Raw genomic sequence first — 46,002 nt, 5'->3', positions numbered from 1 at the left:
GACGACCATAGAGCATTGGAACCACCTGATCCCATCCCGAACTCAGTAGTGAAACGATGCATCGCCGATGGTAGTGTGGGGTTTCCCCATGTGAGAGTAGGTCATCGTCAAGATTAAATTCCGAAACTCCTGTTTGCTAACGCAAACAGGGGTTTTGTTTTGGGCGGTTGGAAAGAACACAGGGTGCGCGCTTGGGGGCTCTCATGACAATGCGCTGGCTTGCAAACAGCCCCGTCTCTGTCGCCCGGGCCACCCTGAGCCCCCAGACAAATATGCACAGTTATTTCTGAACCAGACCACTAGAATAGGCACCTAACCTTTTTTAGAGTCCGAGCCCTACTTATGCCCGAGCCGGTTGATGCCCTTGAGGTATCGGATTTACCACTGGACGACTTGGTGGCATGCCATGAGTGCGACTTGCTGATGCGCAAGCCAGTGCTTGCCGTCGGTGAAAAAGCCCAATGCCCACGGTGCGGTTATGAGCTTTATGCTCATCGCCACAACGTCGTTGAACGAAGTCTCGCCCTGGTACTGGCCGCGCTGCTGCTGTATATCCCTGCGAACTTTTTGCCCATCATGCAGCTCAATCTACTCGGGCAGTCCTCGGAAGACACCGTATGGAGTGGCGTTGTCGGTCTGTTCGATACCGGTATGCAGGGCGTCGCCGCCGTTGTGTTTCTTTGCAGCATGGCCATTCCGTTGCTCAAATTGCTCTGCCAACTGGCTGTGTTGCTCAGTGTCCGCTGGAATATCGGCCGCAGTTATGGGCTGCTGTTGTACCGCATCTACCATCACATGAAAGATTGGGGGATGTTGGAGGTCTACTTGATGGGCGTGCTGGTGGCGATTGTAAAACTCGCCGACATGGCCTCCATCACGCTCGGCCTTGGTCTGGTCTGCTTTGTCAGCCTATTAATGGTTCAGGTGCTGCTTGAGGTGGTGATGTCGCCCCACCAGATCTGGCAAGCGTTGTCAGGAGAGGACGATCATGCGGGCGATTGATGCGGGCATTCTGATTTGTACCGAATGCCATGAACTGAATAAACAAAACGCTGACTCCGACGAGCAGCTCTGTACCCGCTGCGGTGCGCTAATTCATGCTCGACGCCCGAACAGCCTCACACGCACCTGGGCGTTGCTGATCACGGCTGCAATTCTGTATATCCCCGCCAACCTGCTGCCCATCATGACCGTCAACTCGTTAGGGCAAGGCGAGCCCAGCACTATCATGGCGGGCGTGATCCAGTTGATGCAACACGGCATGTACCCCATCGCGGCGGTCGTGTTCATCGCCAGTATCCTGGTGCCCACATTCAAGTTGGTCGGCATTGGGCTGCTACTGTTCTCAGTGCAGCGCCACCAGCCGCTGTCTGCCCAACAACGCATTGTGATGTACCGCTTTATCGAGTTCATTGGCCGCTGGTCCATGCTGGATATCTTCGTGATCGCCATTCTGGTGGCGGTCGTAAACTTTGGGCGACTTGCCAGTGTCGAGGCCAATCTCGGCGCTGCGGCGTTCGCCAGTGTGGTGATCTTGACGATGTTCGCCGCAGTAACCTTTGATCCCCGACTGATTTGGGATAACACGGAGTCGGACGACGACAATGAGTGATTTGCCTAAAGCTAAAACCCGCCCGGCCTCCAATTGGTCGGCTATCTGGGTGTTGCCTTTGATTGCCCTGATCATCGGTGGCTGGTTGGGATGGCGTGCCTATTCCCAGCAAGGCCTCGAAATTCAGGTGCGCTTTGAGAGCGGTGAAGGGATCCAGGCCAATAAGACAGAAGTGGTCTACAAAGGCATGCCCGTGGGCAAGGTCAAAACCCTGGCCCTTGACGACGAAGGCAGCAATCGCGGGGTGATTGCCACCATCGAGATGAACAAGGACGTCGAGCAATACCTCAGGACCAACACCCGTTTCTGGCTGGTCAAGCCAAGCGTTACTTTGGCGGGGATCACCGGCCTCGAAACCCTGGTCTCGGGTAACTACATTGCTGCCAGCCCTGGCGACGGTGAGCCCACACGCAAATTCAAGGCACTCTCCGAAGAGCCGCCCTTGTCTGACGCCAAGCCCGGCCTGCACCTGACCATCAAGGCCGATCGCCTCGGTTCACTGGACCGTGGCAGCCCTGTGTTCTACAAGCAGATCCAGGTCGGCCAGGTTAAAAGCTACCTGCTCTCCGAGGACCAGAGCACCGTTGAGATCAAGGTCTACATCGAGCCGACCTACGCCAACCTGGTGCGCAAACACACGCGTTTCTGGAACGCCAGCGGCATCAGCATTGACGCCAATCTCTCCGGCGTGAAGGTGCGCAGCGAATCCCTTTCGAGCATTGTCGCTGGCGGTATCGCCTTCGCTACGCCAGAGAACCGCAAGGACAGTCCGCCAACCGACCCGAGCCTGCCGTTCCGCTTGTATGAAGATTTCGACGCCGCCGCAGCCGGTATCAAGGTCAAGGTCAAGTTCTCTGACTTTGAAGGCCTGCAGGCCGGCCGCACGCCTGTGATGTACAAAGGCATCCAGGTTGGCGGTCTGAAGACCTTGAAGATAAACCCTGATCTGTCCAGCGCCAATGCTGAGCTGACACTCGACCCCCTGGCGGAAGACTACCTGGTCCAGGACACCCAGTTCTGGGTGGTCAAACCTTCCATTTCTCTCGCCGGTATCACCGGGCTTGAGGCGTTGGTCAAAGGTAACTACATCGCCATCCGGCCCGGTGACAAAGGCACCCCGCCGCAGCGTGAATATGAGGCCCGTGCCAAGGCACCGCCGCTGGACCTGCGTTCCCCCGGCCTGCACATGGTGCTGCTCACCGATACCCTGGGCTCGCTGGATGTCGGCAGTCCGATCCTTTACAAGCAGGTCAAGGTCGGTTCGGTTCAGAGCTATCAATTTTCGCGCAAGAAAAAACAACTCGTGATCGGCGTTCATATCGAGAAGGAATACGAAAACCTGGTTAACGGTTCGACGCGATTCTGGAATGCCAGCGGTGTCACCCTCACGGGCGGCCTTACGGGAGGCATTCAGGTGAAAAGTGAATCCTTGGCCAGCTTGATGGCCGGCGGTATCGCTTTCGAAACGCCGGAGCCGAACGTGCCGTTGAAAAAGCGCATCCCGCGTTTCCGCCTGTTCGCCGACCGCGAGGCCGCCAACCAGCACGGCACATTGGTGACCATCAAAGTTGACCGCGCCGACGGCATGCGGCCTGGCACGCCGGTGCGTTTCAAGGGCCTGGATGTGGGCAAGATTGAAAGCATTGACCTCAGCGCCGACATGCAGTCGGTGTTGCTCAGCGCGCGTATCACTCAGGTAGCGGACCGCATCGCACGGGTTGGCAGTCAGTTCTGGGTGGTCAAGCCTGAGTTGGGCCTGATGAAAACCTCTAACCTGGAAACCCTGGTCACTGGGCAATACATCGAAGTGCAACCGGCAGCCAGAAATGGCGGGCCACAAAAGAGCTTCGTCGCCCTAGAACAGCCGCCTGAGGCTGCTCATAAGGAAGAAGGCCTGAGGCTGACACTCAGCGCCGCCCGCCGTGGTTCGCTGAAGGAAGGCGTGCCGGTCACCTATCGCGAAGTCACCGTGGGCAAAGTCACCGGCTATGAGCTGGGCCAGACCGCCGACCGTGTCCTCATCCATATCCTGATTGAGCCCAAGTACGCCGCCCTCGTGCGCAGCGGCAGTCGTTTCTGGAACACCAGCGGCTTCGGCTTCGACTTCGGTCTGTTCAAAGGTGCCTCCGTACGTACTGAATCGCTGGAGACCTTGATCGCTGGCGGTATCGCCTTTGCCACGCCAGACGGCGAACGCATGGGCAACGCGGCGCGGCCACAGCAAACCTTCCCGCTGTTCGACAAGTTTGAAGATGAGTGGCTGACCTGGGCGCCCAAAATTCCACTCGGCAAGTAACCGAGGCCCTTTCATTCGACGCACAACCTCAGCCCACAAAAAAGGCCGCGATCCATAAGATCGCGGCCTTTTGCGTTTCAGCTATTCAAGTCAGACCTCGTCCAACTCCGGCTCATCCGCCTGCACGTTCAACGTCGCCTTCACCACATCGTGACGACGGATGTACTTCCAATCCGCCTCATCGATATAGATCCCGTTCGGCCCGCTACCGCCTTCCAGGTCGATCGCCACCTGGGCGGATACCTGCGGCTTCACACTGGCCAAAATAGGCACGAAGCCCAACTGCAAGCTCGTCTCCAGCAATGCGGCCTGGTTCTTCTCATCGATGTCCGCTGCCTCGTCGAGGTAGTACGGCAAACGCACACGCCCGGCCTGGTCGCGGTCCATCAAGTGCAGCAACAAGTACATGTTGGTCAGTGCCTTGATGGTCATGGTGGTGCCGTTGGACGCCGCACCATCGATATCGGTATGAATCACCGGCTGACCGTTTACCTTGGTGATCTCGAACGCCAGCTCGAACAAATCCTTGAGGCCCAACTGGTTATGGTTGGCAGCCACTAGGCGCGCGAGGTACTCCTTGGCTTCTTCGTTCTTGTTGTCCTGCTCGGCGCTCTGGCTCAAGTCGAACACCGACAGCGTCTCGCCTTCTTCATACTGACCGGCACTGTGGATGATCTGGTCGATATGCTTGAGCGCTTCCTTGTTCGGCGCCAGCACGATGCGGAAGCTTTGCAGGTTGGACACCTGGCGCTTGTTGATCTCGCGGTTGAACAACGCCAACTGGTGCTCAAGGCTGTCGTAGTCGCTGCGGATATTGCGCAGGGTCCGGGCGATATCGGTGACGGCTGCACGGCGCGCCTTGCCCAGCGTCAGGGCTTCATCGGTACGGTGTGCATAAGCGTTGATCAGCAGTTGCAGGCGACGCTCAACGTCGTCCTCGCTGTCGAACTTGGCCACGCCCTTGAGGCGCACCTGCGCATACAGCGCTTCGATCTGGCCATCGGCGCGCAACAAACCTTGCCAGCTGTCCTGATAGTCATTAAGCAGCGGCAGCAGGTTGTCCATTGAATCGTCGACTGGGTCCATGAAGGGCGTACCGAACGGCAAGTCCGCCGGCAGCAACTGACGACGGCGCAAGGCGTCATCCAGCGTGCGCTGCTTGGCTTCCATGTCGCCGATCTGACGGCCGACCAATTGCAGCTTGGCCGACAACTGCTGGACGCGCTCGGTAAACGCATCACTGGAACGCTTCAACTCATCCTGCGCCGCTTCCATCTGCGCGAGGTTTTCCAGTTTCTCGCCTTCTTCTGCGCTCAGGGTCTGCGCGCGACGGAAGTCTTCCAGCGCTTTCTGCGCATCAAGTACCTGCTGGTACAGCGCTTCAGTCTGGGTTTTGCTCGCCGCGCGGTCAGACGCCACAGCCTGCTGGGTTTTCAGCTGCTTGAGTTCTTTTTCCAGACGCTCTTTCTGGTCGCGCAACGCCGCGCGATCCGCCAAGGCCTGCAATGCCGGCGGTTCAATGTGAGAGATGTCGATGGACAGCCCTGGCACTTCAAAACGCTCGCCTTTGAAACCATCGAGGATCTGCTCCAGGGATTTAACCCACAGGCCTTCCTCGTCCAGCGTAATGCCATGTGCGCCCAACGGCAGGCTGAACAACGAACTGTTGAACAGTCGCATCAGACGCTCGACATCTGGCTGTGAGAATTCTTCGCGCAGCTTGGCGTAGCTGTTGTTGTCTGCGTGATCCAACTGCTGCTTGACCGACTTCAAGCGTTTCTCCAAGTCGCGCAGACGCTCGTCCAGGTCCTCGGCGCTGAACTGTCGGGATTGCGCCAAGGCACCCGCCAACTCATCGTGAGCATCCTTGGCCGCCAGCAGTTGCTGCTCCAGCACCTTGACGTCATCGACCAACGCAAAGCGATGCTTGAGCACCGACAGCTCTCCCAGCCAACGCTGAATACTGCTGATCTCACGCTCCAGTCGCATCAACTCCTGGGTGCCACCGCGCTGGTCGTTCTGCAGGGCATCCTGCTCGTTACGGTAATGCTCGGCCTGGATCGTCAGCTCTTCCTTGCGTGCACTGGCGTAATCGGACCAAGTGCCCAGCAACGAATCCAGCAATGGCGACAGGCGATGCAACTTGCCGCGCAATACGTCACGCAACCGTACGCCATTGGCCAGTGCTTCAACCAATGGCCCGGCAGCAACCAGCGCGTTGTAGTCCTGTTCCATGCGTCGCACGTCACGGAAGGCTTCTTCGCACGCCGCGATGTAATCAACACTGCCGGAACGCAGGCTGTGTTCGAAGGCATCCAGGAACAATTGCTTGAGCTTGGCTGCGGTGATTTCGCGCATGTGCAGCAGGTTGATAAACAGCGCGCGGAACGTCTTGAGGCTCTGTTCGCTGGTAGAGCGCAGCGGAATCAGCGTCAGGTCCAGTGGGATCGACGTATGGCCACCCACCAACAAACGACGCAGCTCATCTGGCTTCAGTTCGTAGGCTTTGAGGCCTTCGCGTTCAAGGTTGGTGAACAGCTCTTTCTGACGCAGGCAGGTGTCATTCTTCTGGTAGTGGGCCAGGTCCAGCTTGCCGGCATAGGCAAAGAACTGGTGCCCGAAACCACCGCCTGGGCCGCGCCCGACCACGCCGATTACATGCGGGCCGTGGGGCAGGGAGACTTCCACGAGGATGTAGCTGGTGTCGGTAGCGAAGTAGAAGCGCCGCGATTGTTCCAGGGTGTACTTGCCGAAACTCATGTCCGACATGCGTGCCAGGATCGGGAACTGCAAGGCGTTGATCGACGCGGATTTACCCAGGTTGTTTGCGCCGTAAACCGACAGCGGTTCTTCCAGCGGGAACACACCCAGGCTGTAACCGGCGGTGTTCAATAGGGCGAAGCGGCGGATGCCGTAGCGTTCCTTACTCATGCGTCGGTCTCCTGTTCTTCGGCAATGGCGCGGGCCAGGGCGTCTTCTTCGCTTTCGTCGCCAAAGTCACTCAGGTCCAGCGGGTCATCGGTCGTCAGCAGTTTTTCATCGCTGTCTTCGTCGATGATCACCGGTGCCGGCAGTGGCAACACGCTGTGCACGCTGGCAGCGAGGTCGCGGTCCTGCTGCACCGACAGGCACACATCCAGGAAACGGTGCATCGGCGGCAGGAAGCGGTAAATGCCGTTGTCTTCGCTGGCAAAACCCAGCTGGGTCATGCGGCGCATGATTTTTTCTTCGAGCTCTTCCTGGGTCTGCACTTCGGCCTGGATAAACAGGTCGCGGTACTTCTCCAGCAACGACGGCAGCTCATCGCGGCCCAGGCTGCCGCCATCCAGTACGGCAATCGGGTCGCGGCCCTGATCGGCCAGGTGCTCGACGATGATAAAGGTGAACAACGCCAGGCGCTGCGCGGTCTTGTTTACCTGCGCGGCAGCCACGGCGGTGTCCGGCACGAAGTAGTAGAAGCCTCGCGTATCGCACACCAGTTCAAAGCCCAGGGCCTTGAACAGCGTGCGGTACTGGTCCTGGAAGTTCGACAGTTGCGCGTACAGCTCCGGGTCGCGACGGCTGACGTGGTAACCCTTGAACAGCTCGCGAAAGATCGGCGCCAGCTGGGACAGTTCGGATAGATCAAGTTGCATGCGAAGTCCTTACATAAGCGGTACTCGCAGGATGCTCGGCGGCGTCGGTGCCGGTCGGGAGCAGGGCGAATGAGCGCAGGCTGACCTGGTGCTCGTGTGTGTGGTAATCGCGGCGTTCCAGGCGCTCGCGCTTGAAACGTTTCTCACGCGAGAGGCGCGAGAACCAGTACAGCAACTCGTCGGTCGCGCCGTCGGGTTCCTGCTCCAGCAGCCAGTTCATCAAGTCTGGCATCGGCAGCGCGTCTTCGCAGCGCTCGAGCATTTCCTTGACCGTACGCGGTGCGCGCTGGGCGTCGCCCTTGTGGGATTTGTGCGCCTTGGGAAACCGCGCCGGTTTCGGCTCGAAATTCGCCAGGGCATACACATAAGCTTCCACTTGGCTGGCACTGCCGAGGAAGGTGCTTTGCGGCCGGGTGAACATCGGCATCGCTGCTTGCGGTACCGCGTCCAGGCCTTTGCGGCGGATCGCTGACAGGGCCAGCGCCGCGCCACGGGTCACGGCATTGTGCCGGCGTGCTTCTTCTCGCAGTGGCAGCAGCAGTTCGCGGGCATGGCGCAAGGTCAGTTGGGCGCTGGTCTGCATTTCGAGGATGCGCGCGTGGGTGCGCAACAGCATGTCGTCGTCTACCAGGTGGCCGAGGCGCTGTTGCTCGGTGAGCATGCGCAGCAGCACATTCTCGACCTTGCGCACGCCTTGTTCAAAGGCGCCGTCGGCATTCACCAGTTGGATCATCGGTTCGACGTATTCGTCCCAGGTCGCCAATACTTCGGCGTAACGCTGGCGCAACGGGATCTGCCGGTCGCTGGTCTTGGCGCGGTCGGCCACGGCGGCAAGGGCCTGTTCGTCGTTGGCGAGTTTTTTCAGCACGTCGCGCACGCGCATATCCAGCAGGCGCAGTTGGCGGGCGAGGTCGTGGCCATCACGGATGTCGAAGGCGTCCTGGATATACCCGGCCAGGCGCTCGAGGTGGCGCAGGTAGGCTTCGATTTCCAGGCACAGGCCAAGCCGGTGCTCCTTGCGAAGATACGCCAGGAAGTCGTGGATCTGCGCGTTGAGCTCGAAGCGGTTCGGGCTCTTGGCGACAGGCACCAGGATATCCAGGCGAATCCACACGTCCAGCAGGCTGGTGATGTCCTGGGGCGTGCTGTCCAGTTGTTGGGCGGCCAGTTGCGCGCGCAGTTCGCTCAGGCTCAAGGTGCCTTGGTCGAAGTGTTCGCACAGTGGCTCAAGTAAGGCCCAGTGTTCGGCGAGGGCGCGCAGGACGCGCTTGGGTTCGATCATGGGAATGGCCGGCTGGTTGGCGATTAAAAGTCGCGATTGTACTGCATCGGACGCGGGATTTATCCACAGCCGGTCAGTGTGCAGTGGGCGATTGTTACCGAACAGCGGTAGAATCCCTGCTCTTTAGTTATCCACAAGTGGCCGAGCTGTGCTTATCGAGTCCCGACGTCGCGCTTACTTGACCGCCATGCAGGTGGTCAATTGGCTGCCCCGCACCGAACTGCCGTTTGCCGCCCCTTCGAGGCCCGAGCTGTTGCGGGCGCTTGAGCCCTATGAGGCGTTCGAGTCTTCGGGCGAGGAGGCAGCCGCGCCGGTTGCGGTGGTCAAGCCTGTGCCCGAGATGCGCCCCGTGGTCGAGCGGGCGAAGATCGAAGTGCCGCGCCCATCGCCGGCAGTCAAAGCCGTGGTCGCCGAAGAGGCCTCGCCGGTGGCCAAGGCAGCGGTGGTGCCGCCACCGCGCTTCGCCCTGCAATTGCTGCGCGCCGGGCGTTGCCTGCTGCTGGTCGAGTTGCCGACCGGCGAGCGCTTCCAGACCCGCGATCCGGCTTACATGCTGCTCAAGGACATGCTGCGCGCCGCCGGCCTGCCCGACAGCCCGCAGATCGTCGGTGACCCGGTGCGCTGGCCGTTGCTGGTGCGCGGCACCATGGACCAGGGGCCGGAAGCGGCGCGGGATTTTGTGCAAGGCTTTGTGTCGGCACGCCTGGAAGACGAACCCTGTGTGTGCCTGTGGCTGATCGGCCTGCCCGCCGTGCGGTTTGCCGGTGAAGCCAACGCCGAAGCCTGGTACCGCGAACTGCAGGTCGAAGGCCTGGGTTCGGTGTGGGCCCTGCCGGGCCTGGAACTATTAATGGAAGAGCCACAGCGTAAGGCTGATGTCTGGCAAGCCATGCGCCGGCTGATGGCGCGCTGGAAAACAACCGATGAGTGAGGCTTTATCCTTCCGCCCGATGACCGAGGCCGACCTCGACGCCGTGCTGAAAATCGAATACGCAGCGTTCAGCCACCCCTGGACCCGCGGGATTTTTCTTGATGGGCTGGGCAAGTATCAGATCTGGCTGATGTTTGAAGGTGAGCAGCAGGTGGGGCACGGTGTGGTGCAGATCATCCTTGATGAGGCGCATTTGCTGAATATCACCGTCAAGCCGGAAAACCAGGGCCGTGGCCTGGGCTTGGCGCTGTTGGAGCACTTGATGTCCCGCGCCTATGCCGCTAATGCGCGGGAGTGCTTCCTGGAAGTGCGGGATAGTAATACCGGCGCATTTCGCTTGTATGAGCGCTATGGTTTCAACGAGATCGGCCGGCGTCGGGATTACTACCCTGCCATCGGCGGCCGCGAAGACGCGGTTGTCATGGCCTGCACCTTGGTGGATTAACCACAAATCCAAATGTGGAGCGGGCTTGCTCGCGAAAGCGGTGTATAAGTCAAGATATCGTTCGACTGACACTGCGCATTCGCGAGCAAGCCCGCTCCCACCTGTTGAACCGCGTTTTTTTCAGCGATTGCCGTCAACCGGATCAAGGTCGGCCAGTTCGGCCTCATCCAACCCATTCCCGCCGCCAATCTCATCCTCGGCCACGATACTCAAGTCGTAATCCGCCGGATTATCCTCACCTTCCTCTCGAGCATCCCGCGCACCATCCTCGCGGATCAGTGTTTGCGGGCTCATGTCATCATCGGTTGACTCATGATCGTCGGTGGAGGCTCCGGTCATCCCGGCTTCACGTACCCGATCGTCAGGCATCAGGTGCTCGCGCTCGCGAGATGGGATTTTATCGCCAATCTCAGCCGTTTGATCGGGCTCGTCAAAATCCAGCTCGCGCATCGAACCCATGCGATCTTCGTTATCATCAATCGGTTCGGGCTGCGTAGCGCCGTAGGGACGTCGTGATTCAGTCATGGCCAATCCTCATACTGTGGGGCTTATAGTGTGTGGACAGGCTGTGCGCCCCAAAGATTCAAGCTAATTTGCGCTAGGCGTGACCCGCACGCGAGGTTGTCAGTCACAAAACTGCGCATCATTCCTGAGGCTTTCCCTGATGAACGAACTACAAGACCTGCTTGATAACAATGAACGCTGGGCGGACGCGATCAAACAGGAAGATCCCGAATTCTTCGCCAAGCTCGCCCGCCAGCAAACTCCGGAATACCTGTGGATCGGCTGCTCCGATGCACGCGTACCGGCCAACGAGATCGTCGGCATGCTGCCCGGTGATCTGTTTGTGCACCGCAACGTGGCCAATGTGGTGCTGCACACCGACCTCAATTGCCTCTCGGTGATCCAGTACGCCGTTGACGTGCTCAAGGTCAAACACATCCTCGTCACTGGCCACTACGGCTGTGGCGGCGTGCGCGCTTCGATGCAGGACCGGCAGTTCGGCCTGATCGACGGCTGGCTGCGCACCATTCGCGACCTCTACTACGAAAACCGTGAGGTGCTGGCCGAGTTGCCGACCGAAGAAGAACGTGTGGACCGTATGTGCGAGCTGAATGTGATCCAGCAAGTGGCCAACGTCGGTCACACCAGCATTGTGCAAAACGCTTGGCACCGTGGGCAGAGCCTGTCGATCCATGGTTGCATCTACGGCATCAAGGATGGTCGCTGGAAGAGTTTGAACACGACCATCAGTGGCTTTGAGCAACTGCCGCCGCAATATCGTCTGCGTCCGTTGGGTGAAGTCTAGTCTCGGCGTGATCGATGGTCAGCAGCTCACCCGCACGGATCTCACGCAAGGACCAGACCTCCAGGTAGTGCTTGTCGATACATACGTTCGGGTCGCTGAACAGGGCGCCGATTTCTACTGGCATTGTTGACAGTAGAAATCGGTTGTTTTTTGTGCAGCTTATAGCGCCGGGGCTGCAGTAGCGGGGGGTGGGGCGGCGTTCTTCAGCTGCTTCAACTGTGCCTTGATGGCGGGCGTGGCGCATTTTGCGTTTGCCTGCTCCGATGGCAGGTTGCGCACCGACCTGTAAAACAACTCACACGTCTGCTCCTTACGCGTGACCTGCCAGGTGTTCATGCACGCCTTAAGCATCACATTCGGGTCACTCGCAGGTTTCTGCCCCATTCCGGCCTGCCAGCAGGCGGCGCTCAAGTCCTGGCCCATCACCTTCAAGCCGGCCTCGTCGGCTTTCTGTTCGTTGCCCTCGTAGGTGTCAGGGCTTGCGGCATACCAGATGTAACTCGGATGGTTGGCGCCCAGCACCGACACGGTCTGGCCCGCCCTCGGGCTGATCTGCGCCAGGCCCAGAACACCCACGGTCTGCCCGTATTGCTGCTTGATCCAGCTGCGCACGGGCGCGCCAAACGCCACCATCGGCAATGCCCCTTTGGCGGGCAGGCTCAGTTCCTGGACCATGCGCACCTGGTAATCGGTGAAGTAGCTGTAGACGGCTTCCAGGTCCTTGCCGGCGTTGGAAGGCGCGGCGATGGGCGCGATGTCGATGATGGTCTGGTAAGCCGGTGTTTCGGTGGCCGGGATGCCATTGTCGACGAGCAGGGCGGCCCAACGGTCAGTGGTGGCCGATTCCAGATAGTCCTGGGCTTGAGTCAGCGAGTAATCCGGCGGGAAGTGCAGCAGCTCGATGCTTTTGCGATTTTCCAGGGCCATGCCCAGCGGCAGGAACAGGTACCAGTTGTAGGCCCACTTGCCGTCACTGTTGAGTTTGCTGGCGCCTTGATAGGCCAGGTCGGCGGTATTGAGCAGGGTGGTCAGGGGGAGGCCATAACTGTCAGGGACGCCACTGAACGTCGCTGCTACCTGCCCGTCATGGGTCTTGACGCTGACTTTCGCGCGGCTGTACCCATCCCGTTGCAGGCTCTGGCTCAGATAATGCTCGGCGGTCTGCTCCAGCGTCCATGGCCGAAAACAGATCACATTGCAGTTATTCGGGTAGGCGAACAGTTGGGTTACACGCTGCGTGCTCCCCAGCGGCACCTCGATGTCGGCCTGTACGACCGCACTCGCCATCAGTGCGGCCAGGGTGAAGGACAGCCTGGTCTGTTTAAACATGGTTGTTTCCTTGTCAGCGAAAGCCCGTCTGCGCGGGATGAAAGCCCACCTCCACACAGTAGCGGCTGACCAGGAAAACCGCGTGCTAAATCACCAGGTGTGTCGTTATTGGATACGAAAACCTACAGGTTGAGTTGCAACGCGTTACTCAAGTCGCCCATCGGCTGTTGGCCGCGGGCGATCATCGCGTCATCACGTTGCTTCAGGCCGTCCAGGGTCTCCAGCTGGAACACTCGGGTGATCAACCGCAGGATCGATGCCGTGTCGTACACCGTATGGTCCACCGTGCCTTTGCGCGCGAACGGTGACACCACGAGCGCCGGAACCCGCGTCCCAGGGCCCCAGCGGTCGCCCTTGGGCGGAGCCACGTGGTCCCACCAGCCGCCGTTTTCGTCGACGGTCACCACCACCACCATATTTTTCCACTGCGGGCTGTCTTGCAGGACTTTCAAGGCGCGGACGATGTGGCGGTCGCCCGAGGCCACGTCGGCATAGCCCGCGTGCATGTTCAGGTTGCCCTGAGGCTTGTAGAAGGTCACGGCGGGCAGCTTGCCGGCTTGGGCGTCGGCGAAGAACTTGTTGGTGCTCGACTCATCACCCAAGCCACCGTCGCGCAGGCGTTTATCACGTTCGGCGCGGTTCTCGGGGCCTTGTTTTTTGAAGTAGTTGAACGGCTGGTGGTGATACTGGAAGTTCGGAATCTTCGGAATCCCGCCCGAATCCCTGAACTGGTCCAACGTCGCTTGCCACGCGCCGGCGTACCACGCCCAGTCGACGTTCTTTTTCGACAGCTTGTCGCCGATGTGTTCGTGGGTTTGCGGCACCAGCACGTTGGGCAGGTCGGGCTTGGAGTAATCCGGATTTTCCGGATCGCGAATCCAGGTCGGCCAGTAGGGCGGTGCCAGGGTGTTCACGCCGTAGCCATCCGGGGTCAGGGCGCTGGGGCCGAACTGCGGGGGGCCAGTCATGGCGCTGGCCGGGGACTTGTCCAGCGGCTTGAGGCGCGGGTCGGTGGGATCTTCACTTTGCAGCGTGGCGATCTGCGCCTTGGCTACCGATTGAGCAGCATTCGGGTAAAACGGCGCCGTGGCGCTGATCAGGTACTGGTGGTTGAGGAACGAGCCACCGAAAGCCCCCTGGAAGAAGTTATCGCAGAGCACAAACTCCTTGGCCACGTCCCACAGGCGCAGCGAATAACGGCTCTGGGCGTAATGGCCCATCACCAGCCCGCCGGAGTCCGCCCAGGCGACGAAGTTATCGTTCTTGCCGCCGTTGATCTGCATCTGGTTTTGATAGAACACATGCCACAAGTCGCGGGTGACCAGGCTCAAGGGCAAGTCTTCAGCGTTGGGGCCCTTGAGGGCAAATGGCGCGTTAGGCAGGTTTTCCTGGAATTGCACTTCGCTGGGGTACGTCACCCCGTCCACAGTCTGCGGGCCGACTTGCAATACGCCGCCCCATACCGGGGGCAGAGTGCTCAGTACGCTGGCGTCGCGGTCGCGTTGTTGTGTGTCGGCGGCAGAAAGTGCCGACAGCGGTTTCTCCACCCCGGGGAAATCGGCAAATAAATTGTTGAAGCTGCGATTCTCTGCGTAGATGACCACCACGGTTTTCACCTGATCACGCAGCGCTTTGTCGAGCGCCTGCGGCGTGAGCGGCCGCGTCACCGGTTTGCCTGGCGCTTCGCTGGTGTTGCCGCAGGCACTCAAGGTGGCGCCAACCCCCAACACCGCCGCCCCCCCCAGGAAGCGCCGGCGGCTGGTGTCTACTGGCGGTTGGGCTACGGAATCGGGGGAAGAGCGGTCTTCGTGATCGTCACTCATAGCGGGGAATCCCTGGCGAGTTGTTGCAAGATATTTCGCCAGGACGGTAGCAATGCAATATGACGGAAAGAAGACAGTTATTGAGTCAGAGGCTCACAACAGGCGCAGTGCCAACTGGCTGCCGGCACGCAAGTACTCCATCTGTGCCGTCAGCGCATCTTTGACGATGGCCTCGCCCGTGTCGGTCAGCTTGGCCTTTTTCGAATCGATAACCGTGGTCTGCAACAGCTGCATCGCCACGTCGATCGACTTCTGGAAGGCTGTGACGTTGTTGTGCAGGCCAAACTCCTTGATAACGGTCGCCATACGCCGGTCGGCATCGTCTCGCAAAGCGCGGTACTCCGTGACCGAAACGTTGTCGTCCTTATAAATATCAGTGATCAACGCTTCCAGCGATTTTGATAGGGGCGTCATCGGATTTTCCTTGGTGTTTTGTGAGTGGGGATCCGAGTCAGGTTAATCAAAGAGGTTGGCGGGAGGAGTCAGGTATTGCCATCGCGTGGGGTGAGACAACCCCACGCGATTCATCAGAAACAGGCTTCAATCGACAAGCTGACTGCTGTCGTTAAGGCATCACCGGCGGCAAATACTTCAACGTCGTGCCCAACGCCCACAACAGGAACAACACCAGCGGCGTATGCACCAGTAACTGCACGAACGAAAAGCCGATCAAATCCCGCGCCTTCAACCCCAATACCCCCAGCAGCGGCAGCATGTAGAACGGGTTGATCAGGTTCGGCAACGCTTCAGCGGCGTTATAAATCTGCACCGCCCAGCCCAAGTGGTACTGCAGGTCATTGGCCACTTGCATCACATAGGGCGCTTCGATGATCCACTTGCCACCGCCTGACGGGATAAAGAAGCCCAGCACCGCCGAGTACACGCCCATCAGCAGCGCGTAGGTGTCATGGGAGGCGATGGAGGTGAAGAAGGTCGAGATATGGTGTGCCAGCGTCTGGCCGTCGCCGCCCTTGACCACGGTCATCAATGCCGCGATCGAGCCGTACAGCGGGAACTGGATCAGTACACCGGTGGTGGTCGGCACCGCACGGGCCACTGCATCGAGGAAGCTGCGCGGGCGCCAGTGCAACAGGGCGCCGACCATGATGAACAGGAAGTTATAGGTGTTCAGCCCCGAGATGGCGCTGATCGCCGGCTTGGTCGAGAACTCATGGAACAGCCAACCGGCCGCCAGCAACGCCAGCAGGATAGTCAGCAATGGGCTGTGTTCCAGCCATTCGCCCGGTCGGGTCGGTGCTTGTAGCTTGGGCAGGTTGAACGCCGGGTCGACGCCGCAGGCCTTGGCATCGCGCGCGCTGTTCGGACCGGGCGCAGTGGCGTAGGCGATGATCAGCGACACCACGATCAGCGCCAGCAACAGCACGCCCGATTGCCACAGGAAGATGGTGTCCGTAAACGGGATCATCCCGGTAATCGACAGAATCGACGGCGGTAGGCTCGCCGGGTTGGCCTGCAACTGCGCGGCCGACGACGACAGCCCCAACGCCCACACGGCACCGAGCCCCAAGTAGGCCGCGGCACCGGCCGCGCGATAATCCATGCGCAAATCGGTACGACGCGCCAACGCCCGCACCAGCAACCCAGCAAACACCAGAGACAAGCCCCAGTTCAACAACGAGGCGACCATCGAGATCAACGCCACCCAGGCCACGGCCGAGCGACCGTTCTTGGGGAAACGCGCCAGGCGGTCGATCAGCTTTACCGCAGGCGGCGAGCTGGCCACTACATAACCTCCGATCACTACAAAGGCCATCTGCATCGTAAAGGGGATCAGGCTCCAGAACCCATCACCAAAGGCTTTGGCCGCGTCGGTCGGCGCGGCGCCCATGCCCAGGGTCGCCACGGCGACAATGATCACGGCGAGGGCGGCAAACACCCAGGAGTCTGGAAACCAGCGTTCGGCGAAGTTGGAACAGCGCAGGGCAAATCGGGCATAGCGGCTTTCTTCGATAGCATCGGCCACGGGGCATTCCTCTTGTAGTTATTAGGTGGGAGGCAGTTTTCCGGCATGTTCCGCTACGGTCTTTGATATGGGAATGCAGTTATCTTCATCGATCCATGAGGAAAACAAATATATCTGTCGTGATTGCCATCATTGGACTCAGCTCATAACCTGCACGCCATTTTGTTTGTCTGCCGAGCCTTCATATGACTGCTACCTTTTCTTCACAGGCGCAGCGTTTTTCCCGCTCCGACTACAAAACCCTGGGCCTGGCCGCCCTGGGCGGTGCCCTGGAAATCTACGACTTCATCATCTTCGTGTTTTTTGCGCTGACCTTGAGCCAACTGTTCTTCCCCCCGGAAATGCCCGAGTGGCTGCGCCTGCTGCAAAGCTTCGGCATCTTCGTCACGGGTTACCTTGCGCGACCGTTGGGCGGCATCCTGATGGCCCATTTCGCCGATCACCTGGGACGCAAGCGCGTGTTCAGCCTGAGCATCCTGATGATGGCCTTGCCTTGCCTGTTGATCGGGATCATGCCGACCTACGCGCAAATCGGCTATTTCGCACCCTTGATCCTGCTGGCGCTGCGCGTGTTGCAAGGCGCCGCGGTGGGCGGGGAAGTCCCTAGCGCCTGGACCTTAGTTGCCGAACACGCGCCGCCCCATCATCGTGGCTACGCCCTGGGTTTCCTGCAGGCCGGCCTGACCTTCGGCTACCTGCTTGGCGCACTCACTGCCACATTGCTGGCGCAAGTTTTCACCCCGGCTGAAATCCTCGATTACGCCTGGCGCTTCCCGTTCCTGCTCGGCGGGGTATTCGGTGTGATCGGCGTATGGCTGCGCCGCTGGCTCAGCGAAACCCCAGTGTTCCTCGAAATGCAGGCTCGCCGCCAGGCCGCCGCCGAGATGCCGCTGCGCACTGTATTGCGCGACCACCGAGCCGTGTTGCTGCCGGCGATGATCCTCACCTGCGTCCTGACCTCAGCCGTGGTCGTCCTCGTGGTTATCACCCCAACCATGATGCAAAAAACCTTCGGCATGAGCCCCAGCCACACCTTCGCCTTGAGTGCCTTGGGCATCGTTTTCTTGAACATCGGCTGTGTATTGGCTGGCTTGCTCGTAGACCGCATCGGCGCCTGGCGTGCAGTGCTGGTCTACAGCCTGTTGCTGCCAGTGGGGGTTGCGGTTCTGTACGCAAGCCTGATCAGCGGCGGCACCTGGCTGGGCGCGGCCTATGCCGTGGCGGGCCTGAGTTGTGGCGTGGTGGGCGCGGTGCCATCGGTGATGGTCGGGTTGTTCCCGGCGCCGGTGCGAGTGTCGGGGATTTCCTTTACCTACAACATTGCTTATGCGCTGTGGGCGAGTACCACGCCGTTATTGCTGATTGCGTTGATGCCGACCAGCCCGTGGATTTGCGTGGTTTACTGCGTGGTGATGGGCGCGGTGGGGGTGGTGAGTGTGGCGCTGTTTGGTAGGCGCCACACCTTGGCCGCCTAGATATCAGGTCAATAAGTGCCAGAACAGCAGCGTACCCGCCAAGCCGACGACAGACACAATCGCCAGCGCCACCAACGAGCTTTGCGTCGCCGCCAACCCCGCCCTTATCGGCACGCGGCATGCCAGCGGCCCTTCCCATGCAGATCACGGCGGCGATCAGCGGTTCATCGAGGCATTTCAGGGTCAGGCCGACGGTGCTTTCGGCCGGCAGGGCGACCTTGGTCATGGTGCTGCCCAGCGTCAGGATCACCGGCAATAGAATGATCAGCAACGACACACCAAAGCTCGGATGGCGCGGCGCCTTGGGCGATGCCGTTGAATTTTGAACCGCCGACAGTCGCCGTGGTGTTGGACAAGGCAACATGGACCCGCCAACTGCTGGAAGGCGCCGGCACCTTTGTGCTTCAGGTGCCTTGCGCGGCTCAGGCGGATCTCGTGCAGACGGTCGGCAACACCACCGGCTCCGAGACTGACAAGTTTGCAGCTTACGGTTTGCAAGCGTTCAAGGGTGAACACACCGAAGCGCCGCTGCTGGAAGGCTGCGTGGCGTGGCTGGAATGCCGCCTGCTGCCTGAGCCTCGCAACCAGCAGACTTACGATCTTTTCCTGGGTGAAGTCGTCGCGGCCTATGCTGACGATCGCGTGTTCAGCGGCGGCCGGTGGCACTTCGAAGGGCATGATGAACTGCGCACGTTGCACCATGTGGCGGGCGGGCATTTCCTCACTATCGGTCAGCCGATTGATGGGCGCCAGCTCTAAGCCTTGCCAGCGCGCGTTTGCCAGCGCTTCGGCAAACGCCATCAGCTCCCACATTGATCGCATTTCAGGTTGGGGGTTTCAGCGCCCGAGCATCTTCACCCAACGCGACGGTGGCATGCCGTAGGTGCTGCGAAATTGCCGGGTCATGTGGCTCTGGTCGGTGAACCCCGCGGTCAACGCCGTGTCCACCAGCGACCGGCCCTGGGCCAACAGGCTGCGCACCAGGTCCAGCCGACGCATGGTCAGGTAGCGGTAGGGGCTGGTGCCGAACAGCAAGCGAAAATCCCGCGATAGCGCCCAGCGATCCCGGCCGGCGTGGTCGGCCATTTCATCCAGGGTGATGGTGCGGCCCAAGGCGCTGTGGATAAACGCCCGGGCGCGCTCGGCGGCGACGTAATCGAAGGTCTTGCGGCTGACGATACCGCCCGAGACGTTGCTCAGCGCATGGGCCAAATCGAATAGGGCGTCCTGCTCCAGCAACGGGTCGAGGGGGTTATCCAAGTTTTGCAGCAGCACTTCGCTGGCGCGGAACAGCCTTGGGTCTGTGGATAGACCACTGGGGATAAACGGCAACGGCTTACCGCCGAGGATCTGCTGGATCAGCGATGGCTCGACGTAAATCATCCGGTACTTGAAGCCTTCGTCACTGCCGGCGTGACCGTCATGGGTCTCATCCGGGTGAAGCACCATGGTTGTGCCAGGCAGGCTGTGGATCATGGCACCGCGATAGTGAAAGCTTTGCACGCCAGTCAACGTGCGCCCGATCGCGTAGGTGTCGTGGCGATGCGGGTCAAAGGCGAAGCCGGCAAAGTACGCCTCGATACGGTCCAGGCCATTGGCGTGCGGGGCGCGGTGCAGCCAATCGAGGGTGACGGAGGGTTTGCCCATGGTGAGTGGTCACAAAAAAGAGGTGGAAACACGTTAACCCAGTCTGCGGAAGGTTGTCTGCCGGGTCTTGAACGATTGTGCGAGTGTGTCGCCGTGGAAGCAGCCGCCATCGGGATTACCGAACAAAACCTGTTGTTGCTTAAACAAGGCAAGGTCAAAGGCATCAGGTTGGGGACGCTGGATGCTATCTGCGCCTATCTGGATTGCCAGCCCGGTGATTTGCTTGTACATATGCCAGAGCCGGCTGCCGACCCGTAGGGTCTTGTTCACACCGCGAAGAAGGATCATTCGATGCTGCTCACCCACCTGCCGTACGCTGCTCCGTTGCGTGGGTGAGGTGCAGTAAGTACATACCTTACTCACCTCGATCTGCTCTCGTCGAACGCCTGCTGCATGCAGATGAACACCTCTGGCTGCTGCACGGGCGCTTTCTCCGTTGATTGAAGTGTTCAGTCGCCGACCGCCTGGCCTTCACGCCGTGGGTCGGCGCCGCCGCTCAGTGACACCTTCCCCTGGGCATCCCGCGTGCGAACGATGGCCTGGATGCCGCTGGTCATATCGATCTCGCTCACTGCATGGCCCTTGTCCTTGAGCGCCTGCTTCAATGCGGGACTGAACATACCAGCTTCCAGCTCGGTCGCACCGTTGCGGCTGCCAAAGTTGGGCAGGCTGATGGCGGCTTGCGGGTCGAGTTTCCAGTCGAGCATCGCCACCAGGGACTTGCTCACGTATTCGATGATCTGCGATCCGCCGGGCGAGCCGACCGCGGCCAGTAACTCGCCGCTTTTGCGGTCGAACACCAGCGTCGGCGCCATGGTCGAGCGCGGGCGTTTGCCGGGCTCGACACGGTTCGCAACAGGCTGGCCATTCTCTTCGGGAATAAACGAAAAGTCGGTCATCTGGTTGTTAAGCAAGAAGCCCTGGACCATGACATGCGAGCCAAACGCCGCTTCCACCGTGGTGGTCATCGACACGGCGCCTCCCTGGTCATCCACTGCCACCACTTGCGAGGTAGAGATGCGCAGCGGCGAGCGATCGGGTGCGTAAGCCACCTGGATACCTGCTGGCAAGCCTGGCTTGGCGATGCCCATGCTGCGCTCGCCGATCAAGGTGGCGCGCTTGGCCAGGTAGTCCGGTGCAACAAGGCCCGCCACCGGCACAGTGACGAAATCGGTGTCGGCGACATAGAGCGCGCGATCAGCAAAGGCCAGGCGACCGGCTTCGGCCAGCAGGTGCACCGCTTCGGGTGTCGGCTCAAAACCTGCGTGCGATAGGCTTTTTACCGGTTGCATCGCTGCGATGGCCAGCCCAGGATCGCGGCCTTCCAGCGCCTGCAAGGTGCCGAGGATTTGCGCGATAGCGATCCCACCCGATGACGGCGGCGGCATGCCACACACCTTCCATTGTCTGTAGTCAGTACACAGTGGCGTGCGTTCCTTGGCGGCGTAGCCCTTCAGATCTGCCAGCGACAGGCTGCCCGCATTACGATTGCCCTGCACTTTGCGGGCGATCTCATCGGCAATCGGCCCGTGGTACAGCGCATCCGGTCCTTCCTTGGCGATGCGCTTGAACACGTCTGCCAGTGCCGGGTTTTTCAACACGCTGCCGATGGCTTTTGGCGTGCCATCGGCGTTCAGGAAGTACGCCGCCATGTCTGGCGATTGCGCGATGTAGCGATCGGCCGCGATCAAACTGTGCAGGCGCGGAGAAATCGCGAAGCCTTGTTCCGACAGCCGGATCGCCGGTTCGAACAGCTTGGCCCACGGCAGGTGGCCGGTCTTTTCGTGTGCCATTTCGAGCGCACGCAAGACACCTGGCGTACCGACCGAGCGCCCACCGATCTGCGCCTCGGGAAACGTCATTGGTTTGCCGTCGGCCTTCAGGAACAACCGCTCGGTTGCCCCGGCTGGTGCGGTTTCACGGCCGTCATACGCCTGCACATTTTTGCCGTCCCACAGCATGATGAATGCACCCCCGCCGATGCCCGATGATTGCGGCTCCACCAGGGTCAATACCGCTTGCATCGCAATCGCCGCATCAATCGCCGAACCGCCCATGCGCAGCATTTCGCGTCCGGCCTCGGCCGCCAGAGGGTTGGCGGCGGCGGCCATATGACGCTCGGCGTGTTGGGTCGTGAGGTCGGTGCGATAGCCTGAGCCCAGCTCCGGTGCCGGTGGCTGTTCGTTGACAGGCGTATGGCAGGCAGCCAGGGCGAGGGCTGCGGCAACCACTGACAGTTGACGGCGGGAAATCGAAAACACGCGCTGAACTCCGTTCATTTTGAGAATGATCTGTTGTCCTTGGTTACTGCGTTTTTACAGATAAATCGTGCCTTGCAGGTAGAGCACTGCACGACCGGAAATGATCACGCGGTCACCCTTGAGTTCACAGCGCAACTGGCCACGGCGCTTGCCGCCTTGTTCTGCGGTCAGTTGCGACTTGCCCAAGCGTTCGGCCCAGAAAGGCGCCAATGAGGTGTGGGCCGATCCAGTAACGGGGTCTTCATTCACGCCCACATTCGGGCCGAACCAACGGGAGATAAAATCAAACGGCGTGCTTTTGGCCGTTACCGCAATCCCGCGCTTGGGCAGGCCCTTGAGGGCTGCGAAATTCGGCGTCAATGCGGCAACTTGGGCTTCGTCTTCGAGCAGCACGATGTAGTCATCGGTGCAGAACACTTCGGCCTGTTCAATGCCCAGCGCGCTCAACATGCCCGCGGGCGGTTCGCAGCGCTGAGGTTGCTTGGCGGGGAAGTCCATCGCCAGTTCATCGCCCTGACGCGTTACCCGTAGCTCGCCGCTACGGGTAGCAAAGCGCAAAACGTCTGGCGCATCCGCGATCTGGTGGATCAGCACCCACGCCGCCGCGAGCGTGGCATGGCCACACAGGTCTACTTCGACTTGCGGGGTAAACCAACGCAACTCATAGAACCCCTCACGAGGGACGAAGTAGGCGGTTTCGGAGAGATTGTTTTCCGCTGCAATGTTCTGCAGTTGCTCATCGCTCAGCCACTCGGTCAGCGGGCAGACCGCCGCCGGGTTGCCGCCGAAGACGGTTTGGCTGAAAGCGTCGACTTGAAAGATATCCAGTTTCATCGAGAGCACTCCGTTGAGGGGGGAGCCGGACACTAACAGTGGGTCAAGCGAGCGTCAAAATACAGATGGAAGGTTTTTTCGAGCGCATGAAGGTGGCGTGGTGATCAGGCATAGGTGGAACCAAAAATAGCGAGTACCCACTAGACAGCTGTGATTCATTTTGTTTGGGAGCATTACCATGCACACAGGATTAGATCCGCTTCTCAAATTACAGCAAGCCCTTGGAAATTGCTCGACGAAATGGCACCAGCAAACACCTCCGCGTAAAAGCCCGCCGCCAGTGTCGTTGCTCCACTATCAAACACTGCAACCCACCTCAATGCAGTTCGATGCCCGACTCATCAACGGGAAGGTGCAGGCTGATACGACGCTTGCGGGGCGTGATATCGCCCAGCACCTCAACCAGCCGAATAAACACTATGTAGCCGATGGTTCTTCTGCAGCGGGTACCTATACGTTGCGGATGAAGGATGAACGCCAGTACCTGTTTCATATTCAGTCCACGCCTGCTGTTGCAGCGGTGTTCAAAAGCAGCCTTCCCGATGCTGCCGATGGCGCCGGTAACGGCCCGGGTCGCGCGCATTTGGGGCGCGTCAGCGCCATTCAAACAACTGCGCAGGGCCAGCAGTTTCGCCTGGATGGCGCACGGCTGTTTCGATTCGAGCCGCTCACGCTTTCCTGGAAACCAGACGCAGATACCCGTGCATTCTCCCGTATTGGCCTGAGCAAAGAAGGACAGCTGCTGAAGACGCCCGAAGGGTTTGCAGACAGCAGCGCCCAAGGGGGCACCACGGTGCTGCTGAGTCAGGACCGGGATATTTCTGTTGTGCATCTTCAAGGGGCTGGCGCTCACACTGTGTGTCCGGTCGATGAGGTAGGTTTGCCGGTGCAGCTCATGCGTATCGGGGTGTCGGGAAACACCTTGTTTGGGGCGACCACGGACGGTGAGTTGGTCCGTGCCGACCTGCGCATGGCACGAGATGACAAGCTGCCCATGGTCAGGCAAACGGTCGACGCGCTGGAGCGGGCGCTGAAGGGCGCCGTCAATGTGGAAGGCTTCTTTCATGATGACGCCGGGCAACTCAATGCTCAGGTGCGCGACGCACGCCTTCAAGTGCACAGCGTGCCCTTGAGTGACGCACAGGCACTCCGCCCGCAATGGAACCTCAGCGATGTGCTGGTCAAACACATCGAGAAAGGTTTGCCCCTGCCCAGCCTGCAGGCGCTGTCGACGGCAGTGGACCTCGGGCAACGAGGCAAGATTGCACTCGATGCAAGCCACCTGTTGACCTGGGATGCGACGGCCCAACGTTGGGAGAACGCTGGGCAGCCTGGTGTCGAACATCTGGCGTGTGGGTTGGATGGTCGCGCCTATGTGCTGCAAGAGGGGCAATTGAAGGCGGTTGCCATCAGTAAAGTGTGCGACCCGTTGATTGAGGGCGCCAGTCACGACTTGGCCGCACTTCCCGCGCCGCGCCCATACGTATCCCTTGGCGAGGTGCTCGCCGGGGATAGTCAAAAGCCCGTGACCGGATTCGCTGTAGCGGACGGCCGAAATTTTGTGACGGTCAATCGGGGAAACCAACTGCAGGTCCATCAGGAGGGAGTCGCCAGGGCGTTGGAACTGACCCCCTCGATTGACATAAAGACACTCGCCTTGGATCACGCGGGAAATCTGTATGCACATACCCAGGAAGGCGACTTGTTCAGGTTGGATCGCCAGGCCTGGCAGGGCAAAACCGAGCACGCGCAACGCTGGAGCAAGGTTGATCTACCGAATCGCCAGCCCTTGGAGTCCCTGCGGATGGGTGCCGATAAGCACTTGTTTGGCGGGTGGGACAAGCAGTTTCACCGGCTGGAGAACGCCACCGCCAGCACGATGAAGTGGGGCCCGGTGCAATCGATGAACCAGGCACCGTCATTGGCCGATACATTCGCTGATACGTCGATGCGTGCGCAGTTCAATGGTGCCGCGCTGACCGTCAGCAGCAAGGTGATGGGCCAATCCCATGAAGGGGGGCGGCTCAAGCGCAATTTTATCGAAGGGATCAAAGCGCACTTCCACCCACTGGAAGGCCTTAGCCAGGTGGGTAAGGATATTCAGCACCATTTCAAAGGCCGTAAGGGGCTGGAAGGGATCTACGCTGACGATAAACGCCTGCATGAACAGCTCAAGGTGCTGGCGCAGAGTAGGCCAGTTCCTGCTGACCTGGGTGTGCGGCTCGCAGCCCTGAGCAAGCCGGGGCCGCGTCAGGCGTTGGCCGAGCAGATCCGCCAAGCGCTGACTGACGTAGAACACAGTAGCCATTCAAGCGCACATCGCCTGGCAGACGTGCATGGCGTGGCGTTTGACGCTCGGCCCACGTTGAGCCGGGCGGCGATTGATCCCCGTTCGACGCTGCATCAACTGTATGAAGTGTTTAAAAGAGTCTCCCCCTCGACGCAAAAATCGACCGCTGCGCTATTGGCCAACCTTGAGGGCCAAGGCTTGGCGCTTCCCGCCTGGGCGCCCGAGCGCAAGCGCAACCTTGACCACCCCTCGGCACTCATCGAGGGCGACCTGATTCATCATGCAAGCGCGCTCAAGCAACTGGCGGATCTGGCACGGGCGCTCGACGATATGTCAGGCGTTAGCCCAAGCGGCCTGGAGCGCCTGGAAACCTCCCTGCGCGAGACGATGCAGGCGTTTAAAGACAGCCCTGTCCACACACTGGCCAGCCAGGGTATTGCCAGTTACGAGCAGGCGGAATCGTTGTATGGCAACTTCAAACTGTTGGCCAAGGACCTTGGAACACCTGGCTCTGCGCTTCACTGGCATCTTTCGGGCCTGTTGGGGTTGCCCACCGATGCTTCCATCAAGGCGGCAATGACGCAGCAGGTACAGCAACTGGGCAGTGGCCAGACCCTCGCGCCGAGCCGGGCCCAAGGTCAAAGCGTGGGGTTGATGGTGACGGGGGTAAAACCCATAGCCCCCGTGGAGTTTTTCTTGGGAGCCTCCAAGTCGCATACCCACGGTGTGAGTATCAGCCGTACCGATAAAGGCGCGCGGGTTGAGATCAGTACAGACGACATGCGGCGGCTGGCCGGCTCGGTGGCCTCGGGCCTGACGCTAGGGCGAGGCCCGGAGGCGGTGGGGCCGGGCTTGAGGGTGGGTGCGGAATTGACTGCAGCGGTGGCGAAAAACACCGGGTCGAGCATCGCCTTTGACGTGAAAGAGGCAGACTTTGGCACGATGATGTCGATCCTTACCGGCGAGAACGGTACCGTCTACGACTTGCTCGCGTTGGGTGAGGAGCACGCGACAGGCAAGAGTTCCAAGGTCAGTGGTGACGTCAACCTGGACGTACTCGCCCAATTGCGCTTGATGTACACCCCGCAAGAAAACATCGCCGAGTTGGACTCAGTGATCCGCGCTGGCGTCGGTGTGGTAGGCAACCTCAATCTCGCGCATGCGGACAAGGGCCAGTCGACCACGCACACCGCAACAGGTACCCGCCAAGGTACGACAACCAGCGCTCAATTATTCAGGCAGGCTGGCGTGGGCGCCAACACCGCGCCAATCAATGCGTTGGCGTTAGGCCGGGCCGACGGTGACTGGCCCAGCGCGGCGGCGGCCTCGTCGCCGGAACTGTCGGTGATGGTGAAGTTTGATCGCGGGGAGTCGCAGGCTTTCAGTTTTTCGTTCAAGCATCCGCAACCGGTTACTCAGTCGCAGATGGATGAACTCATACGCAGCGTGTCGCTTTACTCGCCGACTTTCAGGCGGGAGCTGGCTGCGATCGGGCTGTCGGGGAACACCGTTGATCAACAGTTGGCCACGGTGCAACGGTTTCTCACGACTCATTCGCCTATAGCAACGAAGCCGGACGCTTATCACGGCATCAGCCAGTCACTGGATAAATTAATCACCCAGCAGGACCTGGTGAAGAACGGGCTGCGCCAACTGACGTCGGTCGAGTCTTCCGTCACGCGTGTGGGGTTACGGGACGACGGGCGCCATGCGTGGCTGGATGATGTGGCGCCGGCCAACAAGGCGGCCATTGAACAGTGGTTGAAGGATGACCCCCAGTTTGCCCAGGTACTTGATCAGTGGCGCCAGAGTGAGGGCACTTCAGTGAAGCTCGGCATGGAGCTCAAGCCGCAGGTAGTGCGCGCAATAGAGCGTAGCCATCTTGCCGGTGAAAGTACCGAACCGCTGATCCGGCGTGCCCTGAGTGATCGCACCAATCTGCGTGTCAAAAACCTGAGCTTGAGCTACACCACCACGCAATCCCACGGCATGTCGATACCCACTATGAATCTCAGCTTTTCCAGCAGCGCTGGGCTGAGTCTCACGCAGAAGCGCGTCAATGCTGACCTTGAATACGGAATGGACCCCGATAAACCTTTGCGCATGAACTTGAACGATACGCTGGGCAGTCTGCCCCGGCATGATCTGACTATTGACCTGGCAGATCAGCGGGTGAGGACACAAACCCAGCCGATCATCTGAATCACTTCGGCGAGTGAGCTGGGCGTCGAGGTGCTGCGTCAGGCGGTCCCAGCACTTTCCGCGAGGCATAAAAAAACGGCCTACCTTTCGGTAAGCCGTTTTTAGTACTTGGTGGCTACACAGGGACTTGAACCCCGGACCCCAGCATTATGAATGCTATGCTCTAACCAACTGAGCTATGTAGCCAAGTGGCGCGCATTATTCGCGTAGAACGGAAATGCGTCAAGCATTTATTTTGAATTTTTATCTACGCTTTCAACTGTTTAAGCGAAATCACCGGATCTGGCGACGAGTGGTTCGTGATTCACCCTGTCGAGTCCCAAAAAAGCCTGATCGCGTTGGGCAGATATCCCTGCCGCCCAACGCGTGGTATGGCTTTAAGGAAGCTGCGAGTTGTGAGTGGCGCGTTTAAGCTGTTCACGCGCCCTTGAAAGGCGCGAGCGAACAGTGCCGATAGGAATGTCCAGTGCGTCGGCTGTGTCCTGGTAGCTGCCGTCGGTTTCCAGTGAGGCGTATAGCGTCTTGCGCATTTCCAGCGGCAAGTGGTCGATGGCGCTCAGGGTTTTTTCCAGGCGACGGTTCACCTCAAACTCCCAATCCAGGTTGTGGTTGTCTTCCTGGCCATGCCACAGCGACTCATCAAATTCGCAATGCACAGGCTTGGCGTACAGGCGCCTGAAGTGATTGCGGATAAGGTTCTGCGCGATACCACACATCCAGGTACTGAGTGTGGCATTGCCGCTGAAACGCTCTCGGTTGCGCCAGGCTTCCAGGTACGTCAATTGCAGAAGGTCGTCTGCATCTTCCGGGTTGAGGACGCGCTTGTGAATGAAGCGCCGCAGTTTTTTTTGCTGATCGTCTGTCAGGTGAAGCATGAATTGAGGCGAGCTGCCAACGAGGTGCGCTAAAGCTTCAATAGGGATATTCATGATTGTTTCCTTGGGGTAGACGCCGTCGAAAGTGTGTCGACGGGAACCCCTTTTGCACTGGCTGTGCCAAGAAAAAATCTTTGCTAACTCATTAATTTATATAGATAAATATTTTGAAATAACGCGTTTTTGTGCAATGCCTTGCGCAGAGCTCTGAAGATCTGTGCAAGTCTTTTCAAATGTGTCGCTGGATCCGGCTGGATGGAACCGTTTGAGCAGGCCTTGCCACACAGGGAAACACTCTTCCTGTTCAGGTCTGTCCATGAAAGTCGAATCCTCCCCCGATGTGCAAACGGTCCGTCCTCTGGATCAACCTGCTGTCATCCAGGCCTCTACGCCTGCGCCCGTCAATGGCGTGGATGAGCTCGCCTACCTGTTCAACCTGGAAGTGGAAAACAATAGCCAGCCCTTGAGTCAGCGGAAGATGAGCGTGCACGTGCCTCCGATCGAGCATATGGCGGAGCTTTATCGTCAGCTAGGTCATCCGGCCAAGAAGACCCTGGCGATGATTTCTTTGCTGGTCAGGGAAGCGCTACGGCAGCGGGCAGACGTTGGAGAATTGCTGAAGCTTTCCGAAGGCGACCCCGCGCGCGCGTTTGTCGTGCTCAAATATGTGGCGGCCCAGGCAGACACTGACGTGCGACCGTCCGAGGCGGCATTGGCGCGTGATGCCATGGCCAAGCTGCAGGTCCGCTTCAAAGGGGAGATTCAGGCCGGCCTGAACATCGCCGTGGCACTGCAGGCGGCCAGTGTCGATCCGCAGGAGCGCCAGGCGCTGCGTACGCTCTACTACGCCAGTGTGGTCACGCGCCAATCGTTGTCGACGATGATGCAGGCGTTGCTCGGCGTGTACGGCGGCGAACGGTTTGCCGACGGGCTCAACGTGATGCGCAAAGCGCTGGCGGACGATATCGCGGCCAAGGTGTCGTCAATGCCGACACCGCTGTTGCGCACGTTGTTACTGGGCCTGCAAAGCTGTGGGCAGTTGAGCGGGGTGCTGGCGGGTTGTCATGCGCTGCTCCAGCGCCTGGGCATCAATCACGACGCAGTGAGCTTGCTGCAGCGCATGCTGAGTTTCGCCGGTACTGGTATCACCGCTGCTGAGATTCTACGGATCGGCGATGAACTGGCGGGTGGTCCGAATGCCCAGCAATTGGTGGCGCTCAATGCCCTTTACCCCTTGGTCCAGCAATTGCCCTTAGCGTTATGGCTCGACAGTCGAGTGCGTGAAGAAACCCTTCGTGGCTTCCTGGCGGTGATGGGGGAATTGGATCGGCTCGCGCGTGGCCCTGCACGTTTTCCGAGTGAACTGGGGGCCATGGCGTGACGGCAATTTCGGCCATCAACCGCTTTTTGCTCAAGGTTGCGCAGCGCGCCGAAGTGCTGGGCGCTGTGGTGGTGCTGGCCATCGTCTTCATTTTTATCGTGCCGTTGCCCACCTGGTTGGTGGACATTCTGATCGCGCTCAACATCTGCATCTCGTGCCTGCTGATCGTGTTGGCACTGTACCTGCCGGGCCCCCTGGCGTTCTCTTCGTTCCCGTCGATCCTGCTGTTGACCACCATGTTTCGCCTGGCGCTATCGATCGCGACCACGCGCCTGATCCTGCTGGAGCAAGACGCCGGTGACATCGTCGAAGCCTTCGGCAATTTTGTGGTCGGCGGCAACCTGGCCGTGGGGATGGTGATCTTCCTGATCCTGACCCTGGTCAACTTCCTGGTGATCACCAAGGGCTCGGAGCGGGTGGCCGAAGTGGCGGCGCGGTTCAGCCTGGATGCGATGCCCGGCAAGCAGATGTCCATCGACAGCGACCTGCGTGCTGGCCTGATTGACGGCATGCAGGCTCGGGACAAACGCGAGCAGTTGTCGCGCGAGAGTCAATTGTTCGGGGCTATGGACGGGGCCATGAAGTTCGTCAAGGGTGATGCCATCGCGGGCTTGATTATCGTTGTGGTCAACCTGTTGGGTGGCTTCTCCACGGGCATGTTCCAACATGGTTTGAGTGCTGCGGATTCAATGGCACTGTATTCGGTGCTGACCATCGGCGACGGCCTGATTGCGCAGATTCCGGCGCTGCTGATTTCTCTCACCGCCGGCATGATCATTACCCGTGTGGCACCGGACGGACGCAAGGGTGCCAGCAACATGGGCGCCGAAATTGCCCGGCAAATGACCAGCGAACCCAAGAGTTGGATGATCGCCTCGGTGGGGATGCTTGCATTTGCCGCAGTACCCGGCATGCCTACCGGGGTGTTTATCCTTATCGCGACGATAACCGGTAGCTTGGGGTACTACCTGATGCGCCAGCGTCAACGGCAGGAGCAACCCGAAGCTGAAGCCGCAGAAGCGGTGCGTCCCGAAGAGAACGGTCGTGAGGACTTGCGTGGGTTTGATCCGTCAAGGCCATACCTGTTGCAGTTCTCTCCGGTGCTGCGAGGGACGCCTGAGGTGACGGATCTTGTCCACTCGATTCGCCAGGCCCGGAACGCACTGGTCGCCAATATCGGCTTGACACTGCCACCGTTCGAGGTGGAGCTCGATGATTCGCTCGCCGATGATGAAATGCGCTTTTGTGTGCATGAGGTACCGATGGTCAAGGCCTCGGTGGTCACTCATGTGGCGGTTGAGCGTAAGGCGCTGACGGTCGAGCCTGCACACGCGATACCGGGTTTGGCAGATCGCGATGAACAGCATTGGGTCTGGCTGGCGCCGAATGATCCGCTGCTCGATGATCCACAGGTGGAACGCTTCACCGCGGCGAGCCTGATCGTTGAGCGCATGAAGCAGGCAATGATGCTCAGCGGGCCCCAGTTCCTGGGGATTCAGGAGAGCAAGTCGATCCTTAGTTGGCTGGAGCACAACCAGCCGGAATTGGTTCAGGAGCTGCAGCGGATCATGCCGCTGTCGCGTTTTTCAGCGGTGTTGCAACGCTTGGCCAGCGAAGGTGTGCCGTTGCGGGCTGTACGACTGATTGTCGAGTCACTGATCGAGTACGGCCAGCATGAACGTGAGCCGGACGCGCTGGCCGACTACGCGCGCATTGCGCTCAAGGCACAGATCTACCATCAGTACAGCGAAGCCGATGGTCTGCATGCCTGGTTGCTGTCGCCGCAGACCGAAAACATCCTGCGTGAAGCGCTACGCCAGACGCAGACCGGGGTGTTCTTCGCACTCGACGACGAACATAGCGCGGCGTTGGTCGGGCTGCTCAACCAAGCCTTCTCGGTGCGCCCGAAACTCAAGAGCGTGATGTTGGTGGCGCAGGATTTGCGCAGCCCCCTGCGGACCTTGTTGCTGGAAGAATTCAACCACGTGCCGGTGCTGTCCTTTGCCGAGCTGAGCAGCACGTCCAAGGTCAAAGTACTGGGTCGTTTCGACCTGGGCCAGGATGAATTGATGCGCGGTGCGGTGGCATGAAGGTTGGTCTGGGTTCAGCACGGAGGGCTCGGTGATGTTCGAGCTGCGAGTGCTTGATGGGCTGCATCAAGGCGCTGCGTTGCCATTGTTTGGGGAGCAGTGGAGCATCGGTGCACACGCCGATGCTGACTTGGTGCTGAACGACCCGGGCATCGCCGAGCAGCATGCGCGGCTGCGACTCATCGACTCGAACTGGTCGGTGCAGGCTGAAGCGGGGCTTTTGCAGGATGCCGATGGTCAGATGTTGTCACAGATCGCACGCCTGGCGCTCAACGTCACGTTTTTGGTCGGCAGTGTGCGGCTGTGTGTGACCTTGGCCGATGAACCCTGGCCCCAGGCGCCCGCCCCCGTAGCGACAGCGTCGCCACGGGTCAATGAGCCTGCACGGGCGCTTAAGTTATCGGCCATCTCGCATTCGCAGCAGAAGCGTCTGATTACGCTGGTGCTGGTGGTGACGGTCATCTTTGTTGTGGTGGGCATGGCGTCCACCGGGAAGCCCGAGGCCATGGCTTCCTTGATGCCGCCTGTGGTGCAGAAACAGGAACTGGCCTCACCGTTTGAGGTACGCCAGCAGTTGTTGAAGATGCTCCGCGAACGGGAATTGAGCCAGCGAGTCGGTTTGCAAGTGATCAATGGGCAGGTCGCGCTCAGTGGGGACGTCTCACAGGATGAAGTGGACCTGGTCGCGCGCATGCTCAGCCGCTTTGGCGCGCAGTTCGACAGCGCGGTGCCGGTGATCAGCCGTGTGCGCGTACGCGATGGGACGTTGCCGTTCAAGATCGTACAGATCGTAGGTGGGCCCAATGGTCATGTGGTCCTGGAGGAGGGCAGTCGACTTTTTGTCGGGGATGAGGTGGACGGCCTGCGCCTAGTGTTGATCGACAACAGCAAGGTGGTCTTCGATGGCGTGCAGCGTTATGAGGTGCGCTGGTGAGCGCGGAACTGCAAGCACGCCTCGACGCCTGGCAGCAGCGCCAGGCCCAGTCGTTGGCCACTTTTGCGCCTGTGACGATGCGAGGTCGCATTCAGCGAGTCAATGGCATGTTGCTGCAGTGCCGGCTGCCTCAGGCGCGTATCGGTGATTTGTGTCGGGTGGAGAAAAAACCTGGCGACTACATGTTGGCCGAGATCATTGGTTTTGATCAGCAAGATGCCGTGCTCAGTGCCTTGGGCAACCTGGAAGGGGTGCGGGTGGGCGCTGGCGTGGAGCGTCTTGGTGTAGCGCATCGGGTCCAGGTCAGCGACGCATTGTTGGGCCAGGTGCTGGATGGTTTCGGGCGGCCGATCACGGGAGAAGGCCCCAGTGCGTTTGTCGAGGCCGACTTGCCGGACACGAGTGCGGTGTTGTGTGAGGCGCCGTTGCCCACCGAGCGCCCGCGGATCAACCGCGCGCTGGCCACCGGGGTGCGCTCTATCGATGGCCTGCTGACGCTGGGCGAGGGTCAGCGCGTGGGTCTGTTCGCGGGGGCGGGCTGCGGCAAGACCACCCTGTTGGCCGAGATCGCCCGTAACGTTGAGTGCGATGTCATCGTGTTCGGCCTGATCGGCGAGCGGGGTCGGGAGCTGCGTGAGTTCCTCGATCATGAGCTCGATGAGCAACTGCGTTCCAAAGCAGTACTGGTGTGTGCCACGTCCGATCGTTCCAGCATGGAGCGCGCCCGTGCGGCCTTCACGGCGACTGCATTGGCTGAAGGGTATCGGCGCAAGGGGCTTCGCGTGTTGCTGCTGATCGACTCCCTGACCCGATTCGCCAGGGCCCAGCGCGAAATTGGCCTGGCCGCCGGCGAGCCCCTCGGTCGTGGCGGCCTGCCGCCTTCGGTGTACAGCCTGTTGCCGCGGCTGGTGGAGCGCGCCGGGTTGACGCGTGAAGGGGTGATCACGGCGATCTATACCGTGTTGATCGAGCAAGACTCCATGAACGACCCGGTGGCTGATGAGGTTCGCTCGCTGCTCGACGGTCATATCGTGCTGTCCCGCAAGTTGGCCGAGCGCGGGCACTACCCCGCAGTGGATGTGCTGGCGAGCCTGTCGCGGATCTTGAGTAACGTCGCCGAGGCTGCGGATATCCAGGCGGGTACGGCGTTGCGGCGTTTGTTGTCGGCCTATCAGCAAATCGAACTGATGCTCAAGCTAGGTGAATACCAACCTGGCAGCGATGCCTTGACTGATCTGGCGGTGGACAGTCGCCAGGCGGTCGACAATTTCTTGCGCCAGGACTTGCGTGAGCCTGCACCGATGGAGGGGACGCTGGCGCAACTCAAGGAGCTGACGGCCTATGTCCCTTTCTGATGTGTTGCTCGGTGAAGTCGAGACGTTGCGGCGCCTGCGTCGGCACCGGGCAGACCGGGCCGAACGTGCCTTGCGTGAGGCCAAGCGAGCCCAGCAGGCTCTGCTCGCGCATATCCAGCAGGCCCAGGATGCGCTTGAGCAAACCCGGCAGGAGGAGGCCCTGCAAAGTGCTCAGTTACTCAGCCAGCACCAGGGGCAGGTACTGACCCTGCAGGCCCTGAAATCCTGGGGAACCCAGGAGCGCTCCTTGTCGGCCAGCACCCGACGAGACATGGGGCAGTTGGAAGCCTTGCGGGGCCAGCGGGAAGAAAAGCAGACCCGCGTTGGCAGTGCCCAGAAACAGGTCACGGAATGCCTGCGGCAGGTGGAAAAACTTCAGGAGTTATCCCTTTTACTGGCGCAGGAGCCGATATGACCCAGGTTTCAGATAAACCCGCAGAACGCCCGCAGCTGCGGGAAACACGCGAGGCGCGAGAGTCGGGAATTGCAGGCGTAGTGCCCGCGGAGTTGACGCGGTTATTCGCCCAGTTTTGGGCCGATGACGGTGACGGCTCGGGTGCGGGAACTTCTCTGTCGGGAACGAAGGGCGTGGAGGGTGCAGCCATGATCGAGGCGCTTGCCGAACAACTGGCACCTCGTCTGCAGGCCGCTTCGCAGTGGCCGCTTCAGGCAGTGTTGTACCTGCCTCGCCTGGGGCGGATCAACGCCAGTGTGCGTCGCGAGCAGGGTGCTTGGAGTATCGACCTGGACGCGGAGGAAGAGGCTACTGCGCGTTGGCTCAGCGGCGTGCGGCAACAGGTTGAGGGCCGGTTTACGCAAATGCTGGGGCGGCCAGCCAGCGTGTTAATGGCCAATGTCGGCTTCGCATGATGGTGCCGCTGCTGACACTCCCTTTGGTCAACGGCGATACGGTTGCCGCCCGGCGTCGACTGGGACGTGGGCTGTTCCTGGCGTTTGAGGTGGCGGGGCAGGGCGGTCAGTTGCGGCTTGAGCCTGGACGTGCGCCCGCGGGTGGCGAGGCTGTGTGCTTTGAAACCGTGTGTGGTGTGCTGGCGCTCGCCGAGGCAGGACCGTTGCTTAGCCTGCTGGGTGAATGCCCGGTGACGCTGGCCCCGTCCGGTAATGATCCGGATTCGTGGTTCTGGGCGGTGTTCCAGCATCACCTGAGTCCTCAGGTGAGAGCGCTGTTCGGCTTTGTGCGATTGCTGGAGATCGATCGACCCACAGCGTTTGGCTGCCGACTCAGTGTGACCCTGGGGAAATCTCGGGTCGAGGGGTATGTGTGGCTGAGCGCCTTGAGCTTCCTGGCGTTGTGCGATGCCGGGCCATGGCGTGCTACGGCGGTGCCGATGCCCGCCTCGTTTCGATTGGCCATTGCGGTGACCGTTGGACGTCTGCAGTTACCGATCGCGCAGGCACGCAGCCTGAGGCCCGGTGATGTGCTGGTGCTTGAACAGATCTTTTTTCTAGCCCAGGGCAGTGGCTATTTACAGGTTGGTACCCAGCGACTGCGCGGTTGTATCGACGATGACACTGGACCGTTGCGCCTGACCCTAACTTCAATTGAGGACACGTCTGTGGACGAGGATTTCATAGCCCCCCACTACTCAGGGGAAGAGGAGGATGCACCCGTCATGGATGTATTCGGCCACGAACCGTTCGATGAGCTGAGCATGGCGCTGAACGTACGCTGCGGCACGCTGAACCTTACCCTGGGTGAGTTACGCAACCTCTCGCCCGGCGCGGTTTTGGGTATTGCCGGTTACGCGCCGGGCATGGCTGGCCTCTATTACGGGGACCGGCCTATAGGTCAGGGGCAGTTGGTGGAAATTGACGGCCGCCTGGGCTTGCAGTTGTCCCGCGTGATGTTCGGTCAATGACATTTCAGGGGGTAGACCCCCTCATCCTGGCGATATTCGTTGCTGCGTTGTCGTTGATGCCGATGCTGTTGATCATCTGCACATCGTTCTTGAAGATTGTCATTGTGTTGATGATCACCCGCAATGCCATCGGTGTGCAGCAAGTGCCGCCGAGCATGGCCATCAATGGCATAGCGTTGGCGGCCACCCTGTTCATCATGGCGCCGGTGGGCTACGCGATCGCCGAGCGCCTCAAGGTTTCCCCCCTGGACACGTCCAACGTGCAATTGTTTCTGCAGACAGGGCGTGAGGCCATCCAACCGTTGAGTGCCTTCATGCTGCGCAACGTGGACCCGGATGTGCTGACTCATCTGCTGGAAAATACCGCACGCCTTTGGCCGGCGAAAATGGCCCAAGAGGTACAACGCGAGGACCTGATCCTGTTGATCCCGGCGTTTGTCCTGTCGCAACTGCAGGCGGGGTTCGAGATCGGCTTTTTGATCTACATCCCCTTTATCGTCATCGATCTTATTGTCTCCAACCTGCTGCTGGCGCTGGGTATGCAAATGGTTTCGCCGATGACTATTTCCCTGCCGCTCAAACTGTTGTTGTTCGTGATGGTGTCCGGTTGGTCGCGTCTGCTCGACAGCCTGTTCCTTTCCTATCTCTGAGGGGCTTATGGAACCGATTGTGTTGTTCAAGCAGGGCATGCTGCTGGTGGTCGTACTGACGGCACCGCCGTTGATTGTGGCGGTGGTGGTGGGTGTGTTGACATCGCTGGTACAGGCGCTGATGCAGATACAGGACCAGACGCTGCCCTTCGGTATCAAATTAGTGGCGGTGGGTATCACCTTGATCATGACCGGGCGCTGGATCGGCGTGGAGTTGATCCAACTGATCAATCTGGCCTTCGACATGATCGGCCGCTCGGCCCTGAACTGAGGTAGCGCCTGTGCTGCTGTACCTGGAGTATCTGCCCAGCTTGCTCATCGGCATGGCGCGTATTTATCCCTGCGCCATTCTGGTGGCAGCGTTCTGTTTTCAACATATTCGCGGCAGGCTCCGCGGCACTATTGTGATGGTCCTGGCGCTGCTGCCCGCGCCGGGTATTCACGCGGCGCTGGAGGGGCACGACTATTCGGCGCTCATACTCGGTGGGCTGGTGCTCAAGGAAATTGCCCTGGGATTGTTGCTGGGGGTGCTGCTGTCGATGCCGTTCTGGATGTTCGAGGCAGTGGGAGCGTTGCTGGATAACCAGCGCGGAGCCTTGGCCGGTGGCCAGCTCAACCCTTCGTTGGGGCCGGATGCCACCCCGATGGGGCATTTGTTCAAGCAATTGGCCATTTTTCTTCTGATGACCACCCTGGGGTTGGGCGCGCTGACCCAGGTGATCTGGGACAGCTACCTGATCTGGCCTCCCACGGTGTGGTTCCCGCTACCGGCGGCGAATGGAATGAGCCTGTTTGTCGATCTGCTGGGCGATACCTTTACACACATGATGCTCTACGCAGCGCCTTTTATTGCGGTACTGCTGTTGCTGGAGTTTGGTATCGCGCTGCTGGGGGTCTACAGCCAACAGTTACAAGTGAGCACGCTTGCGCCACCGGTCAAATGCCTGGCAGGTATCGGTATTTTGTTGCTGTACTTTGCACTGCTGCAGGACCTGATCGTCGGGCGCATGAGCCTGCTGGGCGACTTGAAACACTCACTCGGTCTCTTGATAAAGGTCGCCACCCCATGAGTGATTCCGGCGAAAAAAAACACCCTGCCTCAGCCAAAAAACTGCGTGACCAACGCAAGAAAGGCCAGGTTGCCCAAAGCCAGGATGTCGCAAAGTTACTGGTGCTGACCGCCATCAGTGAGATTGCCTTGTTCACCGCCGAGACCAGCCTGCAACGCTTCCAGCAATTGATGATCTTGCCGATGTCACGCCTGACGCAGCCCTTTGCGCGAGCACTGGAAGAGGTGCTGTCCGAGGGTTTGGTGGTGTTTTTCTCATTCGCCCTGTTGATGGTCGGGGTTGCGATTGCCGCCAAGCTCATCAGCAGTTGGATGCAGTTCGGGTTGCTGTTCGCTCCGGAGACCCTGAAGCTGGATTTCAACCGCCTCAACCCGATCAGCCAAATCAAGCAAATGTTCTCAGCCCAGCAATTGATGAACCTATTGATGAGCGTTGCGAAAGCATTTCTTATTGCTTTGATTTTGTATGTGGTGATCCGGCCCTCATTGGGCACGCTGATTAACTTGGCCAACACGGATTTGCAAAGTTATATCCTGGCGTTGATTGCGCTGTTTCGTCACCTGCTGCATGCCTGCCTCGGCGTGCTGCTGGTGCTGGCGCTTATCGACCTGGTAATGGTCAAGCACTTCTTTGCCAAGCGCATGCGCATGACCCAAGTGGAGGTCGTCAAAGAGTACAAGGACATGGAAGGTGACCCTCACGTAAAAGGGCAGCGACGTGCACTGGCGCATCAGATGGCTCAGGAAGAACCCAAGGTCAAGCTGCCCAAGCTGGAAGAGGCCGATATGCTGGTGGTCAACCCGACTCACTTTGCCGTGGCCCTTTACTACCGGCCCGGTAAAACGGCGCTGCCCCTGCTGGTGAGCAAGGGCACAGATGGCGAAGCGCGCAAATTGATCCGGCGCGCCAAGGCGGCCGATGTGCCGGTAATCCAGTGTGTGTGGCTGGCCCGCACGCTCTACACGAAAAAACTGGGAGCCAGCATTCCCCGCGAAACCTTGCAGGCTGTGGCGCTGATTTACCGCACCTTGCGCGAACTCGATGATGAAGCCAAGCGCGAAACTCTGGAACTGCCGGAACTCGAGCAGCGTTAATCATCTGTCCAAGGCTTGCAGATTGGCCAGCGACAGCATCCGGCTGAGGACCCTGTCGAGGGTGCTGTTCGTTGCCGGCAATGCATGCCAGATCACCAAATGGCCTTTGGCGTCAAGGTAGATAAAACAGCCATCGAACGCCACAGCCTGTTCAAAACGTCGCTCCAACGCTCGCTGCAATTGCCCGGGCTGCAACGTTTCGCGTGCGACTTGCAGGGCCAGCCCTGGGCGATTTCCGGCGGGCAGTGAGCACACCTTGATACCGGGCGCGAGGGACAAGTGAGCAGCAGCGCCGCTCACCAGGTTGTCCAGAAATACCTGGCGTTTGTCGTCGGGCATTTCCTGGGTCCTCATCGTTCCAGCGACACAGTCTGGTAATCCGCCCGCTCACCGGCGGGGCCAGGTTCGACGCGCATCTGCGGCGGCCACCAGATCACCATCTTGTCCTTGGTCGATTGCGGGCGTGAGCACGAATCACCTTTGCAGGTGGGCGTACAGCCGGTGATGAGCAGCGCTGCGCCGATCAGGGTCATGCACAAAAGTCTGAGTTTCATGGCGTAGCCTTTTTATCGGAAGTGATCAAGGACGGACGGGGCACACTGACATGTTCATCCTTCAACGCGGGGCGCATGGCGATAAATACCTCGGCTTCTTCACCTGGCTTGAGCCAGGCGCGTGGCCACACGGTGACCCCGAGGGTCTGCGAGTTGCTGCATTCCTTTTCATCGATACGCACATTGCGCTTGAACTGGTTGCGCAACACCACGACCGCCACGTTGTATTCCGGTCCGGCGTACCACTGGCTGCGTTCGGTATTCAATGCCAGCAAGTCTCGGGTGCTGCACAAGGTGTTCAGCCCCAGAGGCATCGGTGCCGGGTTGAACGCCTTGGGCACCTCCCCGCTAACGAGGCGTGCCAGGGTGCTGATGATGTCACTGCGTTTGATCACCGGCTCATGAGGGGAATAGCGCCTGGCCAGTGGTGTGAGAGCGGCTTGTAACTCGCCCTGGTCGGCTTGCGGCAAGTAGCGTGACGGGTCGTCCTGGTCGCCGATGACGCGTGGTGTGAGGATAAACAAGCGCTCACGCCGATTATTCTGGCGTTCGGTCGAGGAAAACAGCGCCTTGCCCAACAGTGGAATATCCCCCAGCAGGGGGATCTTTTTTTGCCTGTCAGAACTTTCAGTGACGTGGAAACCGCCGACCACCAGCGAACGTTTTTCTTCCATCACAGCTTGTGTGCTGACCTTGCCCCGGCGCACATCCAAGTGATTGGGGTCGGGGTTGGTCTCGTCGAAATTGCCATCCTCAATATCCACTGCCAAATGGATTTGGTGAACGCCGCGGCTGGTGGTGACCCTGGGCACGACCTGAAAGCTGGTGCCCACGGTGACCGGTAAGATAGTTGCGTATTCGCTGCCGGGGGTCAGGTATTGGGTGCGGTTGAAGTCAATCACCGCAGGTTGGTTTTCTAGGGTGAGCACCGAGGGGTTTGAGACCATGGTTGCCAGCCCTTTGGCTTCCAGCGCGCGGATATCTGCGTAGAAGCGATCACGGTTCTCGATCGATAACTGCGACGAGGTACCGGGTGCCATGTTCGCGCCACCCCGGAAACGACTGTTCTGGAAGCCCCAGGTCACCCCGAATTCGCGCAACTGCGTGCGCTCGATATCCAGAATGATCGCATCGATTTCGATCAGCTTGCGCGCGACGTCAAGTTGCGTGATCAATTCACGGTACATGGCCTGGCGTTCCGGCAAGTCATAGATCAGCACCGCGTTGTTGCGCAGGTCGGCTTCGACGCGTATCCGGCTGTTGGAGACCGGCGCGCGCGGGGTCAATGCGGGGGCTGCGTCGAACTGCCCGCTATTGCCATTTGCACCGAGCATTTGGCCTAGCAATGGGTTGCCCAGCCGAGGGACGTTAGGGGTGAGCGGGGCAGGCTGGGACGTCGGGCGCCGGCTCAGTCCAGTGAGCGCAGAGGCAGAACGTGGTTCCAGCAGCCCCCGCAGAATAGTGGCGACGCCAGGTACGATGAGCTTCTCACCGCGATAATCCACGTGACGGTCTGCCGCACTGGCAAACTTCAGCGGGTAACTCAGCACGCTCTGCTTCTCATCCGGCGAGCGGCGCTGACTGCTGAACTGCTTGATCTGATCGATATAGCGCTTGGGGCCGGAGACGAGTACCACACCGTCTTCCGGCAACTCGCCCCAACCGAAACGGCTGTCGAGCAATCCGATATCGGTCAGCGCCTGCTTGAGGTCGGCAATCGTTTCTGAGGAGACTTCCAGGCGCGCGGACTCCTGCTGGTCCAGCGTACTGATGAAGAGGGTGTTGTTGTAGAGGTACCACTGAAAACGGTGCTCGACGCCCAGCCTGTCCAGCATCGATTGCGGGGTATTCGCGCGGATCTTGCCGTTGACGTCGCCTTCGAGCAGGCCCTCGATTTGCAGTTGCGTGCCGAAGGTCTGGGCGAAGTCTTCGAGCACTTCCCGTAAGGGTTTGTGTTCAGCTTCATAGGCGTAGGCGGTGTTTTTCCATTCGGCGGGGATGGCGGCAAGGCTGTTGTGCACCGGGGCCAGCAAGCAGGCAAATGCGACCAGGCATCGCCAGTCAGGCCGTTTGCAAGGAATTTCAGGCGGGTTGAGGCGCAAGCTGCTGCGCTTGAGGAGATTGTTATACATAAAAGCTTCCCTATCTAGTGCTGCAACGAGCGTAGCGACGTAGGTTTGAACGGATGGACCGGCTTGTTCAGGCGCGCGACAGTGGCGCGCCAGGTATCGCGTTGGTTGAGCAGGGACTCGATACAGCGCTGCAGATGCTGTGCGTCGTGTCTGTCGTGCACGCAATGAATCAGCCAGAGGTCACCCCTCACTGGAGACTGAGCGAGAGCACCCCGAAAATGTGCCAGGCTGACCGCTCCGAGTCGCATCCAGGTCATCAGCGTTGATTTATTGGGGGGGGATTGGGTCAATTGGACGCTTAGCAACAGAGTGGTCGAACAGAGACGCAGGACAACTTCGTCATCATTCTCGAATAATCTGAATTCCCCAGTGCCACGACTCAAATACTCGGCAAGTAACGCTTCCAATTTACTGTGCGCTGTCCAGGCCGGATTTGAGTAGCATGAACTGCACGCGGGTCTGCTCGTTCAGTGCATATTCAGATTTGCGATGGTGAGTGATGAGGTCGAAAAAAAATTCCATATCTTCCGCAGACCCGGAGTTGTTTTCTAGTGCGTAAGTGAGGTCTCGTTTAACGTGGCGTGCATCACTTAAGAGTTTGCTTTTAAAACCGTCGAAATAATTCATGGGATTTCCTCTAGGCGTACATCCCTTTTTGGTAAATATTTCAAATTGGTTCCATGGGACTCGGGTTTTATTTCATGAAATGTATTCATTCGTCTTATTTCAAAGGGCCGTCATCATTTTTCATGAGGGTGTTGACCATGGAGATCCAGTCAATGCGGAAGTCGCCCTCTTCGGTATTCAATAGGAGCATTTGCGGTTCGATCGAATTTTCTGCGCGCAGCGTCCAGTGATTATTACCGCCGCTGTCCAGGCATCGCCTTACAGTCTCAAGTTCATGTGGGTTGCACACCAGTGTTGCTTTGATTGCGGGAACGTGGCATGCCACCAGTTGCTTGATAAGGGCGGCAATGCGGTGTGGGGCGGGCGTTTCTTCAAGGAGCAAATAGATAGCCTGGTTGGCAATCGACGTAGCGTGTCGTTCGAGGCTGTCACATAACGCCTGACGCTCGACTTCCCAACGTTGAAGTTGGGTATTCACACGCTGCCATATTTCCAGGCCGGCTTTTTCGAGCAAGGCTTCACGTTGTTCGTGTGCCTCTCGAAGTAATTGCCTAGCCGCTGCCTTCGCCTGTTCCACCACGTCACCGGCCAGGGTGTAACTTGCGAGTGCTTCGCACGAGACCAGGCTTCCCGGGACGGGAGGTGTTGCGCCAAGCGAGTCGATTTTGCGTCGGCATAACATCATTGATCTCCCTGTTCCCATGAATCAAAAGCGTCACTGTTGCCGTTCGTGCCCATCCGCCATACCACCGCATGCCAGAGGGTATCGAGACGGCTATGAGAGCCGTTGAGCGTCAGTGTTTTTTCTTCCAGGTCAAGGACGCGTCGGCGAGGAAAGCGCAGCCTGATTCGTTGCCAGGTAGCAGGGCTGATCCAGACGCGTAGTAATTGCAACGGATCGTTATTGGGCTGCAGGATATCAACGGGCAACGCTTTGGACAGACTGTTACACCACTGGTGATGGTGCTTATCCAGTGCCGTTGCGTAGGTAGGACGGTAGATGCCGTCGATCAGGGCGAGGCCCAGATCCAGTTGTTTCATTGAAGCAACTGCCAATTGAAGTACTGTGGGGTCAGGTACTGGAGGCAGGCAGGGGGCAACGCCGTAATGTGTACCCGTGACTACCTGCCGACTGCGATGAAGCTCCACAAGCGCGGCGTATTTTTTTATCGTTTTCCAGTCTTCATGCGCATGTAACCATGGGGCTGCCCACCATTGGGCCCATACAAGATTACTCATTGTTTGAATGCGCCGGCAGGTCATGGGATGGCCCATGTGTTTGAGCCGGTAATACAGAGTCGTGCAGGACTTGTTGGGTTCGCTTATGCCAGAACACGCCTGCCGATATCAAAAGCACTATGGCAAGCAGCGTGACAGTCACTAGGGTTTGCCAAAAAAAGATGTCATCTCCAGGAACCAGAAACGGCCCAAAGTAGGCCAGCCGCTGTGGGTCCAGATAAGCTGTCGCGGGCACGAAGACGACTGTCAGTTTTTGCGGGTTGTCGACTGCTACGGCCATACCCGGAATGCTACTTGCAACCATCCTGCGAACACGCGCCCTGATTTTGTCCGGGTCAAGCCGCGGGTCATGTTTAATGAACACGGAGGCGGAGGCGGGTTGTACCGGCTCCCCCGGAGCAACACGCTCCGGCAATACCACATGTACGCGGGCTACGACAACGCCGTCAATGTTCGATAAAGTTGTTTCCAACTCTTGGGATAATGCGTAGATGTAGCGGGCTCTTTCTTCCAGCGGCGTTGAAATCACGCCTTCTTTACGAAAGGTGTCGCCCAGCGTAGCGCGTGCTGCTCGAGGGAGCCCGACGGCCTCGAGTGTTCGTACGGCACGCGCCATGTCGGATGCATTGACAACCACAATGACGCCATCTTTTTCGGGGACTTTCGTGGCGCGAATATGTTTGTCTGCCAGTTCTGCTACGACTTCATTGGCCTCCTGTTCAGTGAGTTGGCGATGAAGCTCGACACGTTCACTGCAGGCATTCAATAGGAATGAGAAAAACAGGATGAATGCGATATATAGCGGGCGGTTCATTTTAACCTACTGGAGGTTGCTGATTTTATCGATACATTGGGCCGTCTTGCCGACGCTCTTCGTCAACAGGTGCGTCAGTAGCAAGGCGTCGGAAAGCTGACTTGGATATTTTCTAGCCTCGTCGAGTTTGTTTGTGCCGCTGAGTGCGCGCAAACTCTTGGTCATGCGATCAGTGACGGAAGTTAGCGTGTCGGCGGCGTCGGCAAACAGGGTGGGTGGATTGAAATGACTGACCGCCATGTTCGGGAATGAAGAGGGAGTCAAGGCCGAGTTGAAAAAGTTCACATCTGTACTTGAGGCGTGCACGTCGTCTGTTCTGGAGACACCAGACAGTCTGATTTCAGCAGGATTTATAACGTTTATCATCATGGAGCCCCGCCGCTGAGTGGTATAGATTTGCAGTGTTTAGTGGGAATAGCAAAGTTCACTTGATGGCCTCTCCGCAGAGGTATGTCGGAAAGGCCAAGGTGCTATCGTTTAATTACAAGCGCAGGGCGTCAACGGCTGATTTGATACCGCTGGTATTAGCATTTTCTGCCGCTTTGAATGCGTTTTTTACGCCATCCGCCCGTTTTTTTGCTTCTGAGGCTTCAAGGCCTGCGTCGGCATCTTGAGCAGACATGCTGCTGTTATTGCCGAAACCGCCCGAATAAGGTGAAAAGGATGAGCTGCCAGGAATAGCCATGTTGTTTCTCCTTGTATAACGTTAGTTTTACTGGATTCAGCGATACTTTAAGACGGGGTTATCACCGCAATGCTGTTCCACTATTTATGTGGTTCAAGAGATGTATGCGTTCCCTGCGGCACTGGAAGGTATGTTTCAAAAAATGTGCTACTTTTTGCCCGGCGCACGTTCAAGGCATTCTCAGTTCAGTGATACGCCTAGATGCTTCATTCGGTGGTAGAGCGTTCTTTTGGCAACACCCAGCTCATTCGCCACACTGTCGACACAGTGGCTGTTTTGACGAAGCGACTCCTCAATCAGCGACTTCTCCATCTGATGCAAGCGTGTCTTCAGGCTCATGTCTAGTTCCTGGCGGATCATCACTGTAGTAGAGAGCGGTGGCAGGCCGAGTACGAAGCGCTTCGCCGTGGAGCGTAGCTCGCGGACATTGCCTCTCCAGGAGTGGCACAGCAACTGCTGTAACAGCTGGTTACTGGGAGGGGGAGGGGGATGGCATTTGAAGTGATCAGCCTCCTGCTCAATCATCTCAAGGAACATAGGTATGATCCGCCCTGGCTGATCCCGCAACGTTGGGAGGTGGATACCTACGACATTCAAGCGAAAGTATAAGTCGCGACGGAAGGTACCTTGCTCGACCATGTCGTGCAGGGCGTGTTGGGCTGATGCAATCACGCGCATGTCTACTGGGATGAATCGGGTAGAGCCTAAACGTTCCACCCCACGGGATTCCAATACGCGTAAAAGTTTTGCTTGCAGCGTCAGCGGCATGCTGTCGATTTCATCTAGGTATAAGGTGCCCAGATGGGCCGCTTCAATGAAGCCAGCCCGAGATTGCATGGCGCCCGTGTAGGCGCCACTGTTTACGCCGAATAGCTGGCTTTCGGCAAGGCTTTCCGGAATGGCAGCACAGTTGACCGCGACGAAGTTTCCTTTGCGGCGGGAGAGGTGGTGTATATGGTGCGCCAAGGTATCTTTACCAGTACCTGTTTCTCCCAGTAGCAGAATATCTACATCGAGAGCCGCTGTGCTATTTACCGTGGTTTCGATACTCGGGCAATCAGAAAAAGATATATCTGTTATAAGCCTATTCTGACTGAGCGTCGACATAGCGTTTTGCTCCAGTGTGGTGGCTGCTTTATGTGGGTATATCTCCATGTGCACTCAGTTAAACAGGATTTTTTTCTGATGTCATGATCCCGTCAGTGCATAACATCATGTTTAAGGCTTAAGCAGTGGGTGTTAAAAACTATCAAGGTTCTATTGGCTT

The 46,002-nt window shown here is 59.1% G+C and carries 41 protein-coding genes, 1 tRNA gene, 1 rRNA gene and 4 pseudogenes; 22 read left to right on the top strand and 25 right to left on the bottom strand.

Annotated elements, in window-relative coordinates:
• From rrf to AACY36_RS23225, 4 genes are all read left to right on the top strand, one after another.
• Positions 1-113 (top strand): 5S ribosomal RNA (rrf, locus tag AACY36_RS23240); the annotation flags it as partial.
• Positions 114-342: 229 nt separating this feature from the next.
• The gene (locus AACY36_RS23235) at positions 343-1,002 is read left to right on the top strand and encodes a paraquat-inducible protein A (RefSeq protein WP_339419698.1); all 660 of its coding nucleotides are present in this window, start codon (positions 343-345) and stop codon (positions 1,000-1,002) included.
• Positions 989-1,612 carry a paraquat-inducible protein A gene (locus tag AACY36_RS23230; protein ID WP_339419697.1) on the top strand — a complete coding sequence of 208 codons (624 nt, stop codon included), beginning with the start codon at positions 989-991 and terminating at the stop codon, positions 1,610-1,612. The genes AACY36_RS23235 and AACY36_RS23230 overlap by 14 nt, the downstream gene beginning before the upstream one ends.
• Positions 1,605-3,908: a PqiB family protein gene (locus AACY36_RS23225; RefSeq protein WP_339427206.1), complete on the top strand. Its 2,304-nt coding sequence runs from the start codon at positions 1,605-1,607 to the stop codon at positions 3,906-3,908. Before AACY36_RS23230 ends, AACY36_RS23225 begins: the two co-directional genes overlap by 8 nt.
• A 90-nt stretch (positions 3,909-3,998) precedes the next feature.
• Here AACY36_RS23225 and mksF read toward each other — a convergent pair whose 3' ends face one another.
• Genes mksF through mksB form a run of 3 tightly spaced genes read right to left on the bottom strand, consistent with a single transcriptional unit; the run spans position 3,999 to position 8,825 of the window.
• Positions 3,999-6,839 (bottom strand): Mks condensin complex protein MksF, encoded by a 2,841-nt coding sequence (gene mksF / locus AACY36_RS23220; protein WP_339419694.1) that lies wholly within the window; start codon positions 6,837-6,839, stop codon positions 3,999-4,001.
• Positions 6,836-7,543: an Mks condensin complex protein MksE gene (gene mksE / locus AACY36_RS23215; RefSeq protein WP_339497614.1), complete on the bottom strand. Its 708-nt coding sequence runs from the start codon at positions 7,541-7,543 to the stop codon at positions 6,836-6,838. Before mksE ends, mksF begins: the two co-directional genes overlap by 4 nt.
• Positions 7,533-8,825 (bottom strand): Mks condensin complex protein MksB, encoded by a 1,293-nt coding sequence (mksB, locus tag AACY36_RS23210; protein WP_339419692.1) that lies wholly within the window; start codon positions 8,823-8,825, stop codon positions 7,533-7,535. Before mksB ends, mksE begins: the two co-directional genes overlap by 11 nt.
• 187 nt (positions 8,826-9,012) lie before the next feature.
• Between mksB and AACY36_RS23205 the strand changes: the two genes are divergently transcribed.
• The gene (locus AACY36_RS23205; protein ID WP_339419701.1) at positions 9,013-9,756 is read left to right on the top strand and encodes an energy transducer TonB; all 744 of its coding nucleotides are present in this window, start codon (positions 9,013-9,015) and stop codon (positions 9,754-9,756) included.
• Entirely contained in the window at positions 9,749-10,201 is a 453-nt protein-coding gene (rimI, locus tag AACY36_RS23200; RefSeq protein ID WP_314568899.1) for a ribosomal protein S18-alanine N-acetyltransferase, read from the top strand. Before AACY36_RS23205 ends, rimI begins: the two co-directional genes overlap by 8 nt.
• A gap of 120 nt (positions 10,202-10,321) precedes the next feature.
• Here the strand turns inward: rimI and AACY36_RS23195 are convergent, their stop codons facing one another.
• On the bottom strand, positions 10,322-10,726 hold the full coding sequence (locus AACY36_RS23195) for a serine kinase/phosphatase (RefSeq protein WP_339419690.1): 405 nt from the start codon (positions 10,724-10,726) through the stop codon (positions 10,322-10,324).
• 139 nt (positions 10,727-10,865) lie between these two features.
• Between AACY36_RS23195 and can the strand changes: the two genes are divergently transcribed.
• A complete protein-coding gene (gene can / locus AACY36_RS23190) occupies positions 10,866-11,510 on the top strand; it encodes a carbonate dehydratase (protein WP_065879680.1) in 645 nt (214 codons plus the stop codon).
• 159 nt (positions 11,511-11,669) lie between these two features.
• Here can and AACY36_RS23185 read toward each other — a convergent pair whose 3' ends face one another.
• The 4 genes from AACY36_RS23185 to AACY36_RS23170 form a co-directional block, all read right to left on the bottom strand.
• Positions 11,670-12,839, bottom strand: a complete 1,170-nt coding sequence (locus AACY36_RS23185) for a hypothetical protein (RefSeq protein WP_339419688.1) — start codon at positions 12,837-12,839, stop codon at positions 11,670-11,672.
• 122 nt (positions 12,840-12,961) lie between these two features.
• Positions 12,962-14,662, bottom strand: coding sequence for an acid phosphatase (gene acpA, locus AACY36_RS23180; RefSeq protein ID WP_339427204.1), 1,701 nt, complete (start codon positions 14,660-14,662; stop codon positions 12,962-12,964).
• A 93-nt stretch (positions 14,663-14,755) separates the two neighbouring features.
• Positions 14,756-15,076, bottom strand: a complete 321-nt coding sequence (locus tag AACY36_RS23175; RefSeq protein WP_339427203.1) for a hypothetical protein — start codon at positions 15,074-15,076, stop codon at positions 14,756-14,758.
• Positions 15,077-15,227: 151 nt separating this feature from the next.
• Positions 15,228-16,646 (bottom strand): short-chain fatty acid transporter, encoded by a 1,419-nt coding sequence (locus AACY36_RS23170; RefSeq protein ID WP_339427202.1) that lies wholly within the window; start codon positions 16,644-16,646, stop codon positions 15,228-15,230.
• Positions 16,647-16,831: 185 nt separating this feature from the next.
• Here AACY36_RS23170 and AACY36_RS23165 point away from each other — a divergent pair, with 185 nt between their 5' ends.
• Positions 16,832-18,121, top strand: coding sequence for an MFS transporter (locus AACY36_RS23165; protein ID WP_339427201.1), 1,290 nt, complete (start codon positions 16,832-16,834; stop codon positions 18,119-18,121).
• A 100-nt stretch (positions 18,122-18,221) separates the two neighbouring features.
• On the opposite strand, the pseudogene AACY36_RS23160 reads toward AACY36_RS23165, so the two are convergent.
• A pseudogene (locus AACY36_RS23160) lies at positions 18,222-18,437 on the bottom strand (GntT/GntP/DsdX family permease); the annotation flags it as partial.
• Here AACY36_RS23160 and AACY36_RS23155 point away from each other — a divergent pair.
• Positions 18,416-18,880 (top strand): annotated as a pseudogene (locus AACY36_RS23155) (flavin reductase family protein); the annotation flags it as partial. The pseudogenes AACY36_RS23160 and AACY36_RS23155 overlap by 22 nt on opposite strands.
• A 78-nt stretch (positions 18,881-18,958) precedes the next feature.
• Here AACY36_RS23155 and AACY36_RS23150 read toward each other — a convergent pair.
• Positions 18,959-19,768 carry an AraC family transcriptional regulator gene (locus AACY36_RS23150; RefSeq protein WP_339427200.1) on the bottom strand — a complete coding sequence of 270 codons (810 nt, stop codon included), beginning with the start codon at positions 19,766-19,768 and terminating at the stop codon, positions 18,959-18,961.
• A gap of 99 nt (positions 19,769-19,867) precedes the next feature.
• Between AACY36_RS23150 and AACY36_RS23145 the strand changes: the two are divergent.
• Positions 19,868-20,026: pseudogene (locus AACY36_RS23145) on the top strand (helix-turn-helix domain-containing protein); the annotation flags it as partial.
• 48 nt (positions 20,027-20,074) lie between these two features.
• Here the strand turns inward: AACY36_RS23145 and AACY36_RS23140 are convergent.
• The 3 genes and pseudogenes from AACY36_RS23140 to AACY36_RS23130 all read right to left on the bottom strand — a co-directional run.
• A pseudogene (locus tag AACY36_RS23140) lies at positions 20,075-20,167 on the bottom strand (D-alanyl-alanine synthetase); the annotation flags it as partial.
• Between the two features lie 50 nt (positions 20,168-20,217).
• Positions 20,218-22,047 carry a gamma-glutamyltransferase gene (gene ggt, locus AACY36_RS23135; RefSeq protein ID WP_339439066.1) on the bottom strand — a complete coding sequence of 610 codons (1,830 nt, stop codon included), beginning with the start codon at positions 22,045-22,047 and terminating at the stop codon, positions 20,218-20,220.
• Between the two features lie 36 nt (positions 22,048-22,083).
• A complete protein-coding gene (locus AACY36_RS23130; protein ID WP_339439068.1) occupies positions 22,084-22,863 on the bottom strand; it encodes a PhzF family phenazine biosynthesis protein in 780 nt (259 codons plus the stop codon).
• Between the two features lie 319 nt (positions 22,864-23,182).
• On the opposite strand from AACY36_RS23130, the gene AACY36_RS23125 reads away from it, so the two are divergent.
• On the top strand, positions 23,183-27,355 hold the full coding sequence (locus AACY36_RS23125) for an AvrE-family type 3 secretion system effector (protein ID WP_339497612.1): 4,173 nt from the start codon (positions 23,183-23,185) through the stop codon (positions 27,353-27,355).
• A 109-nt stretch (positions 27,356-27,464) separates the two neighbouring features.
• Here the strand turns inward: AACY36_RS23125 and AACY36_RS23120 are convergent.
• Both AACY36_RS23120 and AACY36_RS23115 read right to left on the bottom strand, forming a co-directional pair.
• Positions 27,465-27,541: transfer RNA gene (locus AACY36_RS23120), tRNA-Met, on the bottom strand.
• 191 nt (positions 27,542-27,732) lie between these two features.
• On the bottom strand, positions 27,733-28,284 hold the full coding sequence (locus AACY36_RS23115) for an RNA polymerase sigma factor (protein WP_339427196.1): 552 nt from the start codon (positions 28,282-28,284) through the stop codon (positions 27,733-27,735).
• Between the two features lie 262 nt (positions 28,285-28,546).
• On the opposite strand from AACY36_RS23115, the gene sctW reads away from it, so the two are divergent.
• From sctW to sctU, 11 genes are read left to right on the top strand one after another with little or no spacing between them, the layout of a single operon-like run.
• Positions 28,547-29,611 carry a type III secretion system gatekeeper subunit SctW gene (gene sctW, locus AACY36_RS23110; protein ID WP_339419636.1) on the top strand — a complete coding sequence of 355 codons (1,065 nt, stop codon included), beginning with the start codon at positions 28,547-28,549 and terminating at the stop codon, positions 29,609-29,611.
• Positions 29,608-31,701 carry a type III secretion system export apparatus subunit SctV gene (gene sctV, locus AACY36_RS23105; RefSeq protein ID WP_339419634.1) on the top strand — a complete coding sequence of 698 codons (2,094 nt, stop codon included), beginning with the start codon at positions 29,608-29,610 and terminating at the stop codon, positions 31,699-31,701. The genes sctW and sctV overlap by 4 nt, the downstream gene beginning before the upstream one ends.
• A 34-nt stretch (positions 31,702-31,735) precedes the next feature.
• Positions 31,736-32,635, top strand: a complete 900-nt coding sequence (locus AACY36_RS23100; protein WP_339419632.1) for an FHA domain-containing protein — start codon at positions 31,736-31,738, stop codon at positions 32,633-32,635.
• Positions 32,632-33,990 carry a FliI/YscN family ATPase gene (locus tag AACY36_RS23095; protein WP_339419630.1) on the top strand — a complete coding sequence of 453 codons (1,359 nt, stop codon included), beginning with the start codon at positions 32,632-32,634 and terminating at the stop codon, positions 33,988-33,990. The genes AACY36_RS23100 and AACY36_RS23095 overlap by 4 nt, the downstream gene beginning before the upstream one ends.
• On the top strand, positions 33,977-34,405 hold the full coding sequence (gene sctO, locus AACY36_RS23090; protein ID WP_065879669.1) for a type III secretion system stalk subunit SctO: 429 nt from the start codon (positions 33,977-33,979) through the stop codon (positions 34,403-34,405). Before AACY36_RS23095 ends, sctO begins: the two co-directional genes overlap by 14 nt.
• On the top strand, positions 34,402-34,860 hold the full coding sequence (locus AACY36_RS23085) for a type III secretion system HrpP C-terminal domain-containing protein (protein ID WP_339419627.1): 459 nt from the start codon (positions 34,402-34,404) through the stop codon (positions 34,858-34,860). Before sctO ends, AACY36_RS23085 begins: the two co-directional genes overlap by 4 nt.
• On the top strand, positions 34,857-35,870 hold the full coding sequence (locus AACY36_RS23080; protein WP_339419625.1) for a FliM/FliN family flagellar motor switch protein: 1,014 nt from the start codon (positions 34,857-34,859) through the stop codon (positions 35,868-35,870). Before AACY36_RS23085 ends, AACY36_RS23080 begins: the two co-directional genes overlap by 4 nt.
• Positions 35,867-36,520 carry a type III secretion system export apparatus subunit SctR gene (sctR, locus tag AACY36_RS23075; RefSeq protein WP_339419623.1) on the top strand — a complete coding sequence of 218 codons (654 nt, stop codon included), beginning with the start codon at positions 35,867-35,869 and terminating at the stop codon, positions 36,518-36,520. The genes AACY36_RS23080 and sctR overlap by 4 nt, the downstream gene beginning before the upstream one ends.
• A gap of 7 nt (positions 36,521-36,527) precedes the next feature.
• Positions 36,528-36,791, top strand: coding sequence for a type III secretion system export apparatus subunit SctS (gene sctS, locus AACY36_RS23070; RefSeq protein ID WP_339419621.1), 264 nt, complete (start codon positions 36,528-36,530; stop codon positions 36,789-36,791).
• Positions 36,792-36,801: 10 nt separating this feature from the next.
• The gene (gene sctT / locus AACY36_RS23065) at positions 36,802-37,590 is read left to right on the top strand and encodes a type III secretion system export apparatus subunit SctT (RefSeq protein WP_339427194.1); all 789 of its coding nucleotides are present in this window, start codon (positions 36,802-36,804) and stop codon (positions 37,588-37,590) included.
• Positions 37,587-38,684, top strand: coding sequence for a type III secretion system export apparatus subunit SctU (gene sctU / locus AACY36_RS23060; RefSeq protein WP_339419618.1), 1,098 nt, complete (start codon positions 37,587-37,589; stop codon positions 38,682-38,684). The genes sctT and sctU overlap by 4 nt, the downstream gene beginning before the upstream one ends.
• On the opposite strand, the gene AACY36_RS23055 is transcribed toward sctU, so the two are convergent.
• From AACY36_RS23055 to AACY36_RS23010, 10 genes are all read right to left on the bottom strand, one after another.
• Complete coding sequence (locus tag AACY36_RS23055; RefSeq protein WP_339419617.1) at positions 38,685-39,023, bottom strand: transcriptional regulator; 339 nt, start codon at positions 39,021-39,023, stop codon at positions 38,685-38,687.
• 11 nt (positions 39,024-39,034) lie between these two features.
• Positions 39,035-39,238, bottom strand: a complete 204-nt coding sequence (gene hrpT, locus AACY36_RS23050) for an HrpT family type III secretion system protein (protein WP_339419615.1) — start codon at positions 39,236-39,238, stop codon at positions 39,035-39,037.
• Positions 39,235-41,370 carry a type III secretion system outer membrane ring subunit SctC gene (sctC, locus tag AACY36_RS23045; protein WP_339419613.1) on the bottom strand — a complete coding sequence of 712 codons (2,136 nt, stop codon included), beginning with the start codon at positions 41,368-41,370 and terminating at the stop codon, positions 39,235-39,237. The genes hrpT and sctC overlap by 4 nt, the downstream gene beginning before the upstream one ends.
• A gap of 408 nt (positions 41,371-41,778) precedes the next feature.
• Complete coding sequence (locus AACY36_RS23040; RefSeq protein WP_339419611.1) at positions 41,779-41,997, bottom strand: hypothetical protein; 219 nt, start codon at positions 41,995-41,997, stop codon at positions 41,779-41,781.
• 94 nt (positions 41,998-42,091) lie between these two features.
• A complete protein-coding gene (sctL, locus tag AACY36_RS23035; RefSeq protein WP_339427192.1) occupies positions 42,092-42,679 on the bottom strand; it encodes a type III secretion system stator protein SctL in 588 nt (195 codons plus the stop codon).
• Entirely contained in the window at positions 42,679-43,236 is a 558-nt protein-coding gene (locus AACY36_RS23030; RefSeq protein WP_339427191.1) for a type III secretion protein, read from the bottom strand. The genes sctL and AACY36_RS23030 overlap by 1 nt, the downstream gene beginning before the upstream one ends.
• Positions 43,229-44,050, bottom strand: coding sequence for a type III secretion system inner membrane ring lipoprotein SctJ (gene sctJ / locus AACY36_RS23025; RefSeq protein WP_339427190.1), 822 nt, complete (start codon positions 44,048-44,050; stop codon positions 43,229-43,231). The genes AACY36_RS23030 and sctJ overlap by 8 nt, the downstream gene beginning before the upstream one ends.
• Before the next feature lie 6 nt (positions 44,051-44,056).
• Positions 44,057-44,419, bottom strand: coding sequence for a type III secretion apparatus protein RspB (locus AACY36_RS23020; protein ID WP_339419606.1), 363 nt, complete (start codon positions 44,417-44,419; stop codon positions 44,057-44,059).
• A 112-nt stretch (positions 44,420-44,531) separates the two neighbouring features.
• Positions 44,532-44,735, bottom strand: a complete 204-nt coding sequence (locus AACY36_RS23015) for a hypothetical protein (protein ID WP_339419605.1) — start codon at positions 44,733-44,735, stop codon at positions 44,532-44,534.
• 180 nt (positions 44,736-44,915) lie between these two features.
• Positions 44,916-45,842: a sigma 54-interacting transcriptional regulator gene (locus tag AACY36_RS23010; RefSeq protein ID WP_339419603.1), complete on the bottom strand. Its 927-nt coding sequence runs from the start codon at positions 45,840-45,842 to the stop codon at positions 44,916-44,918.
• Positions 45,843-46,002: the final 160 nt, after the last annotated feature.

It is taken from the genome of Pseudomonas sp. EA_15y_Pfl1_P101 (assembly GCF_963970835.1).
Lineage (GTDB): Bacteria > Pseudomonadota > Gammaproteobacteria > Pseudomonadales > Pseudomonadaceae > Aquipseudomonas > Aquipseudomonas tritici.
This window is presented reverse-complemented; position numbering and strand designations above follow the sequence as displayed.

Coding starts and splice junctions, on each gene's coding strand:
- AACY36_RS23205 (WP_339419701.1), top strand. CDS start 9,013: ATGCAGGTGGTCAATTGGCTGCCCCGCACCGAACTGCCGTTTGCCGCC.
- AACY36_RS23150 (WP_339427200.1), bottom strand. CDS start 19,768: ATGGGCAAACCCTCCGTCACCCTCGATTGGCTGCACCGCGCCCCGCAC.
- hrpT (WP_339419615.1), bottom strand. CDS start 39,238: ATGAAACTCAGACTTTTGTGCATGACCCTGATCGGCGCAGCGCTGCTC.
- AACY36_RS23020 (WP_339419606.1), bottom strand. CDS start 44,419: ATGATGATAAACGTTATAAATCCTGCTGAAATCAGACTGTCTGGTGTC.
- sctR (WP_339419623.1), top strand. CDS start 35,867: ATGACATTTCAGGGGGTAGACCCCCTCATCCTGGCGATATTCGTTGCT.
- rimI (WP_314568899.1), top strand. CDS start 9,749: ATGAGTGAGGCTTTATCCTTCCGCCCGATGACCGAGGCCGACCTCGAC.
- AACY36_RS23030 (WP_339427191.1), bottom strand. CDS start 43,236: ATGAGTAATCTTGTATGGGCCCAATGGTGGGCAGCCCCATGGTTACAT.
- can (WP_065879680.1), top strand. CDS start 10,866: ATGAACGAACTACAAGACCTGCTTGATAACAATGAACGCTGGGCGGAC.
- AACY36_RS23100 (WP_339419632.1), top strand. CDS start 31,736: ATGTTCGAGCTGCGAGTGCTTGATGGGCTGCATCAAGGCGCTGCGTTG.
- sctJ (WP_339427190.1), bottom strand. CDS start 44,050: ATGAACCGCCCGCTATATATCGCATTCATCCTGTTTTTCTCATTCCTA.
- sctL (WP_339427192.1), bottom strand. CDS start 42,679: ATGTTATGCCGACGCAAAATCGACTCGCTTGGCGCAACACCTCCCGTC.
- sctW (WP_339419636.1), top strand. CDS start 28,547: ATGAAAGTCGAATCCTCCCCCGATGTGCAAACGGTCCGTCCTCTGGAT.
- AACY36_RS23055 (WP_339419617.1), bottom strand. CDS start 39,023: ATGCCCGACGACAAACGCCAGGTATTTCTGGACAACCTGGTGAGCGGC.
- AACY36_RS23085 (WP_339419627.1), top strand. CDS start 34,402: ATGACCCAGGTTTCAGATAAACCCGCAGAACGCCCGCAGCTGCGGGAA.
- AACY36_RS23195 (WP_339419690.1), bottom strand. CDS start 10,726: ATGACTGAATCACGACGTCCCTACGGCGCTACGCAGCCCGAACCGATT.
- mksF (WP_339419694.1), bottom strand. CDS start 6,839: ATGAGTAAGGAACGCTACGGCATCCGCCGCTTCGCCCTATTGAACACC.
- AACY36_RS23080 (WP_339419625.1), top strand. CDS start 34,857: ATGATGGTGCCGCTGCTGACACTCCCTTTGGTCAACGGCGATACGGTT.
- AACY36_RS23230 (WP_339419697.1), top strand. CDS start 989: ATGCGGGCGATTGATGCGGGCATTCTGATTTGTACCGAATGCCATGAA.
- sctU (WP_339419618.1), top strand. CDS start 37,587: ATGAGTGATTCCGGCGAAAAAAAACACCCTGCCTCAGCCAAAAAACTG.
- AACY36_RS23235 (WP_339419698.1), top strand. CDS start 343: ATGCCCGAGCCGGTTGATGCCCTTGAGGTATCGGATTTACCACTGGAC.
- ggt (WP_339439066.1), bottom strand. CDS start 22,047: ATGAACGGAGTTCAGCGCGTGTTTTCGATTTCCCGCCGTCAACTGTCA.
- acpA (WP_339427204.1), bottom strand. CDS start 14,662: ATGAGTGACGATCACGAAGACCGCTCTTCCCCCGATTCCGTAGCCCAA.
- AACY36_RS23165 (WP_339427201.1), top strand. CDS start 16,832: ATGACTGCTACCTTTTCTTCACAGGCGCAGCGTTTTTCCCGCTCCGAC.
- AACY36_RS23130 (WP_339439068.1), bottom strand. CDS start 22,863: ATGAAACTGGATATCTTTCAAGTCGACGCTTTCAGCCAAACCGTCTTC.
- mksB (WP_339419692.1), bottom strand. CDS start 8,825: ATGATCGAACCCAAGCGCGTCCTGCGCGCCCTCGCCGAACACTGGGCC.
- AACY36_RS23115 (WP_339427196.1), bottom strand. CDS start 28,284: ATGAATATCCCTATTGAAGCTTTAGCGCACCTCGTTGGCAGCTCGCCT.
- AACY36_RS23125 (WP_339497612.1), top strand. CDS start 23,183: ATGCAGTTCGATGCCCGACTCATCAACGGGAAGGTGCAGGCTGATACG.
- mksE (WP_339497614.1), bottom strand. CDS start 7,543: ATGCAACTTGATCTATCCGAACTGTCCCAGCTGGCGCCGATCTTTCGC.
- AACY36_RS23185 (WP_339419688.1), bottom strand. CDS start 12,839: ATGTTTAAACAGACCAGGCTGTCCTTCACCCTGGCCGCACTGATGGCG.
- AACY36_RS23225 (WP_339427206.1), top strand. CDS start 1,605: ATGAGTGATTTGCCTAAAGCTAAAACCCGCCCGGCCTCCAATTGGTCG.
- AACY36_RS23175 (WP_339427203.1), bottom strand. CDS start 15,076: ATGACGCCCCTATCAAAATCGCTGGAAGCGTTGATCACTGATATTTAT.
- sctO (WP_065879669.1), top strand. CDS start 33,977: ATGTCCCTTTCTGATGTGTTGCTCGGTGAAGTCGAGACGTTGCGGCGC.
- AACY36_RS23010 (WP_339419603.1), bottom strand. CDS start 45,842: ATGTCGACGCTCAGTCAGAATAGGCTTATAACAGATATATCTTTTTCT.
- AACY36_RS23015 (WP_339419605.1), bottom strand. CDS start 44,735: ATGGCTATTCCTGGCAGCTCATCCTTTTCACCTTATTCGGGCGGTTTC.
- sctS (WP_339419621.1), top strand. CDS start 36,528: ATGGAACCGATTGTGTTGTTCAAGCAGGGCATGCTGCTGGTGGTCGTA.
- sctC (WP_339419613.1), bottom strand. CDS start 41,370: ATGTATAACAATCTCCTCAAGCGCAGCAGCTTGCGCCTCAACCCGCCT.
- AACY36_RS23040 (WP_339419611.1), bottom strand. CDS start 41,997: ATGAATTATTTCGACGGTTTTAAAAGCAAACTCTTAAGTGATGCACGC.